This window comes from Paenibacillus sp. FSL R7-0163 (assembly GCF_037969975.1).
Classification (GTDB): Bacteria; Bacillota; Bacilli; order Paenibacillales; family Paenibacillaceae; genus Paenibacillus_AQ; species Paenibacillus_AQ odorifer.
Map to the genome: position 1 here is coordinate 5,824,815 of NZ_CP150224.1, position 57,671 is coordinate 5,882,485.

Consider the following 57,671-nt stretch of genomic DNA (forward strand, 5'->3'; position numbering starts at 1 on the left):
GGAGAGTATTATGCACAGCAGCGTTCTCAAAGCTAATATTCTAATTGAACCTGTGGCGCGAAATACAGCCGCTAGCATTCTTTTTGCAGCATTATCTATAGAGAAATCTCATGGCAATTCCTTAATGGTCGTCCTGCCTTCCGATCACTATATAACGGATGAGGAACAATTCCGTCTTACACTAGACGAAGCCTGTACTGTTGCCATGGAGTCAGACAAAATAGTAACCATCGGAATCAAGCCTACTTTCCCATCTACTGGCTACGGCTATATTGCCTTTGATAAGACGCCAATTGCGACAAGCCCAGTGGCTGTATATGATGTAGATGAATTTGTAGAGAAACCAAACTTTCAGAATGCACAGAGTTATCTGGCATCCGGTAATTATCTATGGAATAGTGGGATTTTTATTTGGCAGACCTCTGTCATTATTGATAATTTCAAACGTTATCTACCTCGACTCTACAAAACCATGCTGCCCATCAGTGATTGTTTGGGTACAGATCAGGAAGAGGAAGTTATTAATGCCATCTATCCAACGCTTCAGAATATTTCGATTGATTACGGCATTTTAGAACGCTCTGATGAAGTTGTCGTGCTTTCCGGGCAGTTTGGCTGGAATGATATTGGCAGCTGGGATGCACTGGGTTCAATCTTCCCTCCGGATGATGCAGGCAACATTATAAAAGCAAATCATGTGGGGATAGATACCCATAATTCAATCATCTATGGAAATGGCAGACTGATCACGACCATTGGTGTAGACGGGTTCATCATTGCGGATACTGGGGATGCACTATTAATCTGTCCCAAGGACAAAGCGCAGTCAGTCAAAGATATCGTGGAGCTTCTAAAGGAACAGGGAATGACAGAATATATCTAACTAACAAAGAATGCAAAAAGACGGGCCATTGCAGTACATGCATGGTCCGTTTTTCATCTCATTATATAAGAAGTTGAACAGTTTATAAATGTTTTTTAAGCGCCAAACCTAGGTCCAAGCCCACAAGAACCCGTCTCGATCCCAAGCAATTCTCCCGCCATGGAGTTTCCGGAAAGCTTTCTTCACTTCTTTGGAGAGTGAGGCATTGCCGTTCTCATTCACAAATACAAATTGTTCTCCAAAATTCTCTTTCACATATTCAATCGCCGCCGTCTGATGCAAGGTACCCGTAAAACGAATCTCCTTCACCATCCATTCTGCTACTTCTTGTGCGGTTATTTCCATATGGATGCGCCTCCTCTCTGTGCTTACTGCTAAAATGTGCCCTCATTATAACATGAATACAGCCCAACCGGACAAACGTCCGAATTGGGCTGTATTGAAGTCATTTTACATCATTGTGGATAGATATGGTTCGACGGATAACGGGACTTCTGTCCTCCACTCACCATCAACAGAATCCCAGTAATTAAGTGCAAGAACCAGCCCACAAAAGGAATCCATGCCAATAAAGAAGTTATAATTCCTAGCACTGAACCGTAGATAGACTCACGGTCTCTTGAAGATAAAATCAATGTAATCACATGTAGGATAAACATCAACCCCAGAACGGAATACCCCGTGCCAATAACAATAGCAGCACCCAGAATTGGAATTGCCAAAATAATTTCACAGGAACCCGTAATCCATTTCATAGCTTTAGAAGCGCTCAATAGACAACCTCCTAATTGGGTAAAATATATGATTTTTCTCGTGCTAATTATTTTATTTCATACCAACGGCAAAGGTTCTTCCACTTTGTCATGAGATTGCTTCTGCACAAGTGGAGGCAAGCCCTCCTTACTCATTGCTGCTGAAGGGGCCAGCCCCAAACAGTGGCACATTAAAGGAGCCATTCGCAGCTGTGGCAGCATTTCTTCCTCTTTTTCTGAAGATAATACATCTACCCCAAACGTATATAATGGCACATTTCGCTCGGAAGGGGTTATCCCGCCGTGGTACCCATTTGCGTTCATTCCGTGATCTGCCGTAATCATAATCTTATAGCCCTGTTCCATCCAAATAGGCAAAACAGTGGCCAGCAGACCGTCGGCATTACGCACTGAAAGCTCATATTCTTTACTCTCGCCGCCATAACGATGCCCGGCGTCATCTATATTCATGGAGTGAATGTATAGGAAATGCGGATCATAGGCACTCCGTAAATACACAGCGTCGGCAAACACATGACTGTCGGGATAGTGATCCTCGAAATAAAAGCTGCCATGCTGAATGGGCTTCATCACATTGTGCTGATGGCGATCAGCCAGCGGATCAAAAGGGGCCGAATTATAAAGCTCACTGACCCAATGATAGGCGACAGCAGCTGTGCGCAAATTAGCGGCCACTGCCAGATGGAATACGCTCTCTTCATGGCTTGGTCTCACAATATGGTTAGCCGTAATTCCATTTTTGGTCACAGGTGTCCCCGTCAAAAGCACTTCATAAAGCGGGCGTGACAGACTAGGCAATTCCGACTTCACTCGGTGACATGATATTTTCCCCTGCTCCACCAAATGCTCCATATACCCCATATATTCACGTGCGGCCTCATATCTAAGTCCGTCCAACACTACCACAATAAGTTTATTGTTCATTTCAGTCATCTTATTACGCTCCCTCTCGTTCCAGATGCAGCAGCTCAGAAGGGTTCAGAGCCAAGGTGACGTTAGCCCCTTCCACCAGCCTCAGCCAGCGTCCGTCATTTAAAAGATCAACCGTTAAGCAAATGTCTTCCACCTCTACCGTACACCTAATAATATTGCCCAACACGGAGACAGATTTAATGATGCCATCCACCAGTTGCACTCCGGCAGCAACCTCGTGAAGTCCCGCGCCCTCATGCAGCAGCGTAACCGCCTCAGGCCGAATAGCAAAGCGGTCCTGCGTGCTATCTATCCCCCGGAACAACGTCATCACTTCTGATCGGGTCAATACATTGTAACTGCCCATAAACCGGGCAACGAACTCTGTTCGTGGTGCGGAGTACAACCCCTCAGGTGTGCCATCCTGCACAATCCGGCCACCGTTCATAATACAGATGCGGTCAGAAAGAATCAGCGCTTCCTCCTGATCATGTGTCACGAATAGTGTCGTCATGTTAAACCTTTTTTGGATATCACGAATTTCTGCACGTAAATTCTTGCGTATCTTAGCATCTAGTGCGCTTAAGGGTTCATCCAGCAGCAATACTTTGGGCTGCACCGCTAGAGAACGAGCTAGCGCTACCCGCTGCTGCTGTCCACCGGAGAGGGACTGCGGATATACATCCCGTTTATCCTCCAGATCGACCAATGCCAACAATTCCGCGCAGCGATGATGGCGGGCTGATTTCGATAACCCCCGCATTTTCATTCCATACTCAATATTTTGGCTCACCGTCAGATTAGGGAACAAGGCATAAGACTGAAACACCATTCCTACCTCGCGCTTACGGGGCGGCAAACTTCCCAGATCTTTATTTTCCAAAAGAATTCTGCCGCCATCCAGCTCTGAAAGACCGGCTATGCAGCGTAGCAATGTGCTTTTTCCACAACCGGAGGGGCCTAGCAGTGTCACAAGTTCACCTTCACGGATCTCCAAATCAACATTGTCTAACACACAGGTATTCCCAAACATTTTGCGTACACCCTGCAGCTTTAGATAATCATTCATCCCTTAACGCCCCCTCCCATCTTTTTACCGAGCTTCATGAGTACCATCGAAAGAATTAGAATAAACAGAAAATAAGAGATCGCAATCGCGCTGGCTAAATGTCCACTTTCACCAACCCTTTGATATAGATATACCTGAATCGTCTGAATATGTCCGCCAACTAACATGTTCGTAAGGACAAATTCGCCGAATAGAACTGAAAATGATAACAGTGTAGAGACGATAACCCCAGGCCATATATTAGGCAAAATCACATTCACGAAGGCCGTTCTTCGGCGGGCACCAAGCAGCTCCGCAGCATGCAGCAGTTCAACGGCATTAACCGTTAACAGACTATTGCGAATGCCCTGATACATATAGGGAAGGATGACCACAAAATATGCCCCCACTAATAAATACGCTGTTCCAGCGATATCAAAGGGACCAGAGGAATAGGTACGAATAAGACCTACCGCAGCCACAACACCAGGCACCGCATAAGGCAAAACAACAATACCTTTCATAAAGCTCTCCCAACGCGGAAAATAGAGGGTGATGACAAAAACAGCTGGCAGCATCACGGCTAGACTCAGCACCACGCTGATCAGGCATAAATAAAGCGAGGTCCAAAGCGCCTCCAGAAAGCGAATATCCTCAAACATTTCCCCAAACCAACTCAGCGTCCAAGCTCGGGGCAGCAAGGTATTCTGCCAATCTTGTGCAAAAGCATAAATACCCGTTGCCAAAAGAGGAAGCAGCAAATACACCATGAGCAGCAGCATGAAGGTGCGTGGAGCAAAGCCTGCTTTACGTATATTCATTGCCCTGCCTCCTCACGAGCTGTCCATAAACGCCGGGAAGCTTTGATTTTCACATCCGGTTTACTGAGTGCTTTCGTTCCGAACCTCTCCGCACGCCGCACCATTAAATGGTTCAGATAAACCGCCAAAATCGTAGTCAGACCAAGCAGAACAGCAAGCGTACTCCCCATTTGTGGCTGTGTAACCACATCTCCGGCAACCAGTGAACCGATACGTACCGCCAACAGATTGTAATTTCCGCCAACCAATGCGTAAGCCGTGGCATAAGCCCCCATTGCATTAGCAAAAAGAATTCCAAGTGTGCCGAAGATCGCCGGAGTTAGAATAGGCAGGCCTATCGTTTTCCAGAACTGCCAAGGCCCAGCCCCCAGTAAGGACGCTGCCTCTCTCCACTGCTCACGAATTCCGTAAAAAGACGGGTACAAAAGCAGTAAGGCTAACGGAACCTGAAAGTATACATACACCAGTATTAGACCTGACCAGCTATATAGATCAAAATCGGCAAAAACACTCCAGCCCCACTGTTTAAATAAGAGTGTAAACACCCCATTATTTCCGAGCAAAATGATATAAGCAAAAGCCAGCGGAACACCTGCGAAGTTAGAGGTCATATTCGACAGCATCAGAAGTCTATCGCGTACTCTCGGGGTAAACCGGGTAATGCAATAAGCACAAAAAAGCCCGACAATGATCCCTATCAGACTTGAGATTATGGAGATTAGCAGACTGTTCTTAATCGCCTGCATGTAATAGGCACTTTGCAACGCATGCAGATAATTGCCTAACGTAAATCCCGTTCCGTCCGCTGTGCGAAAGCTTCCCGTCAGCATGGATAGTATAGGTACCAGTTGAAAGGCTAACACCATTAGTGCAAATGGAATAAGTGCCAGGATCACACCGCGGCTTCTTTGTTTCATCTTACTCGCTCCTTGTCGCGGGAATAGAACAAAGGCGCCTTACGGCATCATGACGAAGGCGCCCTGCTTCTTTTTTGGGGAGAAATGAATACTAATTCAAATGTACAAGCACACGTTCCTGCCACAATTGAGGAATGGTTTTTGCCGTCTCTTCCCATACCTTGTAATCACCAACAGGCTTAGCGTTAACATATTCTTCTTTTGGCAGCAGCTTAGCTGCAACATCATCCGGCAACGTTACACTGTCACGGATCGGACGAGCGTAACCTTTGGCAAGATTAATCTGTCCTTCATCGCTAAGAATGTATTGGCGGGTAAGCTTCGCCGCATTAGGATGCGGCGCATATTTGTTGATGATCGTGGCATACCCGCTCACGACACTGCCTTCCTTCGGAATGGCTACCGCGAAGCCATCTTTGTTGATCTGGTCTCTATAGTTCAAAGCGTTGAAATCCCACAGCAGGGTAACTTCTACTTCCCCTTTTTCGATGTTGGCAAGGGAAGCTTCTGCATTGGAGAGACGTCCTTTTTTAGCTAAATCCTCGAAAAAAGCAATCCCCGGTTCAATGTTCGACTCGTCGCCACCAAAGGCCATCGCTGCGGCCAATACAGCCATCTGTGCTTGAGCAGCCTTGGTTACATCACCAACGATGATTTTGTAGTTACCGTTCTTCAGATCTTCCCAGCTCTTCGGTGGATTCGCCACGAGCTTAGTGTTAGTCAGAAAAGAAATGGTGCCTTGATAGCCGACGATCCAATTCCCGTCCTTATCCTTAGCCCAATCGGGGATTTCATCCCAGTAGGATGTTTTATAAGGCTGGGTTACCCCTTTATCAACGGCAACCGATCCAAACGCAATCCCCACATCTCCGATGTCCGCCGTTGGTTTGTCTTTTTCCGCATCAAACTTGGCAATTTCCTCCGCGCTCGACATATCGGTATCCGAATGTGTAAGACCATACTTACTGTTCATATCACTCCATGTATCTTTCCAGTTCGCCCAGGAATCCGGCATTCCTACACTGATGATACTGCCCTCTTCTTTAGCTTTACTCTCGATCTCAGTCAGACTTAATTCTTTGGTGCCAGCCTTTCCATTCGTTGTTTCTTCAGCCTTGGCCGAATTTCCACAAGCAGCAAGCAACAGGACGAGCAAGGATAACATTAGACCCATCGATAATTGATTGTTGATCCCTTTTTTCATGATTTCCCCTTCACTCCTATTTCTTATTTGCGGGCTCTTTATGCTCCAACTGTTAGGCACCCAATTGCAGTATAGGCGTGTACTATTTTCGCGGCATTAAGGAGAATAGGAATATTTGTAAATAAAAAGAAACGACCTGTCGTCTTTTTTAGATGACCGCCGTTTCCCTTAGAAATGTTTTTATGAAAATAATTACATTAATTACACTAAAATAGAACTTTACTGATGTATAGTAGTATTTATTCATAATAAGAAATGACCCTCAGAGGAGCTTGAAAAATGCTGTTTACAAAAATTCAGATGGTAACAGGTTTATTTCTATGTACTTTGCTTATCTCAGCTTGCAACAATGCAGCTACTCCTCCTAAAAATAACACGCCAGATACAAGTAATAAAATCATTCAAATAAACAGTGATCTTTACACCCTCCCATTACGTGATCAGAATACAGAACAATACAACTACGCTGTCAAAACCTCTGCCGGTATCGTATGGTTGCCAGCCCCAAAAATGAACATTGCCCCTGGAACAGAAGCAAATCCATTTTATTTTCCAACAGAGCCATTCACTTTCTATTTAAGTTCTCCTAATGAAAAATCACTAGCTGTAGAAAAGTCCAAGAAGCTATTGACGTTACCTTTAAATGATGGCGATGCTGTTCTGGTGGTTAGCGGCGTTTTTGGATTAGATGATTATATCCTCTATCATACCTTTTCCATTTTCACTGATGGAGCTCAGCCGATACGAGAACAAGCTTGGGTGATGAAAGTAGACGATCCAACATCTAATAAAGAAATTGCTCAATTCCATTCATCTGGAGGTAAATTTTATAGTTATGCAGTTGATGAAAAAGAAAAACTTTATCTATCGGTTTCCATACTTCCTGGAAATGCAGATGGTAGCTATAGTTACGAAGTTTATATTTATAATCTTCTGACTGGCAACAAAGAAAAAATAAATGATTATTCTCTTAATCCCTCATCACTGGATTCCATCCAATTTAATTACAATGACAAAAAATATTCGTATAAACTTCAGTCCAAGTAAAAAACTGCCCGACATTTCCAGGCAGTTTTACATGTATGAATATAACTACCGCCTACGCGCTGCCACACTGACAACGCCGTATCTGTAAAGCACCTTCTTACCGAACCAGCCAAAAAGCCGATCCGTAAAGAAGCCCATAAAGCCAAGGCAGAATAACCCGACAAAGATCCAATCCGTACGGAAAAACAACCGGGAATTCCAGATCAGATAACCTACACCTTCGTTCGAAGCAATCATTTCCGCGCCGATAATCGCCATATATGAGGTGCCCATCGCTAACCGGATACCCGTAAAAATATAAGGGATCGTCGCCGGAACGACCACATGAATCAGAATTTGCCACTCACTGGCGCCCATACTGCGGGCTGAGCGGATTTTGTCCTCTTCCACGGACATCACACCGGTTAAAGTATTCAGCACCACGATAAAAAAGGTAGCGTACATAATTAACGCAATCTTCGACTGCTCCCCAATACCAAACCATACTAGGAACAAAGTAATGAATGCAATCGGCGGGATAAAACGGATAAAGTTCAGGAAAGGCTCCGCAAAAATACGGATCAAGTTCACCTTCCCAATGATTAGTCCTACGGGAATCGCCAGTAAACTGCCGAGTACCCAACCAATGAGCACCCGGTAAAAGCTAATTCCGATATATTGCAGCAAGGTTCCGTCTTCCAGCAGCTCCCGTCCGCCTTTAAGTGTACTCCATGGTCCGGGGATCACATCGGGGCCATAGATTACAGCTCCAAGCTGCCAGACGCAGAGCGCGGTAATCCATAGAAGGGTTACGGAAACCCACTTCTTCTCCACCCATTTCCTCATCTGTCTCACCCTATCCTATTCTTCGAAATGACCTTGAATTTGATTGTATAACGAGTAGAATTCCGGTGAGGTTACGTCCCGCGGATACGGAAGTGTATTGTCATAAATATCCGTAATATTAGAGGACGGTCCTACTGACATAATACCAATTCGTTCTCCCAGCAATAACGCCTCCTGAATATCATGAGTTACAAAAATCACCGTCTTATGTGTCTGGCGCCAAATATTGACCAATTCCTTCTGCATCGTTCGGCGCGTCATCGCATCCAGTGCACCAAATGGCTCATCCATCAGCAGAATCGCTGGATCATTCGCCAGCACCCGAGCCAGCTGAACACGCTGCTTCATACCCCCAGACAGCTCCTTCGGGAACTTCTCCTCATGCCCGTTCAGCCCAACAAGCCCGATGAACCTATCCGATATTGTATGCCGTTCCACCTTTGCGATTTTCTTCATCCGCAATCCGAACTCCACATTCTGACGAACGGTTAACCAAGGGAATAAGGAGGAATCAGCCTGCTGGAACACAACCGCCCGATCTCTGCCGGGCTTATTCACCTCTACATTATCCACCCGTAGATGCCCACCGGATTTGGAGACAAAGCCGGCGATCATATTCAGCAGTGTTGATTTCCCGCAACCACTCGGCCCGAGCAGAACGAAGAATTCGCCACCTTTAATTACGAGATCTACATCTTTTATAATGTAGTGAACGTCCCCAGCAGTCGGTTCACTGTAGCTTTTACGGAGCTGCTCAATATGAATGGTATGCTGCTTAGCAGATAATGACATGCTGAACTCCCCCTATTTCTTGTACGTAACCTCTTCTGGCAATGCCTTCGCCAGCGGCTCGAGATTCAGTTTGCTATCCAGATCGAAATCCTTCTCGATGATTCCGTTTTCGACCATATATTTCTTCTGCTTGGTCAAACTGTCATACGCTGCTTGAGTAAATCCTAGTGCCCACGGATTATTCGGCAGGTCTTTTATCGTAGATTCCTTAGGCTGCTTCACTTCCTTATACATCAGATCAGCAACCTCATCTGGGTGAGCCTGAGCATAGGCTCCAGCTTCATCCACCGCTGCTAGGAAATTCGCTATACCTTGCGGATTCTTAGCCGCAAAATCATTTCCCGTTACAATCCCCATCCCCAATCGAACCGTGGTTTTAGACATATCCGTCAGTTCATGAACACCTTTAAGCGCATAGAGCTTATCATTCAGAACCGAACCATAAAACCATGCTCCATCCACAGCACCTTGCTTCAAAGCGATATAAGCTTCATCAAAGGCACCCTGTCCTATTAACTCCACATCACTGAGAGCGGCATTATGCTCTTTCAAATATTCATCCCAAAGATACGGAATGAAGGTGCCGCGTATGAAACTCAGCTTCTTTCCCTTCAAGTCTTCAGCCTTCTGAATATCGTCCTGTACGAACAATTTCCATTCAGTGGACGCTTCATCAGTCGCTAATCCCGCCGAGGCGATAATAGCATAATCGCCCTTCGCCACTGCGTTCAGCAAGGGGAAGTCTGCCCCGAAAGCCACATCCACCTGTTTAATAAAAAGGGCATTTACACCTTCCGCAGGGGAACCAAAGTTGACTAGTTCAGCGTCAATCCCGTGTTTGGCAAAGATGCCTTTATCTAATGCCACCCGAAAAGTGGGATTCGTATTGATGTCAGCAATTTTTATCTTTAATATCTCATCTTTGCTGTTCGCCGCTCCCTCTTTAGAGGCATTAGAGGCAGCCGCATCGCCCTTGGAGCTGCAGCCCGATAAAAGGATAACCACTGATAAAGATAAGAGCAGAAAGCTTGAGCTGATCCATGATTTTTTCAACCGACACATCTCCTCAAATTTGTTAATTTACCTTGCGGCTGCTGCCTTCATCCGTCGTCGCCACACAAGCAGCTCCTTCAACAAAGGGCAGGGTTGTCGCCACACTTACCACAGAATCCGATCCTTTAGGTGCAGACCCCGGGACTCTGAACTGCGTTACGTCTATTGGCTCAATCGCTTGTTCAACTGGCGTTTCCAGCTGTGGTACCCAGGCATAAGGCACACGGTAGGAACGATAGACCATGTTGGTATTTCTGGAGTCCGTAAATGGCGAGATATATTCCCATACCAGTTCATGTTCTGGCGTAACCTCAAAGAGTCTGCCGTTAGAACCTTCTGTAATTAAGGTGTTGCCATTCGGAAGCCGTTGAGCTGAGCTGATATATGGACTGTAGAATTTATAAGAATCGGTTGGGACAGAGAAACCAGCTTCTGCCGCTGTATATTGCCACTCAATCTCAAGGGTCACGGGATTAATCTCCAGAATTCGCGAGTGGTCGCGGAGTGCATTTTTTTGCCCAAAAGGAGAAGATGGATTTGGAAGACCATAACCGCCCCAGCCCCCGTTATCGAATACAAGTAAGTTACCTTCTCCCGGCAAACCTTTCGGAATGATGTGCGCATGATGCTGGCCAATGATCCAGTCGATATGCTTCACTTCTGGCAGCGAGTAATCCGGACCGATTCTCCAAACGATGGCTCCGGTACGCTTATCCGTTATCGCAATAATATTTGCTTCCCGCGCATCCCAGATCACGTTATCCGGATGGAAACGCTCGTCACCTGCATCGTAAAACTTATTGGGTCCTACATAAGAAGCCGAATTGATATGCAGCCAGTCCCCAACACCGCCACCTAGATTTCCGAAAGAGCGTGAGTTAGGATCACGGAATAGTACATTTTTGGCAGCTTCATCAAAGCCTAGCTCATCAAAATGTTCATTTGGAGCCCACTCCCAGACGATATTCCCCTCCCAGTCCACCTCAAGGATCGTGTCATCAAGCAATTGTTTGTCGGAGATCTGAGGATTGTAGATATTTTTGTGAGCAAGAATTAGCGTTTTGCCACTGTCTACCTTGGGTTCAAGCCCTGGTGCAAAATATCCGACCGGATTGCCTTCGCGCTGATAGTCATGATGCTGGCGGGCATACCAGAGGGGTTCATAACCCGGATCTTCTATATGTTCATAGCTGTTATATTTCCACACGATGTTCCCATCCCAGTCCACCTGTACCAGATCTACATTATCCTGTATGCCGAATTTGGGATCTCTTCTTCCTGTGCTGCCCAGCACATAACCACCCGGGAAGATTTTAGCCGGAAATCCAAGCAGCCCCTTCCACAAATGCACCTCTTTACCGTTCATATCTATCAGTACAACACCTTCTTCACCAGCTTGAAATACAGTATAGCCACTCCAGGCTTTGTCAGAGTTATATACGGTTGCTCCAGTTGGATAAATGGTTGAATGTCCCATCGTTCATCTCTCCTATTTTCAATTTTTAGTAGCTAAGATAATTACTTTTTTTGGTGGTTGTTCGTGGCTTCTGTTCAAGGGTTGGAGAGGTCTCTGCATTCTCCTTGGCGAGCTTCAGCAGGATATCCGAGAATCCTTCTAAATTGCTAATGATCCGCTGATAAAAGTCATTTTGCTGCGCCAATTCCTCCTCCGTAAACCCCTCAAACAAAAGCGAAATACATCGTTCTCCGATGTTGCTGTTCTGCTCCGCCAGCTTGCGGCCTTTATCCGTAATATCCAGCATTACCGTTCTACGGTCACCTTCTTTACGTCTGCGTACGGTATATCCACCCGCCTCAAGCTTATCGCTCAATGCGGTAATCGCACCTGAGGTGAAGTCTAGTTCATCCGCTAAGTCTCCTAGCCTTTGCTCACCATCGCGAATGATTTTGTGCAGAATCAGCATGCCTGGTAAGGAGATGCCTGCTACGGCGACCTTATCCCGCTCTTTCACGAATCTGCGAACCGCCTTGCGAAATGCCCAATCTGTCTCCTCCAGCTGTCTCCAATACTGTTCGCTCATGCTTACCTCTGCTTTCTCCCAATCAGCCCATAAAAAAAGACTCCCAGCACCTACCCCTGACAAGGGAAAAGTACGGGAGCCTTTGGTGGTCCAATCAGCTCGGTTGAATTATTTCACTGTTCATTTAATTACTGTTTAAGTATTGGTGATATCATATACCCCTTTATTCCTACCTGTCAAGTGCGTATTTTTAAGAATTCAAAAAAAGAGCACTCACAAAGGTGCCCTCCAACTTGTAAGCTTATTGACCACTTTCCAGTACAAGCGCATGACTGTCTTCATCATAAACCTGCATAAAAGATGATACGACCGGTAAATAACGCTCTAACCGGTAAATATATTTCACCCGATTCCTGAAGTGGCAGATTGGAGATATTTAATTTTAAAAATTAATCCAAAATATTATATATGAAAAATCATATGAGTAGTGAGAATTTCCTTTTTTCATAGAAGAACATGAAGACTACACGCCAAAAATGACAAAAAGCAGGCCAGAGTCACCTCTGCCTGCCTTTGCCATCCAATCTTATAAATTAATTATTCCATATAACAGTTTTGCGATTTCAGCGCGGGTTACTTTACCACGAGGGTCAAAGTTATTGTTGCCCTTGCCGTCAAGGATTCCCTTAGCCTGTAAATCAATGACTGCTTGCTTCGCCCACTCAGATACGCTATTCATATCCTTGAAGCTTGCAGTAGCAGCAACGGAAGCTTGCGATCCAGCTTTATACTGCATCAGTTTCTGCAAGACAACTGCCGCTTCCTCACGGGTAATTGCATCTTTAGGGCGGAACTTGCCATCACTGCCTTGGATCAATCCAAGCTGGACAGCTTTGTCTATCGACTGTGCATAATAAGCATCTTTAGATACATCTGCGAAAGCACTCTGGGCGATAGCTCCACTTGCCTCATCCAATCCGAGAGAACGAATGGCCAGTGTAACAAAGTCTGCGCGGGTTACATTCGCCTGTGGTCCATAATGCGTATCGTCAATCCCTTTAATCACATGCTTAGCCGTCAGCTTGGAAATATACGACTCTGCCCAGTGGCCAGCAGTATCCCTAAATTGCTTATGGTATTCCAGCACCGCAAAGGAGGAAAAGTGATTTGTTGTGAAGGTAACGGTATTATCCTTAAACACTCCACCCAAATATTCCAACGTGCTGCCATTTACATAATAGACACCCGCAAAATCCGTATCGAGCTTAGCAAGCTGTTCCATAGTCAGCGTCAAGGTAACCGTAACAGCACCTTTAAGCTGATGGATAGCTGTTTCTTTGCCGCCTGCTGATGTACTGAGGTTCATCGTAACGGTAGCTCTAGCTGGACCCATTCCAGCGACATTGGCCTGTACAGAAATCATACTCATATCAATGCTTAGTAGCAGCATATCACTGCCTGCCGGGATGGCTGGTAAGGAGCTTGTCGGTACGCTCAATGTAACGTTAGAAGACACAATATTCAGGTTCAGCTTCTTATCGATAGCCTGTTGTATACTCGCTGCATCAAGAGCAATTCTAATCTGATCTTGAGCCGAGGCGGCTCCGCCTACGCTAATCTTTAGGCTTCCCCCTGTAGCAGCTTCCTCTATCCGCTTCTTCAAGGCTGACGGATCAGCTGTATACGTTCCATTACTTCCTAATGTCAGTTCAATGTTTCCTTTTCCCGCTCCAGGTGTGGCTGTAGGCGTTGGAGTCACTATTGGCACTGGTGAAACTACTGGAGGTGCCGTTGTCGCCTCTGGTGTTGGTGTCGGCGTCACTTCTGGCGATGGCGATACCTCAGGTGTCGGCGTTACCTCTGGCGACGGCGACGGCGTCGGCGTCGGTGTCACCTCTGGTGTCGGCGTTACCTCCTCTTTTCCAGTGTAAAAGCCCCAGATATCTGAAAGCACACTGCCGGAGTGATCATCCTCGACCTTTGTGTACCATTGGTAGTAGCTATCCGGATTTAGCTTACTCCAAATGACCTGAGTCTCCGCGCCACTCTCTACTTGTTGATTGGCCGAAATTTCCTGATCGCTGTAAACCTTGACTCCGATATAGTCGGTAGCCACACGTTTAGTCACAGGCTGTAGATCCAGATCCAGAACGAACTCATCTTTGCCTGGATATTCGTCTTCATCATAGTAGTTATAATCATCCAAATAAGGCGAATAAGTCTTCACGCGAAGTTTGTTATTAGCAACATCGAACTGAAGCAGACGGATATAGCCAAGGCCTCCTTCTTCAGCACCTTGATAATCTGCCAGCATTTGATAGACACTGCGGTCTGGAATACCGTCACCGTTATCATCCAGCTCGTCCACCTTAAGCTCAGCATCATGATAATGGCCGGACAGTGCTGCGATTACATTTTTGTTAGGTTTCACAACCATCTCAAAAATTTTATCCGCAATAGGTGCACGGTTATTAGAAACCAGCAAATATTCATGGAGACAAAGAATCGCTTTACGCTCTGGATAACGGGCAACGATCTCATTCATCCATTCGATTTCTTCCTCAGCCAATCCCCAGCCCATGTATACAATAACAAAATCATTTCCGTTCGCAGACACTAAATCGTAATGGCCCCTGTTGTTGTCATAAGAGCCACCGAAGGTCGGCATATTCTTGAATCTCCACTCCCCAAAATACTCCCAGAACTTCGTGTAATCCCCGGTTTGATGGCCTACGTCATGATTACCCGCAAGAACACCATAAGGAATGTTAGCTTCCTCCAGAACCTTCATGTTCCGGTCAGCTTCCTTCCACTCATACTCCTGATAGGATTTATCCACGACATCTCCTGTATGGATTACATATTTCAGGTTCAAGCTCTCTTTGTTGTCAGCTATCCATTCTACATTTTTACGGTAAATGTAAGGGTAGCTCTGTGAATAATATTGTGTATCAGACATCCATACAAAAGAGAAATCATACGTATCTTGTGTTACTGTAGGTGCTGTCTTAGCCACAGAAGCAATTTCGTCCTGAACCATTACGGCAATGCTATTTCCATTAGCATATGCTCCAGCTGTAACCGTGGATTTCAGCTCAAAATCCTCTGTTCCAGCGATTAAATGATCCAGCTGTACCCATTTTTGTTGAGCAGGGCTCCAAGCGTAGAGACTTACTTTACGTCCCGGCAACGAATTCCCTTTCCATTTAATATCTACACGATCTGACGCCTTAACCGACTCATCCAGCTTAATTTCATAACGCTGATAAGGGAATTGATCAACAGCATCATTAATTAAATATTGTCCGTCCACCGCACTTATTTTACTGTAGTCGTCACCGCTAAGCGCTTGTTCGCCCGCAGGTTCGGATTGTTTCGGCGGCTCTGTATCGGATGCGTTTATAAACCCAGCAAAGCCGTGCTCTGGATGGTTAGCATCGTACTTGAATCCTCTAAAGAAGGTAACGTTTATCTTATCCTGATTAGGATCTTCAACCTTAACCTTTAAAGTCGGATTAGTACCTACAGCAGTCTCCCAGTTCGTAGGAGAAATAAGCAGAGGTGCAAATGGATTCTCATTCGGCACATGGAATGCAATTACCTTTTCTGCCTGATTGCCGATCTTATCCAAGGCTGTGATAGAAAGCGTATGATCCCCAGCAGATAACTTCCCGGATGAAGTAGCATAGGGCAGTTCAATAACATTACCGTCCAGCTTCACACTGACCTTAACTACGCCCGCATAAGTATCCTTAACTTCAGCAGCAATTTCAAAATTGCCACGGTAAGTTTGTCCTTCTTCTATCGATGCTTTAATGGATGGTGGCGTGTTATCGACAATCACGTTTGATGATACTTTCGTTCCACCTTCGGTAAGCGTTACTTTATGTTCTCCGTCAGGTACTTCTTTAGTATTCCAGTTATACGCCGTTGAACGGAACAAATCCGCTTTCAGATCGAACTGGAAGCCGAGGGATTCGTGCTTACCTGCGCTGTCCCCCATCTTGATTTCCTTATCACGTTCTGCATAAGCCGGATCCCAAATTTCGGTACCATCTGCCAGCAGGAGACGAACATTTTTCACTTCAAAATCATCCTTATTCTCCTCAGGACGAGGATCAAAGGGGGAAGATTTAGAGCCCGCCCGAATGTAAATCACATTATCCGCACCCACTTGTAAAGCGGCAGAAGAAATAGGAAAAGTCAATGTAGTATACGTAGTAATCGGGTCCAGAAAGGTATACAGAATACTGGCATCTCCTAGTTCTTCCGGTCCCATCGTGATGGCATTTTTAAAATAATAATCCACATTTTTGGCTTCAAATACAAAGTAGGCATCATTCTCAAGTGCAGTATATGCCTCGTTATTGCCCAGTAGCTTACTGTCGATGCTCAAGCCTAAATCATCAGCCTTAGCGGTGGCAGAGGTTCCTTTTACGGTCACAGAACCATTGATCAATTGCCCCTCCTTCACGTTCAAACGAAGTGGGGATTGATCCTGTCCTCCTGTAACTTTTACTTTTATTACTGGAGATTGTGTTTCATTCGTTCCATCAGAAACGACAAAGTAATATTGAATTTCATTTCTGCCAATCAAATCAGCAGAGGTCAATTTAAAGTGATACAAGCTGTCGTTGAAGTCTTGGGATAGATTGTGGCTAACAGCCTCCGGCTGCTTGTCCGAAGATACTCTAACCTCCACAGAAGTAACAGCTTTATTGTCATCAGCAAAAGCCTTCAAATCGAGACCCATCGACTGGTCAATCTCCGTTACGCCCGTCAGATCTTCTACTGATGGTTTCTCTGTATCCGGCTCCACATGGATCGGCGTGTTTGGAAGTTGTGTTACATCCGTATGGCCTGGTGACGGAACGGCTGAGCCCGTACTGATCTTGAGCATTTTGCTTAGTCCATTGACAGGATACTTGTATAGAAGGGCTTTATTTTCTTTAGTATCGTCACCTTTAGCTCCACCATCGTAGGTGAGGTCTGCATCATAATACGCGGAGGAAATTTCTTTCTCCGTGTTACTTTTGATTACGACTGCCCGGCGGCCTGAGTTCGCCATACCATCGCTTTTGATCAAAAAGAGATTGGTGCCTTCAATTAAGTTTGTGTTGAATTCTGTATTGAAATCATTAGCAGTGTAAGTGCTATTTGCACTATTAATAACCCAAAACACCACGGACTGCTGTGCAGGAATCAGAAAGTTCTCTGGTGTCGAAGGCCACTTCACATCAGAAGCGTTACCTTTATCGGGATAACGATAATAGACCTTGTATTCCTTGAAATTAACTGGTGCATCGGTATTGTTATAGACCTCAATGAATTCAAAAGCGTCGCTGCTCGTTCCTTTTACATTCGTCGAGTTTGGCAGCAGCTCTGTGATTAACAATGGTGGCACATTGTTCGGATCGAACGCCGGCAGATTCACATGAACAGAATAACTCTCTGTCACATTGTTAACGCGGATGCTGTAATGCAGCTCCGGCTCTTCCAGCGCAGCTGCAGGAATCATTGCCGCATAATCGTCCCCACCTTTTGAGGTCATGGTGATTACCGTATCTTTCACCTGAGAAGGAGAGCCATACTGTAGCTTCACTACGGGTAGTGATCCATCTGCCCCGCTTTCCAGATTAGTAATCTTCGCACTGATAGGAAGATCGGCTGGATCAACACTACTCTGTGCGATATGTTCAATCACTGGCTGCTTGTCCCCAGGAACTAGCTCAGGCACTTGTTCTGCCTCTACGGTTCCAGGCGTAGCCACAACCGTTCCCGAATTCGCCATGAGGTTCATAACGGAGCTATCTGCCTGCAAATATTGATAGAAGATCCCGTTATTCTCCTTCACCTGTTCTTTTCCATAGGAAGCAGAAACAATTAGCGTATCTCCTGCATTGCTTTTAATTTGTAAATTACGCGCAGAAGTATTAGCCATCCCCCCGCCACCGTTGATCCGGAACAGATTCACTCCTTCCTGCAAAGCTGCAGTAGGACTAAAGTTTTTGATGAAATCCTCCGTAGGAACATTCAGATTATTGCCGTTCATAATCCAGAAAACAATATTTCCATGCGCCGGTATTACAGCATCACCATTAGGTGCCCATGTATCTTTGTCATTATAAAAGAAATAATAATCCTTAAAATTAACCGGCTTGTCCGTATTATTGTAGACCTCAACGAACTCGTAACCATCTACAGAGGTTCCATCTGTCCCTTTTACATTTTTAGTATCCGGAACAACTTCTGTAATCAGTAATGCTCCTGGATGGTTAGGTACCGCGTACACATCTGCCATTACAGTCGGTTGACTTAAAAGCGTGTCGAGCTCAACCTGTTCATCAAAATGCGCCTCTAATTCGGAAGATGTCTGCTCCATCTCCAGCTGCTGCTCCTCGGCATATCCTGCTGGAACCATGATTCCAAACATCAGACTGCTGGCAATTACGCTGGATAGAAAACGTTTAGCTTTTGCTGTTATTCTCAAAACTCCGAACACTCCCCATTTGTTTGATTGTGATTCAATGCATAAATATGCATTGAATCTCATCTGGAAAGTATACCTGTAGTGTATTATCGCTATATCATAGCCGTGTTAAATCTTTAGGTTATTTTTAATATTGCTTAAGCTTCAGTTCAGCTTCACGGGTTACAATATAACTAGTTAGAACCCATTTTAAACGATACTTTAGACGGATGCTTAAGCAAGATAAGTTATTGCAGAACAAGAAAAGAGGACTCTAATGGATATAAAAAGAGTGATCATAGTCGGAACGGTAGTTGTAGTGATGTCTTTCGGAAATGCTTGGACTAGTCTTACCGCTAATGCAAGTTCGCCTGTAAAATGGTCCACCGCAGAGGTCGCGGATCAAGACGAATTATTGGAGGTACTTAACCAGCCAACGGACGAGGATCTATACGAGGCCATATATGACGGTAAGTCACTTCAAGATATTGCATCAGAACAAGGCCAAGATATTGAAGCTGTAATCGATCTACAAGTTGCCCAGCTAACGGATCAACTGGATTCACGGTTAGCCGCTGGAAGCATAACAACCGAGCAGTATGCGGCATATAAAGCGGAGCTGAGGGACATCGTTTCAGATAGTGTCCATACTTCCTTCGGTTAAGGGAATACATACAGCGACGCTGTAACATACACAAAAAACCCGGCTAGATGGACCTTCCATTTAGCCGGGTTTTGTATGTTTAATACTTATTTTATAACAGAATCCCTAAGTTCCTATCTTGTTCTCTCTGTTAATTTCCAGAATATCAAGGAAGAATACAAAGATCGGAATCCCCAGAATCAGACCCCATACCCCGAGATAATGCTCAGAGAATAACAACACGATAAACGTATAGAACATAGGCAAATTCATTTTGGATGACATCAGTTTAGGATTTAGGAAGTAGCCTTCTACAAAATGCAGTACGGCAATCATTGCCAGTACGTATATCGTCATGACTAGGCCACCAATATTGTAACCAATAATACAAAGTGGGATTAGCGAGATAACAAAACCTACAACCGGAATTAAACTAAGCAAGAAGATCATAATGGATAATGCGAAAAGGTAAGGAAAACCTAAAATCCAGAGTCCGATCACCGTAAAGCATGTATTAAACAACGCGATCAGAATTTGTGCTTCGATCACTTTTCCGAAAGAGGAGATAAATTTTCTGCCAAAATACTCAAGCTCTACATAGAACCAAGAGATTTTGCTCTCTTTAAGGCGGGAAGTGAAGCTAACGATCCTGTTTTTCTCAAGTATAAATACAAAGCTCAAAATGGTTGATAAAACAAAGCTGGTGCCCCAATTGCTTATTTTCAAGACATATTCAATACCGTCTTTCATGTACGACTGATAGTTCAAATCCTTAAGCTGGGCGAATATATACTGCACAATATCATTCTGCGGGATGTTCTCAGGGGTCAAATTGGTCAAAAAATTCGTTAACTGTTTAATCTGTATGAAAACCTTAGGCAGATAATTAACGAGGGTTATGACAATTACAGCGATTAAGGCAAGGTATAGAATAACAATAATCACTTTGCTGTTAACTGCTACATATTTGTTAATGCGCTTCGTGAGCAGCACTTGAAAGCTATTCATTACATACGCAATCAAAAACGTCAACAGTACCAAATTAAGCATATCTCTAATACTGAATAGCAGTAGAGCAACCAATCCTAAAATCAAAAAACGCCGGACCGTTAAATTTGCGTAATAACGCTTAAACAATTCCATCAGTTCTCTCCATTCGCCTACCAATTAGTACTCTGTTTATAGTCTACAGTAAGGAATTCACTTATAGCAACTAGTGATTCGCCTAAAATGACGAAATTACTCACTTTTTGTAATCTCATCATCGATAAAAGTGACACTTTTCATGCTCCTGCATCCATATGAGTCAATTCAACGATTCGGCGTTTCGGATCATATTTCATATTTATATGCAGATCTTTGCATAATTGATGAAACGGAACCATCAAGGTTCCCTTCCTCATTTCAGGAGAATTCCTTACCATATTCACCTTTTGGTTGTTCAAGGTCAATTCCATTGGCAAATCGATATGCTTCATCTGGTCAAGTGTTAATGCAGCGGTAAGTGTCTCACTTCCCCCGTTAATTCGTGCGGCATTCCGATCCGCTCTGGTGTTAATCCCATCCTCAATTTTGAAGGTCAGTGAAATCCCCAGCGAATCACAAACAGCCAGCAATCTGTCATTGTAGGAGCCGTAAGGAAAAGCAATTGCCGAATCCGTATTGCCCAATTCTTCCTTCAGCCTTTGCTCCGCCTTGGCCAGATCACGTGTAACTCTGCTGTAGTATTCAACATTCATCTCATTCCTGTTCTCATCATCAACATATAACAGGGCACTTGCAGCTGGCCGCTGCCCGCCCTCGGCATCCACAATCCCATAATGATGCAAATCATAGGTATGACTATAAAATCCCATCCCAGCATGCTTCATTTCCCGCATTTGCTCCCAAGTGAGCTTCGGCACGCTATTCGGATCTGGGTGATCAATTGTAGATACGATAACAAAATTGACGGCTGTATATCCGTATTTTTGCAAAACGGGGAACGCCAATTCATAAAAACTTTCATATCCATCATCAAAGGTCAGCAGCACTGCATTGTCCGGAACTGCGCCGTTATTCAGCATAAATTCGCGGTATTCCGCCATGGTGATCACATGAAAACCTTCCTGCTTCAGCAGATTCATTTGATCGTCAAACCGATCAACCGATAACACCCAAGGAAACTGTGGCATGGGCTTCTCGGAAAGATGATGATACATCAGCACAGCCACCTGATCTCTGTAGTAAATGCCTTTCGGAAGCGGTCCGGATTTCTGCCAGCCGATTTGTGTATTTAGTGCCTGTTCAGCTACTGCCTTCGGGATCATAAGATCATCAGACGAGGCTGGGTTGGCAGCTATCGTCTTTATCATTTGACCATTTACGTTAATAGTAATTGTTGAAGGTTCACGTTGTGTATTCAAAATAGCAGCAAGGCTTAACAGTAGAACTATGATAACAAGCAGCATATTTTTTTTCGTTTTCAATCTCAGAATCTCCTTAACAACATTTCTTGTCCCTATGTAACTATATATTTTATGGAAGTTCCACCTGCTATTGGTTACATTTTCTTCTTATTTTTGTTTCTTTATCATAAAAAAGAGGGCGAACCTCAAGCCTGAACCGGCTTAAGGAACACCCCGCAAAAATGGAGATCTATATACAATTATGTACATCTATATGTGATTGTAGACGGTCTAGGACCTTCTCTTATCTGCGAAGTAATTCTCTTCACCAAGCTCGTCCACGAACTGCTGCAGCCAATGATAATATTGGACGGCATGCTCCAGCTTCTCCAGATCCTTCAGGCAGAATTGCCGCTCCTCCTCAGATGTATCTACGGCTTGAACCAGTCCCTCCAGCTCAGGAATGACAACGTCTAAAGCGTGCTTCATGACATCAATCTCCCGCTGCAGCTTCATCCCAAAAAAGTTCTTAAAGGTCTGAAAGAAATCTGTTTCCACTGCATACAGATCCTTTCGGTCCCGCTTCTCCTCCAGCTTAGTGACCATCTTGGAGGCCATCAAAGAACGGACCCCATAGCTCATATTACTCTTGCTCATATTCATCACATTCTTCATCTCTTCAAGCGTCATCGGACGGTCTTCGAAGAACATAATTCCATACAGCTGCCCGAATGAATAATTCGCACCATATAGGTCCATCGTCTGAGCAATCGCATCGATCATTGGACGCAGCAGCTGCTCGCGTGGAGATAAGTCTTTATTCTCTTCACCAAAGGCTACCTGTTTCATAGCTGCACCTTCATTCCACTTAGAATCTACCCTTCTATTTTACACAAAATAGCAACTACCTGCGTTAATCTCTTAAATTTTTACATAATCTCGCATCGATCTTTACGTCCACTTGACCACGCAGCCGCTCGATGAGTGTACAATTTTTTTTGAACGGAAGAGCTTTCCTCAGAATTATACCGCAAAAAACAGAAGATGGAATGGGGTATCGACAGAATAATGAAACGTTCGAGATTTATAGGGGAGTTGAAACCGGTGCTCTTCACCTTGCCGGCAATGATTCCATTCGTTGTATTTTGGCTAGCGCCATTACTTTATGTATTTTATCTCAGCTTTACCGAATGGGACTTCATGAGCCCCGAGAAAACCTTTGTCGGACTAACCAACTATCTGGATCTGTTCAGCAATCCTGCCTTCTATAAAGCACTTAGAGTGACTCTGTTATTCTGTGCCGGAAGTGTGCTGCCAGTTATTCTGATCGGACTTGGACTAGCACTCCTGATGAACGGGAAGCTGAAAGGCTCCACCCTCTATCAGGTATTGCTGTTCTCCCCTTGGGTCACGCCGACTGTGGCTGTATCCATTGTCTGGTCCTGGATCTATGAACCCGAAATTGGCCTTGCCAATACTGTACTTGACCTCTTAGGTCTAGAAAAAATCGGCTGGCTTCAAGACCCTAAATGGGCGCTGCTCGGCATTTTGCTCGTGACGATATGGAAATCGGTAGGCTGGGCGATGATTTTTTACTTGGTAGCACTACGCAATGTCCCTACGGATCTGCTGGAAGCTGCTCAATTGGATGGAGCAAATGCTGTTCAAAAATTCATCCGCATTACCTTACCGCTCATCTCACCAACGACACTGTTTCTGTTCATCGTACAGATCATTGGTGCGTTACAGGCTTACGACCAGATTAACGTACTTACACAAGGTGGACCCTCAGGATCAACACGCACCTTGCTCTATATGTATTATCAGTCTGCTTTTGAAGCCTTCCAGATTGGAGAAGCCTCTAGTGTCGCAATGGTTCTGGTATTTATATGTATGCTGCTATCCGTAGTCTCGCTAGAGGTTAGTAAACGGACAACCCATTATCAATAACAACTGCTGTAAAGGAGAACGACTGATGAATGCAACGATCGTACGCGTGGGCAAGCTGACCCGCCATCTATTTTTTACAGCTATTGCACTGATCATGGCCTTCCCCTTCTATTGGATGGTCACCAGCGCCTTAAAAACCAATGATGAAATCTGGCAGTCTCCGCCCACAATCTGGCCTAAGGATCCGCTGTGGAGTAATTTTTCAGCCGCCTGGCACGAAGCCCCTTTCTTCAGATATATGGGCAATAGCATATTTGTCGCTGTGTCGATTGTTATTTTGCAGGTAATAAATTCCGGGATGATGGCCTATGCGCTTACGCATATGAAATTCCGCTTCAGAGGGCTGTTCTCAGGCGTTATTCTTTTCGGCTACATGGTTCCAGCCACCGCTGTTTATCTTCCCGGATATTTGGTATTGTCCCAGCTCCATCTACTGGATTCATATGCCGGATTAATTCTATCCAACTGTGTAAGTGTCTTCTCCATTTTTCTAATTCGCCAGGCCTTCCTTCAGGTTCCCCATGAGCTGGTGGAGGCTGGAGAAGTCGACGGTTCCTCACACATGCGGATTCTGTGGACCATTCTTGTCCCCATTACACGTTCTTCCTTTGCTGTGCTAGCCCTGATCACCTTCATTGATCAGTACAATAACTATTTCTGGCCGATGCTGATCACCAAAGACCCTAATCTCCAGCTAGTCTCGGCGGGTCTGCGTAGTTTCTTTACTCAAGGAGGTGCTTACGGATTAAAATGGCCGCTGATCATGGCCGCTAGCGCATTCACCATCGCCCCGTTGCTGCTAGTATTTCTACTAGCTCAGAAAACGATCATGCAAAGTGTCAACATGACCGCTGGTTCCAGCAAAGGATAAGCTAACAATTCTATTTTAATAAGAGGAGAATGATGATGAACGTATTGAAGAGACTGTCCACCCTGTCTTTGGTTGCCGGATTTACAATGTTAACAGCTTGCGGAGGAAATGCGAATACAGGCAATGTTACAGCGGCAAATGGAGCTTCTTCCTCCCCCTCCACAGAGGCTGCACCCACACAAAATGCGCCGGTAACGATTGAATTCTGGTATGGTCTCGGCGGCAAGCTTGGTGAGAATATGGAGGCACTGATTCAGAAATTTAATACCTCTCAGCAAGAGGTCATCGTCAAAGGTATCGCGCAGGCAGACTACACTGAAACCGAACAGAAGCTGCAAGCAGCTATCGCTACAGGAAAAGTGCCTGCGGCTGCTCTCTCCTCCAATGTAGATTGGGCCCGTAAAGGATATTTCGCTCCGATAGACGAGTTTATGGCACTGCAGCCAGATTTTAATAAAGAGGATTTTGTCCAAACCTTTCTAAATCAGGGCCAGGTTGATGGTAAGCAATACTTCCTGCCGATGTATGGAACAACGCAGGTCATGTACTATCGCAAAGATGTTTTTGAGAAGAATGGGATTGATGCGAGCACACTAAAGACTTGGGAAGATCTAGCTGCCGCAGCTGCGAAAATGACAGTGAAGGACGGCGGCAAAACCACCCTTTATGGTTGGGAGCCTATGTGGGGTTCAGGGAACATGATTGATGCTGTACTCAGCAAAGGAGGCACTATCCTTAGTGAGGATGGAAAACAAGTTATGGTCGACTCTAAAGAGTGGATTGAAACCTGGGATTTGTTCCGCAAGTGGATTCACGAGGATAAGATCATGCGAATTCATTCCGGCGGTCAAGGCTGGGAGTATTGGTACAAGACGATTGACGATGTAATAAAGGGTCAATCCGCAGGCTACACCGGCTCCAGCGGCGATCAGGGAGACTTGGACTTCAGCATTGTTTCGGCTATGGAGCAGCCAGGCTGGGCAGGGATCGGTGAGGGCAAACCCGTAGCCCAAGCACTTATGGCCGGCATTCTATCCAAAGCTAACGACAGTGAAAAGGAAGCAGCTATGAAATGGCTAACCTACTTCACAAATGCTGAGAATACTGCGTCCTGGTCCATTAATACGGGATATATTTCGGTGCGCCAATCCGCATTGCAAGACCCGGCATTTGTGTCATTCAGCGAAAGCAATCCACAGATTAAGGTCCCATTGATGCAAGCTTCTCATGGTTCTGCACCTTTCCAAGACCCAACTGGCGGCAAAATTAACGATGCGTTGACAATCGCCGCAGATAAGGTGCAAATTGAGAATATCCCAGCAGCACAAGCACTTAAGGAAGCACAAGAAACGGCACAAGCAGCGCTTGATAAATTAAAATAAAGGGCGGTGGACTTCATGTCTGAGCTCATCACTCCGCAAGGCAGATACACTGTAGCAGCTATTCTATTCGATAAGGATGGTACGCTGCTCCAGTTCGTATCCCTCTGGGGCAGCTGGGGCGAATGTTTTTTAGAGAGATTCACGAAGTATATGAAGGAAAAAGGACTACAGATTGCAGAAGAGCAGCTCCCTGCATTAATGGGAACTATACACAATGCCCAGGGGAGCATTACCGATTATGATCGCAACGGACCGCTGGCTATGGGGACTATGAGTGATCTTTATGCCATTCTGTCATGGCAGGGTTATCTGCAAGGTTTATCTTGGGCGGAGTCCATGGAGCTTGTCCATCAATGCCGTCTCGAAGCGGATGTTATGTTAGAAGAGAAACGCCCTGTTCACTCCCTTCCGGGACTTCATCGTTTTCTTGATGAGTGCGTGAGTGCAGGCATCCCTCTCGCCGTGGTGACCGCAGATGAAACAGAGGCCGCAGACAAACATCTCCAATGGCTGGGCATACGGCATTATTTCTCCGAAGTAATTGGAACAGATCTTGTGGATCAGGGTAAACCTTTCCCCGACATGGTGCAGCTGGCCTGCAAAAGGTTAGCCGTGGAACCCGCGTACACAGCGGTTATCGGCGATACTAACGGGGATATGCGAATGGCTAAAGCAGCGGGTGTACAGGTAGCTATCGGCCTAGCAGAAAGCGAAGGTACTAGTGCTTCAACACATATTCTCCCGGATGCAGATCTCATTGTACAATCTTATGCTGAGCTCAGAATTGAGGTTACTTCCCTGTGAGAATAGAAGGAATGTGGGCATGGATGTTTCTGACGCTGGCTATTGTGTTCGAACTCTCAGGGACCATCTCAATGAAAATATCTCAGGGGTTCACCCAGCTCTGGCCTTCCGTGCTTATGTTCCTGTTCTATGGAGCCAGCTTCACCTCCCTGAATTATGCTCTCACCTCGATTAAGGTAGGCGTAGCTTATGCGATATGGTCAGGAGCGGGAATCATTCTGATTTCCTTCATAGGAACCCTGTTTTTTGAAGAAAAGCTAACCCTATCCTCACTACTATGGATAGCCGTCATCATTGTCGGGATCATAGGACTGAACATTAGCGGCAAGACGCATTAGCGAACAGCAACAGTATTGGATAGGTTCATAGATGAAGGAGGATGCCCAAACATGAGTACGAACACATCACCTGAAGATAAACCAGTTATCACCTTTCAGATCATTACGGATACCCATGTCACTGCTGACCGCAATCATGAGTACAATCTTAACTTCGAGCTGGCACTCCGTGATATAGCAGCGCATGGGGAAGGCAGCAGCGGGATTATGCATATCGGTGATGTCACAGACCACGGCTTCCCTGCTGAATACGAAGAAATGCTTCGTATCCTCAAACAATATAAAAACGACCTGCCCGAGATTACCTTTACCTTAGGCAATCATGATGTGGGGCTCGGAAATTGGGAATCACGTTTAGGAATGTATACGTCACAGACCGGAATGTCCGGACCCTATCATGATCACTGGATCAATGGTTATCATTTTATTTTGCTAGGGACGGAGCAAGGATTGCCCAAGTTCTGTGATCTCTCCTCTGAGCAGCTTGATTGGCTGGAGCATAAGCTTGGAGAGCAAGCTTCACCAGAGCAGCCTATCTTTCTCTTCCTGCATCAACCGCTTAAAGACACCGTAGCCGGATCACTGGAATCGCAAGATTGGTATGGTGTCACACAAGATAAGGAATTAAAAGAAATTCTGTCGAGATATCCCCAGACCTTGTTATTCACTGGACATACCCATTGGGAGCTGGAGGTAAACAACACTATGTTCCCTGGCCATGGAGAGATCGCAACGATGTTTAATGCTGCTTCTGTCGCCTATCTTTGGACTAATGAAGATAAACATAAGACGGGCAGCCAAGGCTTCTATGTGGAAGTGTATAGCGATAAAGTGCTTATCCGGGGCAGAGATTTTAAGACAGGAAGCTGGATTGAGGCTGCACAATATGAGGTAGCTTACCCAGCGGTAAGCGTATATTAATGATAAGCATTTAAGCGAGAAATATAACAAAAAAAACGATTGTGCACAGGGAGTCCTTCCCCGCAACAATCGTTTTTTACTGTAGCTATTCAGCTTATCGTCCAATGGGCGCAATCCGGTAGACAGCTGTATCTCCATCCGCTGCCTTCGTATCGCTCTCGATCTGCCAACCGAAGGACAACACAGAGGCCAAACGTTCCTTCTCAGCCAAGGTTAAAGCCACCTCAGCGGCTTCCTTACCTTCCTCAAGCTCCAGAGCCGCTTCTTTGCCCAGAGCTACCCATATCCAGCTGCGAATCCCACGAATCGTATTGTATTTGATCTGATAGCCTGTCTTCACCGCTTGCCCGAACAACTCCGGCTGCTCTGACTGCAACGCGGTCAGCTGCTTATAATCAAATTGGTATTCGCTCTCGTCAACGGGCAAATCGCCCTCTGCCACTTTACGAAGAATATCCTCATCAGACCACCCCAAGGAGCGGAGTGATTCCACCAATAACGCATCCCACTGGGATAACTTTACCCGGTTTAAGTTCTCTGACATTCTGATCCCTCCCAATCTATATATAGAGTCTAATCATACCGTAAAATCATAAGCAACATAATGGCCCGGGCTTACTTCCTGTAGTGTAGAAGTCTCAGCTCTGCCGTACTCTTGCGAGTATCCGTCTAAAATAATTCTCTGATTGGCCCGCCGGGGATCCGTCTCCAAGATGGAAGACAGCAGCGCCTTTGTATAAGGATGAATAGGATTATCGTACAGCTCATCACTTTCGGCTACCTCTACTAGTCGACCGCCATACATCACGCCGATCCGGTCAGAAATATGCCGTACCATCGACAGATCATGTGCGACAAAGAGATAGGTCAAGCCAAATTCGGACTGCAAATCCTCCAGCATGTTCACTACCTGGGCCTGGACAGACACGTCCAGCGCTGAGATCGGCTCATCACACACGACAAACTCAGGTCTTACGGACAATGCTCTGGCAATCGAAATCCGCTGGCGTTGTCCACCGCTGAATTCATGCGGGAAGCGGTAGAGATGTTCTCTTTTTAAACCTACCTTTTCCAGCAATGCCGCAACAGCTTCTTTGCGTTCTTCACCTTCGTGGATGCCGTGGATTTTCATAGGCTCACTGATCAGATCAAGCACATTTAAGCTTGGATTAAGTGAAGAATAGGGATCTTGGAAGATCGACTGAATGCGTCTGCGAAAAGGTTTTAACTGCTTCTCTCCAAGCTTGCTCAGCGGCTGCCCGTCAAAAGACACTTCACCGTCTGTGTAATCATATAAGCGCAGCAAGCAGCGTCCAACCGTGGACTTGCCGCTTCCTGACTCTCCAACCAGCCCAAAGGTCTCTCCCTGACGAATCTGAAAGCTTACGCCATCTACTGCCTTAAGCACCGATGTATCGCGTCCCCACATATCCTTGCCTTTGGAGAAATGTTTTTTGAGATTATTTACGTCCACTAGAATCTTATTGTCACTCAACCGAACCGCTCCCTTCAACGCCAGCTACGGCTGAAGTCTCCTGCACACCATCTGCTAACCAGCACATCGAACGGTGACCGGGCGATAATTCGATTACCGGAGGACGTTCGCTGCAACGGGCAAAAGCATTAGGGCAACGCTCCATAAAGGGACAGCCAGAAGGAGGATTCAACAAATCCGGAGGTGTGCCTTCGATTGGAATTAGACGTTCACGCGATTTGCCGTCACGTTTCGGGATCGAGCGAAGCAGACCTTTCGTGTAAGGATGCTGTGGGCGGTAAAAAATATCCTCCACCGTACCTTCCTCCATCACTAGTCCACCATACATTACGATAACCCGTGTACATACCTGAGCCACCACACCCAAATCATGGGTGATCAGTGCTATAGCTGTACTGGTATTATTTTTTAGCTCTTTAAAAAGATCAAGAATTTGGGCCTGTATCGTTACATCAAGCGCAGTTGTCGGCTCATCCGCAATCAATAGCTCTGGCTGGCAGGAAAGAGCCATGGCGATCATGACCCGCTGCCGCATCCCGCCGCTGAATTCATGCGGATACTGCTGCAGCCGCTGCTCAGGATTATTTATACCCACCTGCCGCAGGATACTTGCTGCTTCTTTGAGCGCTTCTTCCTTATTTAAGCCGCGATGCCGCCGGATGACCTCCGTAAGCTGCTGGCCGATTTTTTTCACAGGATTAAGAGAAGTCATGGGATCCTGAAACACCATCGCTATGCGGTTGCCGCGTAGTTTTCTCCACTCTTTTTCCGAAAGGTTAGATAAATTCTCACCACGAAAATTAATATTTCCAGCGATAATTTTACCCGGAGGTGTAATCAACGACATAATCGCCTTCGCAGTTACACTTTTCCCGCTTCCGGATTCACCAACAATCCCTACCGTTTCTCCAGCATCTATATGAAAGCTAACGCCACGAACTGCCTGATTCTCCCCATCTCGAGTTTGGAAGGAAACCTTCAAATTCTCAACAGACAATAGCCGTTCCGTCATGATGTCTTCACACTCCTATCTTCGGATCAGCTTCGGTTCAAAGCCAACCCGCAAAATATCGCCCAGAACATTAAAGCTCAGAACCGTTAATAGTATCAATAACCCCGGGAACAATGCCAAATAAGGTGCCTGAGCGATATATCCCTGTGCATTGTTAAGCATACTGCCCCAAGTGGCATTCGGAGGTTGTACCCCGAACCCAAGGAAGCTTAGGGACGACTCCATCATAATCGCGGAAGCGATATTATTCGTCGCACCTACAATCACAACAGGTACTAGCCCCGGAAGAATATGACGCCAGATAATTCCGAAGTTGCTCTGGCCGGAAGCTTTTGCATATAGTACATATTCCCGTTCTTTAATCGTCATCGTCTCCGCACGAATCACACGGGCAATGTTCATCCACATTAATAGAGCAATAATTAAAATGATGTTTCCTACACTCGGCTTCAGAAATACGCTGAGCAGCAGCAGCACAAGGAAAGATGGAATGGACATCACTACATCAAGCATCCGCATCAATAGATTATCAATCCATCCGCCAAAATATCCACTGATTACGCCCACCGTCACACCTATACCCGTGGCAATGATCATTGAAGCAAAACCAACTAGCAAAGATACCCGGCCACCATACAAAGCTCGGGCAAAATAATCCCGGCCGTAATCATCCGTACCAAACCAATGATCCGCTCCGGGCGCTTTCAAGCGTGCCAAAACATCCATTGCATTCGGATCATGTCCGGACAAAAAAGCAAATATAGAGCCTAGTGTGAAGACGATTAAAGTAATGAGGGCTGCGACACCCAATTTATTCGTAAATAGCTCATCTCCAACACTTTTCCATTTACTGCGATTCATGAGGTCACCTCGTCAATTTAATTCGTGGGTCCACGAAGCTATATAGAATATCCGCGACCAGATTGCCGATGATCAGCATTAAAGAAGAGAACAAAGTTATTCCCATAATTACGGGATAATCCATCCCTTTAACCGCAGTCATCCCTAAAGAGCCAATACCCGGCCATGAAAATACCGTCTCCGTTACAATTGCACCCGCCACCAGATCACCCATCGACATCCCGAGCAATGTAATTACTGGCAACAGTACATGCTTAAGCACGTGACGGAACAGAATCGTTGTCTTGCTGGATCCAAAAGCATATTGAATCTGCACATACTCTTCTTTTAGCTGTCCAATCGTACTAGAGCGGATGTATCGTACGTAACCGGCCAGAAATCCAAAAGCCAATACGGCGCAAGGCAGAATACCATGCTTCAATACATCAACCGCTGATTCCACACCAATGGTTCGCATCCCCATAATAGGCAGCAGGTGCAGCTTAATTGCAAATAAGTACATAAGTAATATGGCCAGCCAAAATAAAGGTACTGAAATTCCGATATAGGATAAAAAGTTAATTAGTTTATCCACCCAGCGGTTCCGGTTAGCTCCAGCAAGCAGACCCATCGGGATCGCCAACAGAACGGCTAAGCCGATTGCACTGCCCATCAAACCTGCTGTTGCAGGTAAACGTTCTAGAATTTGCTCCAATACAGGCTGATGATTCACAAGGGAATAACCGAAATTGCCCTGCAGTACTTCTTTGATCCATATAAAATATTGAATGTAGGCTGGCTTATCCAGCCCAAGGTTATGCCGGATGCGCTCAATATCATCCGCGTGCATATTCGGCGTAACGAAGGATAGTACCGGATCCCCCGGAGCCAGCTTAATCATCGCAAAGCACACAACCGAGACAAAAAACAGCATCGGCAGGGTTTGCAGTAATCTTCGGACGATAAGTTGTCTCATACGTATATTCTCCCAGTTCTATATCGGTAAAAAAATAAGCTGGATTGACCAGCTTATTTTTTCCCGTTCTTATTTAAGGTAGATTTTCGATAAATCTTCAAAAATAACGACAGGCTTCAAGACTGCTTCTTCTAGACCGCCGTAGTTCTTGGAGACAGCTACAATAGTCTTAGTATTAGCAATTGGATAAATCGGTGCATCGTCAGCAATGATCTCTTGGATCTTCTTATAGATCTCACCACGTTTAGTCACATCTGCTTCTCCTGCACCATCATTGAACAACTTATCGACTTCAGCATTATTATAATGCGAGTAGTTAGAGTCTGCAGTAGATGTATACAAAATTCTGTAAGCATCAGGATCGTAACCCATAATATAACCTGCAATCGCAAGTTCAAAATCTGTTGAATTCATATCACTGAATTTCTGACCATATGCCGAGGCATCCATATTTTGCAGTTCAACTTCAGCGCCAATGGCCTTTAGCTTTTGCTGCACGTATAGTGAAATGGCTTCCTGAGCTTTATTACCGCTCGATACAATCAATCTCAATTTCAGATCGCTAACCCCTGCCGATTGCAGAAGCTCTTTGGCTTTTTCTACATCATTATCAAAAGAAGGTACGTCATTAGTATAGAACAATGCATCCGGAGTCAAAAAGGACTTCGCCGGGTCTGCATACTCGTTAGAAGTATAAGCAGCCTGAATGATTTCATCACGATTTAGGGCTAGAGACAAGGCTTGACGAACTTCTTTTTTAGCAAGAGCACCTCTATCACTGTTTGCATTGAACAACAGGTAGGACAATCGGCCTTCACTATAAGGCAGGATTTCGAAATTGTTCGAAGCCTCAATCGTTCCAACATCCTGTGGATCTAGATACTTAATGTTGATCTCACCATTCTGAAGTGCGAGATTCGCAGCATTCGTATCTTTAGCAATCCGGTACGTTATAGAATCAAGATGTGGTTTGCCGCCAAAGTAGTTATCAAATCTCTCGAGCGTAACATATTCGCCTGCTTTGTATTCTTTAAATTTAAATGGGCCAGATCCAACCGGAGCAGCATTCTTGGTGCTTTTCTCTAGATCCGTCTCATTCTCAAAAATATGCTTTGGAATCGGAAATACTTGCACTAGTGTAGCTTCAAAAGCTGGGCTGACCTGCGGAAGCTTGAACTCTACAGTCAGATCATCCACCTTAACTGCCTTAACGGGTTTATCACCGATGAATAAGTTCGCTCTCAACATGCTGTTTTGCTTCTCATCGAGGATGCTATCAATCGTGAACACGACATCGTCAGCTGTAAGCTTTTCTCCGTCATGCCAAGTTAGTCCACTTTTCAGTTTCAATGTATAAGTCAGGTTATCTTCGGAAAGTGTCAGGCTGTCTGCCAAGTAGAAGGTCTTCTCTCCGTTATTCACTTGGAACAATGGCGCGTAGAGCGCTTGGTCAATCGTCAGACTGACACGATCACCAGCATAGTTCGGATTTAGAATGACAGGATCTGCAGCGACCCCAATAATTAAGTTGCCACCATCTTTTGGTTCAGTGCTTGCTGTCGATCCTTCAGTAGCCGTAGGCGTCTGATTTGTATTTGTGGAAGCGGCGTTATTTCCCCCGGAGCACGCGCTAATCAAAAATGTTAACAAAACCAAAGTAATAACTCCAGATAATCCTTTACGCATAAGTTTCTCCCCCGTGTCTATATTGTCTTTGTTTGTTTTTTATATTGTATATCGGGATACTAGGAATTACAATGGATAGCATTTCACATTAATGTAATATTGAGGGAACTGATAATTCCAACCTTTTTCATGACTCATCCCCACGCTTTAAAGTATCCACATGGTCCATACCTGAAATGACTCTTCCGAATACAGTATGCCAAGGGTCGCAATACCCCCTTGGACAATAAATCCACGAACCACACGTTGGAAAGTCAGACCGTTATAAAAACCTTGATGGACCAGCTTCATCGTGACTACTCTCCTAAACTCTGTTCAGCCACCAATATGAGCTTCAGTCTTCGCTGTCTCTTCCGGTACGTATATTTCCTCAACATCCCCATCCAGCAGAGGTCGGTATTTACCTTTGCATCATACCAGAACACATCCGCACGAGGATTCATGGCCAGTAACAGATCGATTAACTACTGAGCTTTTTGTGGTGATTTATCCATAGTCTCATTCCTGTGCTCATCTGGCTGGCATTCTTATCTAATTATCCGGTAATTGTACAGCAGATCCATAAAAATTAATATATCTAAAAAGTTCAATTTATCCAACTCTCATTTCTCATTTACTATAAGAACTTTGCGAAATAAGGATTATTACTATCTAACTGTAAATATATTGAGAACATACCTATACCTCTCGGAAGAAAGGGAGAGTCCCCCAAGGAGGCCGCAATGAATAAGACACGCGTATTAATCGGCAGCCCGATCCATCAAAAGCCCAATGTGTTGCGAGAATTTCTGAATTCCCTGCTGCGCCTGAATATCGAGCAAATCGAACTGGATTTCCATCTGATTGATGACAATGATGATGAAGCGTCCAGCCGGTTGCTCCAGGAATTCAAAAGCAAGGGTGAGCATATTTTTATTCAAAGCTCCGGCTTTCACGATGCGTACATTCGCAATGATACGACCCACTTTTGGAATTCTGATTTAGTCTGGAAAGTCGCCAACTTCAAAAACCTCATGATTAACCGAGCGCAAACCCTGAACTATGACTACCTCTTCCTGATCGACTCTGACCTCATCCTCCACCCAGATACGCTAAGACATTTAATAGGGACGAACAAAGATATTATTTCAGAAGTATTTTGGACACAGTGGCAGCCAGATACCATGTTTCAGCCGCAGGTCTGGATGCATGACGAATACAATCAGTGGGAGATACTTCCCGGCGAAAAACTGCAACCCGAGGAGATCAACCGCAGATTTCATGAATTCATAGCCAAACTCCGCAATCCTGGAATCTATGAAGTGGGGGGTCTCGGCGCTTGTACATTGATTAGCCAGCATGCGTTAAAAGCCGGGGTAAGCTACAATCAGATCCGGAACATTTCATACTGGGGCGAGGATCGCCATTTCTGCATTCGTGCCGCGGCCCTTGGCATTCCGCTATTTGTTGACACCCATTATCCTGCCCTTCATTTGTACAGAGATAGTGATTTGAGCAAGGTTGAAGATTTCATCAGAGAAACAACAGGGGTAAAAGCTGAATCGGCACCCACACCCATCGAGGAAAATTCCAATGAGGCTGCAGCTGCTCCTATAACCAAAAAGCGCCCCAAGCTAACCCTTACCATGGTTGTAAAAAATGAAAGCGGGCGCTTCCTGCAACAGGTTCTGGAGGAACACCGCAAATATATCGATGAGGCTGTCATTATTGATGACGGCAGCACCGACAATACAGCAGCTGTCTGTCTGGAAGCACTTGACGGCATTCCCGTTCATCTCGTGCATAATACCGAATCCAAGTTCAGCAATGAAATTGAGCTGCGAAAACAGCAGTGGGAGGAAGTCCTAAAGACAAATCCCGAGTGGATTCTGAGTCTGGACGCGGATGAGATCTTTGAAGCCAGCTTTGCGGAAAATATAGATACCTTGCTGTATGCAGATGGGGTCGATCTGTTCTGCTTCCGCCTTTACGATTTATGGAACGCGAACCATTACAGGGAGGATACCTACTGGCGCTCTCATCTGAACTACCGCCCTTTTTTGCTTCGCTATAAAGAAGACTTCAACTATGTATGGAATGAATCCCCACAGCACTGTGGGCGATTCCCGGAAAATATCTTCGAGCTGTCTCATCAGCTAAGCAACCTGCGGCTCAAGCATCTCGGTTGGTCCAAAGCCGAGTTCCGGCTCGAAAAATATCTGCGTTATATGCTCCTCGACCCCGACGGCAAATACGGCTGGAAAGAGCAATATATGTCCATCTTGGATGAACAGCCTCATCTAATCCCTTGGGTGGAGTGAGGCTTACCATAAAAAGGACGTCCACAAAGCCGTTACGGTTTTGTGGACGCTTTTTTTATTCAGAACTCAATTCAGAACTCTGTGGCCCATCGACTTCTGGCTTCAGAATGGTTACCGCAAGCTCGTTGCCGGATTCATCTACCTGAATAACTGATCCCTCTGCGGCTTCACCAGCAATAATCGCACGTGCCACACGTGTCTCCAAGCTGCGCTGGATGAATCTTTTCAACGGTCTTGCTCCATACACAGGATCAAAACCTTCCTTAGCGATAAAACGCACCGCCGATTCAGTTAATGCCAGCCCGATCTCCCGTTCTGCCAGACGTAGACGCAATCCATCCACCAGTTTGTCCACAATTTTCTCGATCTCACCCAGTGTCAGCGGCTTGAACATTACAATGTCATCCACCCGGTTCAGGAACTCTGGACGGAAATGACCACTCAGTTCCTTCATCACTCTATCCTTGGCAGCTTCCGTGAGCTGACCTTTTTCATCGGTGCCTTGAATCAGATGAGGTGAACCGATATTAGAAGTCATAATGATGATTGTATTCTTGAAGTCAACCATTCGGCCTTGTGAATCAGTCAGCCGTCCATCATCAAGCAGCTGCAGCAGAATGTTAAACACATCGGGATGCGCCTTCTCCACTTCATCGAGCAGCACTACAGTATAAGGCTGACGCCGCACAGCTTCCGTGAGCTGCCCGCCTTCCTCATATCCAACATATCCTGGAGGTGCGCCGACGAGACGGGAGACACTATGCTTTTCCATATACTCCGACATATCTATACGGATCATGCCATCTTCGCGGTCAAAAAGAGATACCGCAAGCGACTTAGCCAGCTCAGTCTTCCCTACACCCGTCGGGCCAAGGAACAGGAATGAACCAATCGGGCGATTCGGATCTTTGATTCCTGCTCTTGCCCGAAGCACCGCATCGGCCACCAAGCTGACGGCTTCGTCTTGGCCCACTACCCGTTCATGCAGCGTATCCTCCAGACGCAGCAGCTTATCCCGTTCGCCTTCTACCAGTCGGCTAACCGGAACGCCGGTCCAGCGGGAGACAATATCTGCGATTTCCTCTTCAGTAACAGCCTCACGTAGCAATCTTGTATCCTGATCCTGCTGTGCCGCTTCTTCCGCTGCTTTCAACTGACGCTCCAGATCAGGAATAATGCCGTAGCTCAGTTCGGCTGACTTATTAAGATCATATTCCTCCTGTGCATCGACCAGATCCTTACGTGCTTGCTCCAGCCGTTTTTTGAGGTCGCGAATCCCTTGGATGGCCGACTTCTCTTTCTCCCAGCGCGCCGTCATCCCTAGCTGCTTCTCCTTCAGGTCAGCGAGCTCGCGCTGCAATATTTCGAGTCGGCGTTTGCTGGCGTCATCAGTTTCTTTTTTAAGCGCCGCTTCTTCAATCTCCATCTGCATCAGGCGGCGGGTCACTTCATCCATCTCACCCGGCATGGAGTCTATCTCTGTGCGGATCATGGCGCAAGCCTCGTCCACTAGGTCAATCGCCTTATCCGGTAAAAATCGATCCGTAATATAACGATTGGACAATACCCCTGCGGCTACCAGGGCGCTGTCATGGATTTTGACCCCGTGGTGGACTTCAAACCGCTCCTTCAGACCACGCAAAATGGAGATCGTATCCTCTACATCGGGTTCGCTCACAAGCACTTGTTGGAAACGGCGCTCCAGCGCAGGGTCCTTCTCTATATATTTGCGATATTCATCGAGCGTTGTGGCACCGATACAGTGCAGCTCACCCCGGGCCAACATCGGCTTCAGCATATTGCCCGCATCCATCGAGCCTTCGGTTTTACCTGCGCCCACAATTGTATGCAGCTCATCAATAAAAAGAATAATGCGGCCGTTGCTTTCGCGAACCTCTCTCAATACCGCCTGCAGGCGTTCTTCGAATTCACCACGAAACTTCGCGCCTGCCACAAGTGAACTCATATCCAGTGAAAAAATCGTCTTATCCTTCAGACCCTCCGGTACGTCTTTGCGTACAATCCGGTGTGCCAAGCCTTCCACAATGGCTGTTTTCCCTACACCTGGTTCACCGATCAGCACAGGGTTATTTTTCGTTTTACGGGACAAAATCCGGATTACTCGGCGGATCTCGCCATCACGACCAATGACTGGATCAATCTTGCCCGCGCGAACCTCAGCTACAAGATCACGGCCGTATTTCTCCAGCACCTCATAAGTAGCTTCTGGCTCCCGGCTGGTTACCCGCTGATGTCCACGAATCTCAGCAAGCACCGACATCAGCTTCTCACGGGTCAGCCCACGGCGGACAAAAAGATCCCTTAGCTCACGATTCTCCCCGCTCGAATCTGACACCATGGCCAGCACAGCATGCTCCACAGAAACAAACTCATCCTGCATCTTCGCCGCTTCCTTCTCCGCCTGCTCCAGCAGATGAATCAGCGATTGCGAGGCGAAACGCCTTACCGTGCTTGCTCCTGACCCGCTGATGCTCGGCTTGCGTTGAAGCAATTCATCCGTGCTGCGCATCAGCTCAGTCACAGGGATATTCATCTTTTGCAGCAATCTTGGCAGCAATCCTTCTGGCTGCTGGAGCAACGCTTTTAACAGATGGAGATTATCGATCTCCTGATGACCGCTGTCTGATGCCAGCGACTGCGCCGCAGCCACTGCTTCCTGCAGCTTTTGAGTTAATTTATTGAAATCCATAGCTCTCTCACCTTTCTATTTAAGAGTGATTATATTAAATCGGCCTTTTTGGCCGGGGATAGGTTAATTTAGCGGGATTTATACCGTTGATTTCGGACTACTGGCTGATTTGCTCTCAATCTACGGGATTTTTACCGCTCTTTTCGAGTAACTAGCCGTTTTGTGCTCAATCTACGGGATTTATACCGCTCTTTTCGAGTAACTAGCTGGTTTGCTCTCATTCTCCGGGATTTTTACCGTTCTTTTCGAGTAACTAGCCGATTTGCTCTCATTCTGCGGGATTTTTACCGTTCTTTTCGAGTAACTGGCTGGTTTGCTCTCATTCTACGGGATTTTTACCGCTCTTTTCGAGTAACTAAACGCTTTGTGCTCATTCTGCGGGATTTATACCGTTCTTTTCGAGTAACTAGCTGGTTTGCTCTCATTCTGCGGGATTTTTGCCGTTCTTTTCGAGTAACTAAACGCTTTGTGCTCATTCTGCGGGATTTTTACCGCTCTTTTCGAGTAACTAGCTGGTTTGTGCTCAATCTACGGGATTTTTGCCGCTCTTTTCGAGTAACTGGCTGGTTTGCTCTCATTCTACGGGATTTTTACCGTTCTTTTCGAGTAACTAGCCGATTTGCGCTCATTCTACGGGACTTTTACCGTTCTTTTCGAGTAACTGGCTGGTTTGTGCTCATTCTACGGGATTTTTACCGTTCTTTTCGAGTAACTAGCTGGTTTACGCTCGTTCTACGGGACTTTTACCGTTCTTTTCGAGTAACTAGCAGTTTTGCTCTCATTCTACGGGATTTTTACCGTTCTTTTCGAGTAACTGGCTGGTTTGCTCTCATTCTACGGGATCTTTACCGTTCTTTTCGCACATCGAGCCCCATTCGACGTACTCTAAGGCACTTTTGCCTCTCTTTTCGCCCAACGAGCCCCATTCGTCACATTCTAAAGGCACTTTTGACTTTCTTTTCGAACAACGAGCCTAATTCAGCGCTTTCTAAGGCACTTTTGCTTCTCTTTTCGCACATCGAGCCCCATTCGGCACTTTCTAAGGCACTTTTGCCTTTCTTTTCGACCAACGAGCCTCATCTAGCGCTTTCTAGTACACTTTTGACTCTCTTTTCCCACCATAGTGCCGACTTTCACCGTTTGAGCGAAAAGTTCTTTTATAGTTAGTGGCTAAATAAGTTACTGTTCTGCAACTAGCATTCAAATCACCTTATTCACCAACCAGAGTTGATCACAAACGGGTGAAATCACCTCACCTCTACCTCTTCTACCTATCTATTAATTACCCACTTTCGCCTTTTGCCGCTGGGTGCCAGTGTTTTGACGTTTAGCTCTGGCTTCGAAAGGGCTGGAGTCTGCCAGCTTTCGGTACAGATTTTTCTCCGCTTCGCTGGTGGGTTCAGGGATAACAATCTCAATACCAAATAAAATATCGCCGTTCGCACCATTCTCACGTTTTAAGCCCTTGCCGGGGATGCGTAGCGTTTTACCGCTCTGAATTCCTGCTGGAATCTTCAATTTGACGGCGCCGCCACCCGGTAATGGAACCTTCACTTCTCCGCCCAATACCGCTTGCCAAGGAGCAATTTCAACCATGCCATATAAGTCACCATCGCGAATCTCATAAATATCATGAGGAAGAATATGAAGTGCCAGCAGCACATCGCCACCCGGAGTGTTTCCCGCGATTTTAATAATTGTACCCTCATGGGATCTGGGCGGAATGTTCACATCCACCGTTTTGTCGCTGACCTGTACTCTTACAGTGGCGCCCTTATAAGCCTGCTCCAAGGTAATATCCAGCTGCGCCTGCATAGTACTGCGGGCCTCGCCCCACGGATTGCCATTCGCACGCCCCGTTCCACTTCCCGAGAAAAAATCAAAGCCAGCCCGATCCGCCGAGCCCCGATTTCCAAAAAACATCCCGAATAAATCTTCCTCCGAAATACCAGAACCTCCCGTTGAATAAGTCCCACCGTTCCAGCTTCCACTTCCACCAAATCTTGAATCCCAAGAAGAGGCTCCACTCGCCGCCCCTCCACTAGCTCTGCCACGTTGAGCTCCATAAAGCAGCTCTTCATCATAGAGTTTCCGTTTATCCTCATTACCAAGTACTTCATAAGCTTCAGCTGCTTCTTTGAATTTCGCCTCAGCCTCAGGGGCTTTGTTAACATCGGGATGCCACTTCTTGGCAAGCTTCTGATAAGCCTTTTTAATTTCTTGTTTAGTAGCTTTTTTGCTCACGCCCAAAGCATCATAATAGCTTTTACTAGCCACTCGCGCTTCCTCCTTTCCATCCCTAATCTCATACCGACCACCATTGCACTCCGAGAAAAGACGCACCATAGCCGGAATCCTCCACTACAATGCGCCTTCTATTCATAACACTATGTTAAAAGCTCGCTGCCATCTCTAAAAGGCTGAGCGGAAGTCCATTCCGCTTAATTTATGCTTATTCAGACTGCGAACCGGTAGAATTAGAATCTCCGTCTTGAATCTCGATGCGTTTACCTTGCATTTTTTGCCGTTTGGGAACTTCCAGCTTCAGCACTCCATCTTTCAAAGACGCGCGAATTTCTTCCTCTGCAATATCTTGAACATAGAATCTGCGCACATATTCACCATATCGGCGTTCTCTGCGTAAAATCTGATGTTCATTGTTCTCCTCGGCATTTTCTTCCTTACGTACCGCTTTTATCGTCAAATAAGGACTGGCATAATCAATGTCGATTTCTTCTTTTTTCAAACCAGGAAGTTCAGCTTCAATCAGGTAAGCCTGCTCACTCTCATGAATATCTGTTCTGAAGGACATCGTGGAACTCTTAATCGGTGCAAAAAAATCATCATTAAAAACATCATTCAAAGACTTAGCCAGCATACCAAAAGCATCATCTCTACGTTTACCAAAAGGAACCATATCAAACATTATCCATTCTCCTCTCATTGACTTTGACTTTATTTGACCTATGACCTTATTATAGTCCCCTAACTGAGGAATAACAAAACCGATTTAAGCCGATTATCGCTCAAATTCAGGCGAATTAACTGATTTCACACGAGAAAATTAGTTCTTTTTATTTATTTGACCAATTTTGACCTTTGTTTGATCTTTCGTAAATGACACCTATATAATCATGACCCAACTTGCAGTACGATTATTATATGTTCAGACCTTCCGTTCAATACAAGCCATTAGCTTCTAATCATCTCCACGCCAGCTTTTAAACGGAGTTTCCTTACGAGCTATCAAAATTTAACGATTTAAAGATGAAGCCTGCAGAAGTGATATAATGAAAGACAAATAAAGACCATTTTCGTTACAGGAGACCAATTGTATGCAACCAACCTATGCTATGGATGATACGCAGTGGAGTAAGCTCATCCAAAATGTCGCCTATTATTTCGATGATCTTACCCTCAAGCGAGGGTTCCAATATTATAAACAAAATCGAGTGCAGCCGTTTACCATGACGGAGCCTCGTAAGATTAACGCTCTAGTTGAAGGTAGAGAGGATTACCGCGTCACCATTGATCTCGACGGCTTCACCAATTGTCATTGTAATTGTCCAGTATCAGGTCATTGCAAACATATGGCTGCTGTGCTGCTGAATTATGCCGAACAACAGAATAGATCTGTACAGGTTCTGGCCAACGCTAAAGCTGCATCCTTTTTGCCCAAAATATCAAGCACAGCAACAAATGCCTCTATTGGAGCCGATGCAACTCGTCAGCAGCAAATGAAAGAGATGGCCAACCGCATTGCTGGCGGAAAAATCACGGAGTGGCGGGAGTATTTTGAATTCTGTGTCTCCCCTTTAGCCCATACCACCCGAAATCCTGAATATGTGAGTCGGGCCTTGTCTGCAATCAATAAATTCAAACCGAAAATGCTTCCGGAAACGGAGAAGCTGTTCACTCTGCATGCTCATCTTTTCCTTTTGGAAAAGCTTGCTAAGCCTTCTGCGCAATCCGTCGGTCAGGCCGCTTACGCCCCTTCTCTTGGTTATTACACACAGGTAGCGGTCTCAGAGCTACAGGAAGTAATCACAGGTCTTTTAAAAAAGACACTTCCGCTGTCCCCCGAGCAAGAGCAGGATCTATGGCCATACGTCATCGATACTTTATCTTATCTGCGGCGCGAGATGTTGATGGAGTCACGGGATCGCTCACGGGATCAACCCTCTTTTTCTCTTAGCTATGATCTGCTGTGGAGAAATTGGATTTATCCGAATATAGGTGGAACTAAGCTTTACCTGAATGAAATCGAACAGCTGCAGCAAGCAGAAGGTGAATTAGGTGCTTCCCTTTCACAACATGCGTGGCTGTTAGCTCAGAGCCGTATGTATTACTATCTGATGGATGACCAGAAGGCTTGGGACTTATTGAATAAAGCGGCCGAGCGCCCGGGTCTCCATCCCGATGAGCTCATGAGCTTCACCTTTCCGCTGCTGGCTGCAGGGGACTGGTCCCGTTTGGTGGGTTGGCTTGCTCAAATCGGTCCACTGCTGAGCAGCAGACTCTATAATCTCAATAGCTATTCAACCAGTTGGGAAGAAGCTGTTCGCCACCTGCCTGAAGCTGAGCCGCAAATGTGGGATACACTAGCCACCATGTTACCTATCTCTGGCGAAGTCTATGAAGAGAAGCTAATCACCTATGAGAAATGGCAGACCTGGATGGATTATCAGCTGTCCATCGGTAAACAGCCCTCCGAATTTCGTGTCAAAGACCTCCAACCGGTGGAAAAGAATGCGCCTGAGGTTCTGCTGCCCTTTTACCATCAGGCCGCCGAAAGATTTGTGCTGGATAAGAACAGACATAGCTACAAAGCGGCTGTGAAATTATTGAAACGATTATCCAAGCTGTATAAAAAGCTGAAACAAGAAGAACGCTGGGAAGAGTTCCTCACTGCCTTCGCCATTAGGCATAGCAGGCTCCGTGCGCTGCAAGAGGAGCTTCGGAAAGGAAAGCTAATACCATGAACATGCATTTACGCACGCTGACCATCCGGCTTGCATTAAGCCAGTATGGCGATGCTTTAATATTTGGAATGAATGAGCGCGAAGATCTCGTGCCGGGCTTGCAGCTTAAGCAGCGGCTTTTCGCCTGGCATGAAGCGTCTTTTTATGGTACGGAGTTAACCGTGCAGCCAGCTGGCGAAGGCGTGGAGCTAGTGATTCTTCCTGCTGAGCAGGTCATCCCCTTCTTTGCCGAGCAGAAGCTTCTGGCGCATATCGAATGGAGCTGGGAGGGCGATGCCGCCCAGCTCACAGAACTGGCGCCACTTTTGGCAATATGTCTGGAGCACAAACAGTATATTCCCGACATCTCAGCCTACCGCGCCGGGAGGCTGCAATGGACTTGGGACGAAGGGGCTCTTGCGCAGGTGGCAGTGGACAGTGACACTGCTAAGGGAGCCCTTGAGGCGCTAAATGGCGGCAGCGAATTTAGCCGCGGATTACGTGCGGCGTTCTCTGCCGCCGTATCGCAGCGCTATTACAGCACGGAGGCCGAGGCCGGCGACCTCCGCAGCGAATTCCCGCTTCTCTTCGATAGAAGCGGAGCACTTGCAGCGGGCATGGATACCGCCGCGTGGCTTATCGCCATTGGCTGGAAGGCGGACACCGCGCCTTTCCGGCCCGCGCTACAGCTGCTGGAGCCCGATGAGGATGAATCCTATTGGCGGCTGCAGCTGATCCTTCAGGACAAGCGCGATGAATCCGCGCTTGTTCCCATCAGGCTCGCCGATAACGGCGAGCCGTACGGCTTGTGGCCGGCCGCGTGGTCGGCTCACGTGCATGAACGGGCCGCGGGATGGCTGGAGCGCCTCCGCGGCAGTCTGCCGCCCGAGCGCTTCGCGGCGGGCGGCGATGTGCTGGCCGAACCGCTCAGCGATGCCATCGCTTGGCGGTTCTTGACGGCCGAGAGCCAGCGGCTGCTGGAAGCAGGCTGGCAAGTGCTGCTGCCGGCGTGGTGGGAAGCCGCCAGCCGGAAAAAGCCGCGCCTGCGCGCAAAGATCAGCTCCGGCGAAGACAAACGCAGCGGCGGTGAGTCGCTGTTCGGTCTCGATTCGATCATCGATTTCGATTGGCGCATCTCCATCGGCGACGCGGATCTCACTGAGGCCGAATTTGCCGAGCTGGTCGCAAGAGGGGAACGGCTCGTCCGCTTCAAGGGCAAATGGGTCTCACTCGATCCGGCTCTGCTGGCGCAAATCCAAAGAGCCATGGCGGGAATGGACAAGTCGCAAGGCTTGTCCTTCCAAGACGTGCTTCAGCTCCACTTGCTAGGAGCTGGTGAAGAGGCAGACTCTGAAGCTACGGAAGAGCAGCTGCAAGAGGATGCCGCGCGTCTGCGTCTGGAGGTAGAGCTGAACGAGCATTTGATCAGCCTTATCGGTCAGCTGGGCCAGCGCTCAGAATGGCCTAAGCCGCCCGTACCTGCAAGCCTTAAGGCGGAGCTGCGCACCTATCAGCATGAAGGATTCGCTTGGCTGACCTTTCTGCGCCGCTTTGGGCTGGGGGCCTGCCTAGCCGATGATATGGGACTAGGCAAAACAGTACAGCTCATCGCCTATCTGCTACACATCCAAGAGAACACGGATGCAAGCTCAGCCCGGCGGCAGACCGACCCACCAGGTTGGCCTTCATTGATCATCTGCCCGACCTCCGTGTTAGGCAATTGGCAGAAGGAGCTGCAACGCTTCGCGCCTTCGTTGAATGTTATGCTTCATTACGGAAGCCGCCGTCTGGACGCAGGATTCTTCTATGGCGCAGCTTCGCAAGCCGATGTGGTACTCACCTCTTATGCGACTGCCGCGCTTGACCAGGAGCTGCTGAAGGAATTCACTTGGGCGACGATCTGCCTGGATGAAGCTCAAAATATTAAAAATGCCCAAACCAAACAATCCGCTGCTGTACGTAGTTTTCCAGCACTACACCGGGTTGCCTTAACAGGGACGCCTATAGAGAACAGATTATCCGAGCTGTGGTCCATTTATGATTTTATAACCCCAGGTTATCTGGGCAGCGCCAAGTCTTTTAATGACCGATTCACGAATGCTATTGAGAAGGAACACGACGCGAAACGTACAGCGGACCTACAAAATCTAGTGAAACCTTTCATGCTGCGCCGCAAGAAAAAAGACCCTAATATACAGCTCGATCTACCTGATAAAAACGAAATGAAAACCTATGTTCATCTGACTGCCGAGCAAGCAGCGCTTTACGATCAGACCGTAAATGGACTCTTGGAACGGATGAAGAAGCTGGAAGGCATTGAGCGCAAAGGGGCAATTCTTGGAGCTCTGACCGGGCTTAAGCAGCTATGCGATCACCCGATGCTTGTAACAAAAGAGGCTATCCCTGAACTGGATACGGACAACAAGCTGGATACCAGCTTTCTTATTAACCGTTCCTCCAAACTCGAAAGACTGCTGGATATGGTCAAGGAGCTGCGCGCGGAAGACGAGCGCTGCCTGATTTTTACTCAATATGTGGGTATGGGAAAAATGCTTCAGGCGGTTCTCCAGCAGGAGCTGGGCGAACCTGTCCTTTATTTGAACGGAAGCACCTCCAAACAGGCGCGCGACCGTATGATCGAGCGGTTTCAGACACCAGCCCCTGCTGCGGAAGATGGGTCTACACGTCCAGACGCACCGCCGTCTGATCAGCCGAATGTATTCATCCTTTCACTCAAAGCTGGGGGAGTTGGCCTGAACTTAACTGCAGCCAATCACGTATTCCACTTCGACCGCTGGTGGAATCCAGCGGTGGAGAATCAGGCAACTGACCGCGCTTACCGCATGGGCCAGACTCGTGATGTCCAGGTGCATAAGTTCATCGCCCTGGGTACACTCGAAGAACGGATTGATGAAATGCTGGAGAATAAGCAGCAGCTCAGCGACAATGTGATCTCCAGCTCAGAAGGCTGGATTACCGAGCTGTCCACTGAGGCTCTGAAAGATCTCTTTACCTTGCGTAGAGACTTAAATGACTAGCAAAAGGAACATTCGCGTAGATGCGAATGTTTCTTTTTCACAAGAATAATTACCATTGCTCGGACATTTTAAAGGTGACTGCGAGATCATCCCCGCCCGAGAGGGAGTTTACCACCAATGTGACAGGTTCATCATGGAACTCGTATGAGAGTCGCTCATTAAGCAAATTGACCGCCAGATTCGCATACGCACCAGAAATCCCTGATCCTGTACCTTGCATAATAACTTTTCCACCCGTGACCGTAGTGCAGGTATAGTTCACTAGCAGTGCCGTGTCCGTGGCAGGAATATTCGTAGTCGGTGTAGGATAATTCTCGAAGGTCCCATCAAGTGTCCCGCCTGCAACGATCATATAGCGCACTGGTCTTTTGGACATAACATCTAAAGCTGCCGGTCGAATCTCAGCCGCAAGACCTTGTGGAATAGCAAAGCCGGGACGCCTCATAAAGCTGATTGCTGCGAAGTCAGTCGATGTAACAGACACGTTATCACGTATTTCCGAAGTTATCCGGCTCACTTGAAACACTTCAAGATCAACGGCGGTCCATACACCGTCCACATCAACAAGAAAAACCTGAATCTTCATCTGCTCCTGCGAATATACAAAATTAAATTGGAATAAATCCTCTACCATGACATAGGTCTTGCTTAAGGTCTCCTGATATTGCAGCTCAAATAACTCTTCAACAAAAATGGCCTGGGGACTGACACTATTGGATAAGCCCGTAATATAACAAAACGCGCCAGCCGATCCATTGTTAACAACTTTGATCACTACTTGATCTATTGGCCGAGTACCGTCGACAGGTAAATTAATAATGGTGTTTGTGGACAGAACAGGCAATGTCATCACACCTCCTATATATCAATTCATATATGATATGTAAACATTGTTTAGAATTATTGGATGTAATTAAAATACAAGAGATGTTCCAGAGCCTAAATAGAGATTTGCCACTAAATAACGAATGTGGTAAACTCGACTTAACTTTTTATGAACGGAGGGTTACGTGTGATAGACTTTATCCGAGTTAGAACTTTGCGCGGCTAATTGAATAGCGCTAAAGCTCTGCCCATGTGCAGAGGACTCAGGATTGGTCTACCCATTTTTAAAGGTAACCCGATAATTTAACAACAGCGTGTAGGGAGGATTCTCTTCACCTCCATTCCTTTAAGAATTGAACATCCATAGAAGCCGATTAGCCAACTGCTGCTCGCAAGGGATCAAAGTGCCTCTTCCCTGCGACTGGACTGTTGTTTAATTCATTCTACCTATGGAAGGCCCTAACTCTGACGTCCTCTAACGAACCGTAAGCACAGGCAGATTGCCTGTGTTTTTTTGCGTTTATTATTTACTATTGGAGGATGAATAAATATATGGAACAAATACGAGAAAAAGCAATTATAGTCGGTGTCCAGCTTCAGAACGAAACGAATTTCGCCTATTCGATGGAAGAGCTGAGCAATCTGGCAGCTGCCTGTGACCTTGAAGTCGTAGGAGAGCTTAGTCAAAAGGCAAGTCGAATTAACCCCTCCCATTATATCGGGACAGGTAAAATCGAGGAATTATCGGCACTTTTAGAAGCACACGATGCTCCTATTGTTATTTTTAACGACGAACTGTCACCTTCACAGATCCGCAATTTGGAGTCCGCACTGGACCGTCAGGTCATTGACCGGACCATTCTGATCTTGAATATTTTTGCGGAAAGAGCGAAGACCAAGGAAGCACAGTTGCAAGTTGAAGTAGCCAAGCTGCAATATATGCTGCCGCGCCTGACAGGTCTTCGTGAGTCGCTGGGCAGACAAGGTGGCGGAGCTGGACTTAAAAACAGAGGTGCGGGTGAAACCAAGCTAGAGCTGGACCGCAGAAGAATTGAAGAGCGGATCACTGCTTTACAGGTTGAACTGCAGCAACAAGTAGCAAGACGTCAAATCCAGCGGAAACAACGGCATAAAAATGAAGTCCCCGTCGTCTGCCTTGTAGGCTATACGAACACCGGAAAGTCCAGCTTAATGAATGTCATGGTAGAGACTTACCATCCAGGTTCCAATAAACAAGTATTCGCCAAGGATATGCTGTTCGCTACACTAGAGACATCGGTTCGCAGCATTGAGCTGCCTGATCACAAAACCTTTTTATTAACAGATACTGTCGGATTCGTCAGCCAGCTTCCCCATCATCTGGTCAAAGCGTTCCGCTCCACTCTTGAAGAGGTTACCGAAGCGGACTTATTGATTCACGTAGTCGATATTTCCGATCCGCAGCATCAACAGCATATGGCGGTTACGGATGAGACGCTTAAAGCACTCGGCGCTGACCAGATTCCAACGATCTATGCCTATAATAAGGCTGATCTGACTGATTTGCCTTACCCGCAAATTGAAGGTGACAATGTCTACCTTTCCGCCAAGCAAAATAGTGGAATGGCTGAACTTACCGCTCTGATCCGCAGCCATGTTTTTACGGACTATGTCCAGTGCGAGATTCTGGTTCCATTTGATCGGGGTAATGTAGTCTCTTATTTCAATGAACATGCCCATGTTCAATCTACTAGCTATGAAGAAACAGGCACACGCCTTGAGCTGGAATGCAGAAAATCTGATTTCGAGAAATTCCGCAACGATTTTATTGAGCTATAACAAATTAGAAACGACGTGGTAGTCCTTAATTAAAAAAGAGGGATAGAGTTTTCAGAGTTATCTGAAGCTCTATCCCTTTCTTTTGTGAATAAAAAAATGAACAATACAAAAGTACCCTCTCTTTGCATTGCTCAGTAAGTATACAATAGGCAGACGCTAGATCTTATAAATATAGTTTCTAGACCCTATTCTTGAACATACAGTGTATCGGAAGCTTCTATTGTTGGCTGCCGGTAAAACCGTTCCTGCAGATAACCGCTGTAAGTAATTAAAGTCTGGATGCACCGATTCATCCGTTAAATAGGCCGAGATATCACTCCCATATACTCTTTCCTGATTCAGAGAGTCTATGATGATCTCTCCAGTAGTAATCCCTATGCCATGGCCGTAGAACAGATCATTTTCAAGCTTAATTGCATTCTCGCCCTGCCATTCTGGCTTGCTCGGAGCATGATCGGGATTCTTGAAATATACAACGTCTCCCCGCTGCGTGTGGTCCTTGTTGTAGTTTGTGATTAAGCGTAAATTCTCATCATAATTCCAGTCCCATAAGAACAAGTCCTTAAAATACTTATTAAAGGCTCCTTCACCTATAGCTTCAATTGTCGCCCTATACAAAACAATAACCATGGCTGTCGCGCATTCGAAGGCATATAAATGTCCATTCCGAAAAATATCTTTAATCCCCACTGTGGGTTCCACGCCAGCGTTCAGCTGAAGTCCACCAATCTCTGTACGTGTCCAAAACAGCGGATTACAGCGGGAATCATCAAATGTTGCAAAATCCACTCCACTTTCATTTAAAGCTTCAGCCGATTCCACGATGCTTTCTCTCATTTTGCGCTCAAAGTCAAGGGCATCGGGTGAACGAACTTCCTTCACCATGCTTAGTCCCTCCAATGTTATAGGTTCTAAATATAGGTTATTGTACGTGTTCGTCACCGGGTTGGTGCTTAAATCTCAAGATTCTCAGGCATCGGCAAACCACTGGTTAAGCTGCCGTGTTTCTTCCGTCAAAATATCGAGGAAAATAGAAGTCCGATAACCCGTATCCTTCAAGCTTTTGCCCGTAATCTCTGCGATTCGGTTTAATCTATAAAGCAATGTATTAGTGTGTATATGTAAAAAAGCCGCGGATTCCTTTAAATTGCCGCTTAATGATAAATAGACAGCGATGGTTTTGAGAAAATCACTTTTATGCTCGCGATCATGTTCTTTTAGCGGATATAGCAACGGGCTTTTACGAATTCGACTGCGCTTTTGCTCCATAATAGCCGGTATATATGCCCAAAATCCAATCTCCTCGTACAATAGCAGCTCCCGCCCATGAAAAGGCAGCAGCTTTTTGATCTCCACAATGGACACCGCTTCCCAATAGGCAATAGCCGCGGACATATATTCAGTGTAATCGAGACTACAGCCAGCAGCCAGTGTGCAGCCTTCACTCTTATACATATCCTCCATTGTTTTATGCAGGAATGAAGATAATCCACCCGCCCCCTCGATCACAAAGCTGAAGGAAAACAGAATAATCAGCCGATTATGCTCAGCCGTCAGAAATAGTAATTGCAGTCCGGAATAAGAAGCCATAACCTGCCGAAACCGGAGTATTAAATGATCATCGATTACCTTGTCACTCTCAAACACGCTAATATAATATTTTTCCGGCAAAAGAATGGACCAAAATTCCGCATCCTTTTTAATATTTGCTTCGTTGTCGTAGTGGGAGGTAATCAGCTTCCAGAAAAAATCCTCATGCGTTTTGTCCTGCTTCGTTTTCCAGCCTCGCTGCTTAAGTAAATAACGACCTACGATACCTGCCGCTTTCTCAACGATATTTTCGGCATGCCCTTCTACCAGGTTGCCTGTATCTACTACCCATATGTACCCGAGAATTTCCTTCTGATGTTTAATACAAATGGCCAGCCGGGGGCCAAGTCCCACCTCCAGCACCGCAGGAATTCGAATGGGATGTGCCGCGCTCTCCAGCTGCTGCATAATCCCTTTTTTGCGCAAGCCAATAATCACAGCGTTAGGTACACGCTTCCCGATAATCGTTGAAATCCGCGCGGAGTCACTCTCAAATTCATGCGAGCTGTAGCCAATCACATGATGATTGCTGTCCTCGATGGTAACTTGAGACTGTAGCGATTCACTTATCGCATCTGCCAATGATTCCATACTGTCGAAAAAACGATCAAATAATGGATCTTTATCTTTCACTAGCTTCACTCCCACCTGAAGAATAACCAAATCCTGTACTCTAGAGTGATTTCATTATAGTATGCATCCCCCTAACTGACTATAAGATAAATAGCTGGTTTAGGTGAGGGACGAGATCGGCTAGTTGAGGAAGGTGTTTGGGACGGGGATGTTTGGTGGGGGTTTTGTTGGGGGTGGTGTGGGAAGTTTTGTGGGGAGTTTTGTCGGGGTGTTTGGGAAGGTTTAATAGTTGTTGGTGTTTACCGAATGTTATAAATGGTTTTTAGGGAATAACCCCCGGAAATTCTGTGTTTTAATCATCACACGGTCATAATTAGGGAAATCCTCCCTAATATTCTGCACTTTAAGCATCACACGATCATAATTGGGGAAATCCTCCCTGATTTTCTTCCGTTTTGCGTATAAACAGGCGTATTCCTCGCTTTTTAGGGAGGAATTCCCTAATAACAGCATTTATAAGCTATTTTCGCGTTTTTTTAGGGAGAATTTCCCTAAAGCATCTCTCCATCAAAGCCTTCACCATCGCAGAAGCAAAAACTAATCAAAACTAGCCTGTTCTAGCCAACTTCACTACGTAATCTTTCCACCATCACACCACACGAGCAAACACCTAATGTATCTAATCACACTGAAACGCAATCTATTTACTTTAACACCGTACTGACAAACTTCCACCCGATCTCCTCCGCAAGAAACGCCAAACAGCAAGCTCCCCGCAGAGAGCTTGCTGTTTGGCTCATTCCATTATGGAACGTGTCTATTTTAGATCAATGTGAATGTCTGCTCCATGGCTTGCTCAACCGAATAAGGTGTCTCACCCAACGCTTCGGCAACAGCTTGGCAGGTGATTCTGCCATTGGCTACATTCACGCCGCTTCTTAGGCCGTCATTATCCTGAATCGCCTTGATCACACCTTTATTGGCAATTTGCAGGGCATATGGAACTGTAACATTTGTTAAGGCAATAGTTGAGGTCTTAGGAACAGCGCCCGGCATATTAGCCACGGAATAATGCAGCACGCCGTGTTTCACAAACACGGGATTATCATGTGTCGTCACTCTGTCGATGGTTTCTACAATGCCACCTTGGTCAATGGCCACGTCGACAATCACCGATCCCGGCTTCATGGTCTTGACCATTTCTTCGGTAACCAGCTTCGGTGCTTTGGCACCCGGAATTAACACGGCACCTACCAGCAGATCGGCTTCAGCCACTGCTTTCGCAATATTATAACGGTTAGAGATCAACGTATTGATCTGTGCTCCAAAAATGTCATCTAATTGACGTAGTCTCTCCGCACTGAGGTCAACTATCGTAACATCTGCACCTAAGCCAATAGCCATTTTAGCTGCATTAGTACCTACTACACCGCCGCCAATAATACTCACTTTACCTCGGCTAACGCCAGGAACACCGGAAAGAAGAATACCTTGTCCGCCGTAGTTCTTTTGCAGGAACTGCGCTCCCAATTGGACGGACATCCGGCCAGCTACTTCGCTCATCGGTGTTAACAGCGGCAAGGTGCGTCCATGAACAACCGTCTCATATCCGATCGCAAAGACACCTTTGTCTTTAAGCGCAGCAGCCAAGGCAGGCTCTGGAGCAAGATGAAGATACGTAAATAGAATAAGGCCTGGACGGAAATAGGGGTACTCCGTTGCCAATGGTTCTTTTACCTTCATCACCATTTCAGCGGAGCTCCAGACTTTTGCTGCATCCTCAATCAGTTGTGCTCCGGCAGAGACATACTCTTCGTTAGGAAATCCGCTGCCAACACCGGCTCCAGCTTCTACGAGCACTTGATGACCTTCAGTAATTAAACTAACTACACCCGCAGGGGTTATGGCAACACGATTTTCATTGTTTTTAATTTCTTTAGGTACTCCGATAATCATCATTCATCTCTCCCATCTAATGTAGATCCCTTATGTAAAGAATGATAACATATGATTAGCATTCCCATTTTGTTAAAAAATTAAAATATTATCTACCATGATTGTGTTTTTACACAAAGGATCTGACTTAACTGCCCATTAATCTTTAACCACTTTGGTACTCAACACAACCATCTTTATTATCTCATAAAAAAAGACACCCTATAGAGTGCCTTTTTGACGATTTTGTATGAAATTAAAGCGACTACCATATCGCATAATGTTATATTAAGTTACATGGACTATCTTGATAATAACAACATCACTGTTTCTAACACTACATTTACCCCTTTTTCGCAGTCTTCATAAGAGGTTAGTTCCTCTTCACAATGGCTTTTACCATTCACGCTAGGCACGAACACCATTGCGGATGGCAGAAAGCTGGCTACGAACTGTGCATCATGCCCTGCACCACTTGCGATCTTTCGACTGGAATAACCTAAGGTTTGAGCCGCTTGCTCCACCAAATCACACACATTCTGATCAAACCACACCGTATCTCGGCCCCAAAGCTTAGTTTTGCTTACTTCACAATCCAGCAGTTGCTCTGGCAAACCGTTAATAATGGCTTCCACTTCACGCACAATCTCCATATCTTTATGTCTGGCTTCAATGGTGAAAATCACTTTATTGGGAATGACGGTATGGATATTAGGAAGCACATTCATTCTGCCCATGGTATACACAAGCTCGGAATCGAGCGCCCCCAGCTTGCTCCGCAGCTCAATAATCAGGTCTGTGGCAGCAAACAAAGCATCTTTGCGCATCGCCATGGGGGTTGTGCCCGCATGATCAGATTCTCCCGTCACCTCAATCTCGTAACAGGCCATACCAACTACACAGTTAACCAGCCCAATCGCCAGCTCCTCTTTTTCAAGAACAGGTCCTTGCTCGATATGAAGCTCCAAATAAGCGGTGGCTTCGGTGATACGATTGCTCATTTCTCCCTTATATCCACTCTTCTCCAGCGCTTCACCAAAGCTAATGCCCGCTGGATCCTTTTTGTTCAACATAACACTTTTATCAAACTTTCCGGATAGCACACCAGAGGCCATCATCGATGGCTCAAAACGTGCCCCCTCTTCATTCGTAAAATTCATAATCGTCACCGGAACCTTCGGCTTAATCCCGTGATCTACAAGCGTCCGCACAACCTCTAGACCCGCGATAACCCCTAGGACGCCATCGAATCTGCCCCCTTTTTTCACAGTATCCATATGCGAGCCAATCACAATCGGAGGCCCGGAAGTTTCGCCTGCCAATGTGGCATACATCGTCCCCATATCATCCATCTTCACAGACATTCCGAGCTCTTCACAACAGGCACGAAAATACTCCCGAACTTTAATATCCTCTTCGGTCAGCGATAATCGGGTCACGCCATTTTTATCTGTACGCCCATAATCGGCAAATGCCTCGATTGTATTCTTCAGTCTCTCACCGTTCACGAATATTTTTTGCAGCTGCATCCCAGATCCCTCCGCTTCGAACGTTTTGTTGGCTTTCTATCTATGTTAAACCAAACCATAATATTTTCATTTTACATATTGTAATAATTATTATTCACATGATGCTACAACGAGTAGAGCCAGCAATAAGTAAACTAAAGTAGTATATACAATCTTTTCATACGAGGGGTAAGCTTAAGATAGCTTATCATCCCGTTTTACACAGGAAAGGAGCGAGCCCATGAATCTAAGCCTTGTGATCCCGGTATACAATATAGAGCAGTATATAACCCCTATGTTCAATTCACTCCTTGACCAAAGCGATCCGCATTTCGAGGTCATCATCGTAGATGATGGTTCTACGGATAACACTTACAACGTTATAGAAAAGATTCTTTCGCGTAATCCCGGCCTTTTCTGTAAAGTCATTCGAACGGAGAATCATGGAGTAAGCGCGGCTAGAAATAGGGGTTTAGCTGAAGCCACAGGTAATTATGTTCTTTTTGTAGATGGAGACGATTATGTCTCCGCAGACTTGGTCTCAACCCTTCAGTCTTATACCCAAGATGAACAACCCGAGATTATTTGCTGGGGTTATAATCATGTCTCCGAAGGCAGAGAAACTCTATTGAGCTGTACCTCTGATTTCAGCGACGTGACGGGAAGTGAAGCACTGGCGCGGATTTTCGTGAACAAGAGCTTGCGAATATGGACAGGGAGTATCGCTTATAAGCGAGAATTCCTACTTCTCCACGAGCTAGGTTATACAGAACGCTGTGTGAATGGAGAGGATCAAGAGTTCATCTACAAAGCCTTGTCCAGAGCGGCCAGAGTCATCTCAATCCCGGATATACTATCATTTTATTTACAGAGAAACTCCTCCATCTCCAACAGCTATAACGTGAATAAATTTGATGTAGTGGATGCTTTTAAAAGGGTGGATGAATATTTCAAAACCTATCCCTTTGCTGAACTAGATACGATCTCCCCATTGTTAATGAACCGGGAGCTGATTGAGAACTACTTTTTCAACCTCAAAACCTGTCTAAATGGTACGGAAGGGGTAAGCATTCAGGAATTACTTCGTGACATCAACCATACCTATCCCAAGCTCAATCAAGAAATGGATGAACTCATAAGACGTTATAGAGGAGATAATCGCAGATTAACCCTTTATATCAGAACATTTTTAATCTCCCCGCTTCTATATCACAGATTCATCTCTGTGGAGAGAAGCTTATCCAGGTTCAAGCGCAACCTACTTAAAGGGAACGGAACCCGAAAGGAATCTAGAATATGAAAAAGATGCTGATATACGCCTATACCGAATTTAATCTGGGTGATGATCTATTCATTAAGGTGCTATGCGAAAGATATCCGGATACCAGATTCAGAATTTGCGCACCACGCCTCTATAAACAATGTTTCAAAGAGCTCCCTAACCTCAAAGTGTATCCTTCCGATTCCCTTCTTCTAAGAGGCATTGGCTATATTTGCAGGAAGCTAAAGATACATAATGTGGCTCACAAATATCTGGCAGATCACTCAGATGGCGTCGTTCATATCGGCGGCTCGATTTTCATGGAGGCAGACCACTGGGCAGAGCATTTCAAGAATGCAGAAGTCATTCGTAATCAAAATAAGCCTTACTATCTGTTAGGATCTAATTTTGGCCCTTTTACAAATCAAGAATACTATGATGAGCACAAGCGGATTTTCAAGGATTATACAGATATATGTTTCAGAGAACAGTACTCTTATGATTTATTTAAGGATCTGGATAATGTCCGCTTAGCCCCAGATATTATTTTTCAGCTAGACCCGCCAGATATTCCAAACGAACCGGAGGATTACATCGTCTTATCCGTTATTAAACCTTCTGCGAAAGGTCTGAACGGTTTTGACAACCTCTATTATGAAAAAATGAAAGAACTCGCAATTTATTTCATTGAAAAAGGTTACGCGGTTCATTTCATGTCATTTTGCGAACACGAAGGCGATCAACTGGCAATTGAAGAGATTCAGCGCCTTATCGGTCCCTCCTACAAGGATGCTATGCAAGTGCATTTATATAAAACGAACATGGAAGAAGTATTGTCCGTGTTAGCTAATGCCAGATCTATTGTGGCTTCAAGATTCCATGCAATGATTCTGGGCTGGGTATTTAATAAACCGGTATTCCCCGTAGCCTACAGCAAAAAAATGATCAATGTAATGAAAGATGTTGGGTTCACAGGTCTGTATGCCGATTTCAATACGCTGGAACAGGTCCAGCCTGCACAGATTTTTGAAAGTATGATCACCTGCTCTATGGATGTCACACTGCAAGCAAAACAAGCCGAAAGGCATTTCGAGCACCTAGATACGTATTTATCGCTTTAC

General features: G+C 45.9%; 46 protein-coding genes (2 of these 46 cut by a window edge). 15 read left to right on the forward strand and 31 right to left on the reverse strand.

The annotated features are described in order from the left end of the window. Window positions 1–883 carry the 3' portion of a mannose-1-phosphate guanylyltransferase gene (locus tag NST45_RS25560; protein ID WP_036687341.1) on the forward strand. 197 nt of this gene lie to the left of the window's left edge, so the window shows 883 of its 1,080 coding nt (coding positions 198–1,080); its start codon lies beyond the left edge, outside the window; the stop codon is at window positions 881–883. A gap of 108 nt (window positions 884–991) precedes the next feature. Here the strand turns inward: NST45_RS25560 and NST45_RS25565 are convergent, their stop codons facing one another. The 7 genes from NST45_RS25565 to NST45_RS25595 form a co-directional block, all read right to left on the reverse strand. Beyond that, complete coding sequence (locus tag NST45_RS25565; RefSeq protein ID WP_036687339.1) at window positions 992–1,228, reverse strand: hypothetical protein; 237 nt, start codon at window positions 1,226–1,228, stop codon at window positions 992–994. Window positions 1,229–1,338: 110 nt separating this feature from the next. Next, window positions 1,339–1,656, reverse strand: a complete 318-nt coding sequence (locus tag NST45_RS25570) for a hypothetical protein (RefSeq protein ID WP_036687337.1) — start codon at window positions 1,654–1,656, stop codon at window positions 1,339–1,341. Between the two features lie 57 nt (window positions 1,657–1,713). Next, a complete protein-coding gene (locus NST45_RS25575) occupies window positions 1,714–2,589 on the reverse strand; it encodes an alkaline phosphatase family protein (protein ID WP_081387133.1) in 876 nt (291 codons plus the stop codon). A 4-nt stretch (window positions 2,590–2,593) separates the two neighbouring features. Further along, entirely contained in the window at window positions 2,594–3,637 is a 1,044-nt protein-coding gene (locus tag NST45_RS25580) for an ABC transporter ATP-binding protein (protein WP_076127045.1), read from the reverse strand. Continuing rightward, the gene (locus NST45_RS25585) at window positions 3,634–4,437 is read right to left on the reverse strand and encodes an ABC transporter permease subunit (RefSeq protein ID WP_339824154.1); all 804 of its coding nucleotides are present in this window, start codon (window positions 4,435–4,437) and stop codon (window positions 3,634–3,636) included. Before NST45_RS25585 ends, NST45_RS25580 begins: the two co-directional genes overlap by 4 nt. Further along, on the reverse strand, window positions 4,434–5,354 hold the full coding sequence (locus tag NST45_RS25590; RefSeq protein WP_248549155.1) for an ABC transporter permease subunit: 921 nt from the start codon (window positions 5,352–5,354) through the stop codon (window positions 4,434–4,436). Before NST45_RS25590 ends, NST45_RS25585 begins: the two co-directional genes overlap by 4 nt. 91 nt (window positions 5,355–5,445) lie before the next feature. Continuing rightward, window positions 5,446–6,558, reverse strand: a complete 1,113-nt coding sequence (locus NST45_RS25595) for an extracellular solute-binding protein (protein WP_339824156.1) — start codon at window positions 6,556–6,558, stop codon at window positions 5,446–5,448. Window positions 6,559–6,837: 279 nt separating this feature from the next. On the opposite strand from NST45_RS25595, the gene NST45_RS25600 reads away from it, so the two are divergent. Next, a complete protein-coding gene (locus tag NST45_RS25600; protein ID WP_076127037.1) occupies window positions 6,838–7,605 on the forward strand; it encodes a hypothetical protein in 768 nt (255 codons plus the stop codon). Window positions 7,606–7,650: 45 nt separating this feature from the next. On the opposite strand, the gene NST45_RS25605 is transcribed toward NST45_RS25600, so the two are convergent. The 6 genes from NST45_RS25605 to NST45_RS25630 all read right to left on the reverse strand — a co-directional run bounded on the left by NST45_RS25605 (window position 7,651) and on the right by NST45_RS25630 (window position 18,747). Beyond that, a complete protein-coding gene (locus tag NST45_RS25605) occupies window positions 7,651–8,430 on the reverse strand; it encodes an ABC transporter permease (protein ID WP_036687327.1) in 780 nt (259 codons plus the stop codon). A 15-nt stretch (window positions 8,431–8,445) separates the two neighbouring features. Continuing rightward, window positions 8,446–9,222 carry an ABC transporter ATP-binding protein gene (locus NST45_RS25610; RefSeq protein WP_076186160.1) on the reverse strand — a complete coding sequence of 259 codons (777 nt, stop codon included), beginning with the start codon at window positions 9,220–9,222 and terminating at the stop codon, window positions 8,446–8,448. Window positions 9,223–9,234: 12 nt separating this feature from the next. Further along, complete coding sequence (locus NST45_RS25615; RefSeq protein WP_339824158.1) at window positions 9,235–10,275, reverse strand: ABC transporter substrate-binding protein; 1,041 nt, start codon at window positions 10,273–10,275, stop codon at window positions 9,235–9,237. A gap of 22 nt (window positions 10,276–10,297) precedes the next feature. Continuing rightward, window positions 10,298–11,752 carry an aryl-sulfate sulfotransferase gene (locus NST45_RS25620; RefSeq protein WP_038568266.1) on the reverse strand — a complete coding sequence of 485 codons (1,455 nt, stop codon included), beginning with the start codon at window positions 11,750–11,752 and terminating at the stop codon, window positions 10,298–10,300. Window positions 11,753–11,777: 25 nt separating this feature from the next. Continuing rightward, window positions 11,778–12,317, reverse strand: coding sequence for a MarR family transcriptional regulator (locus tag NST45_RS25625; protein WP_036687318.1), 540 nt, complete (start codon window positions 12,315–12,317; stop codon window positions 11,778–11,780). 526 nt (window positions 12,318–12,843) lie between these two features. After that, window positions 12,844–18,747, reverse strand: coding sequence for an S-layer homology domain-containing protein (locus NST45_RS25630; RefSeq protein WP_052096717.1), 5,904 nt, complete (start codon window positions 18,745–18,747; stop codon window positions 12,844–12,846). Between the two features lie 256 nt (window positions 18,748–19,003). Between NST45_RS25630 and NST45_RS25635 the strand changes: the two genes are divergently transcribed. Next, window positions 19,004–19,390: a hypothetical protein gene (locus tag NST45_RS25635; protein ID WP_038568262.1), complete on the forward strand. Its 387-nt coding sequence runs from the start codon at window positions 19,004–19,006 to the stop codon at window positions 19,388–19,390. Between the two features lie 105 nt (window positions 19,391–19,495). Here the strand turns inward: NST45_RS25635 and NST45_RS25640 are convergent, their stop codons facing one another. The 3 genes from NST45_RS25640 to NST45_RS25650 all read right to left on the reverse strand — a co-directional run bounded on the left by NST45_RS25640 (window position 19,496) and on the right by NST45_RS25650 (window position 22,605). Continuing rightward, on the reverse strand, window positions 19,496–20,512 hold the full coding sequence (locus tag NST45_RS25640) for an AI-2E family transporter (RefSeq protein ID WP_036687315.1): 1,017 nt from the start codon (window positions 20,510–20,512) through the stop codon (window positions 19,496–19,498). 140 nt (window positions 20,513–20,652) lie between these two features. Then, entirely contained in the window at window positions 20,653–21,837 is a 1,185-nt protein-coding gene (locus tag NST45_RS25645; RefSeq protein WP_052096715.1) for a polysaccharide deacetylase family protein, read from the reverse strand. A gap of 210 nt (window positions 21,838–22,047) precedes the next feature. Next, window positions 22,048–22,605, reverse strand: coding sequence for a transcriptional regulator (locus tag NST45_RS25650; protein WP_076101159.1), 558 nt, complete (start codon window positions 22,603–22,605; stop codon window positions 22,048–22,050). A gap of 219 nt (window positions 22,606–22,824) precedes the next feature. Between NST45_RS25650 and NST45_RS25655 the strand changes: the two genes are divergently transcribed. From NST45_RS25655 to NST45_RS25680, 6 genes are read left to right on the forward strand one after another with little or no spacing between them, the layout of a single operon-like run. Next, window positions 22,825–23,706 carry a sugar ABC transporter permease gene (locus tag NST45_RS25655; protein WP_076107350.1) on the forward strand — a complete coding sequence of 294 codons (882 nt, stop codon included), beginning with the start codon at window positions 22,825–22,827 and terminating at the stop codon, window positions 23,704–23,706. Between the two features lie 25 nt (window positions 23,707–23,731). Next, the gene (locus NST45_RS25660) at window positions 23,732–24,577 is read left to right on the forward strand and encodes a carbohydrate ABC transporter permease (RefSeq protein WP_051491496.1); all 846 of its coding nucleotides are present in this window, start codon (window positions 23,732–23,734) and stop codon (window positions 24,575–24,577) included. Between the two features lie 35 nt (window positions 24,578–24,612). Beyond that, window positions 24,613–25,959 carry an ABC transporter substrate-binding protein gene (locus NST45_RS25665; RefSeq protein ID WP_080742377.1) on the forward strand — a complete coding sequence of 449 codons (1,347 nt, stop codon included), beginning with the start codon at window positions 24,613–24,615 and terminating at the stop codon, window positions 25,957–25,959. A gap of 15 nt (window positions 25,960–25,974) precedes the next feature. Beyond that, window positions 25,975–26,763: an HAD family hydrolase gene (locus NST45_RS25670; RefSeq protein WP_038568255.1), complete on the forward strand. Its 789-nt coding sequence runs from the start codon at window positions 25,975–25,977 to the stop codon at window positions 26,761–26,763. Window positions 26,764–26,774: 11 nt separating this feature from the next. Beyond that, a complete protein-coding gene (locus NST45_RS25675; RefSeq protein WP_038574002.1) occupies window positions 26,775–27,101 on the forward strand; it encodes a multidrug efflux SMR transporter in 327 nt (108 codons plus the stop codon). Window positions 27,102–27,152: 51 nt separating this feature from the next. Continuing rightward, window positions 27,153–28,022, forward strand: coding sequence for a metallophosphoesterase (locus tag NST45_RS25680; RefSeq protein WP_038568251.1), 870 nt, complete (start codon window positions 27,153–27,155; stop codon window positions 28,020–28,022). A gap of 94 nt (window positions 28,023–28,116) precedes the next feature. On the opposite strand, the gene NST45_RS25685 is transcribed toward NST45_RS25680, so the two are convergent. From NST45_RS25685 to NST45_RS25715, 7 genes are all read right to left on the reverse strand, one after another. After that, window positions 28,117–28,566, reverse strand: a complete 450-nt coding sequence (locus NST45_RS25685; RefSeq protein ID WP_036687301.1) for a hypothetical protein — start codon at window positions 28,564–28,566, stop codon at window positions 28,117–28,119. 33 nt (window positions 28,567–28,599) lie between these two features. After that, entirely contained in the window at window positions 28,600–29,517 is a 918-nt protein-coding gene (locus NST45_RS25690; protein WP_280513446.1) for an ATP-binding cassette domain-containing protein, read from the reverse strand. Then, window positions 29,510–30,529: an ABC transporter ATP-binding protein gene (locus tag NST45_RS25695; RefSeq protein ID WP_038568246.1), complete on the reverse strand. Its 1,020-nt coding sequence runs from the start codon at window positions 30,527–30,529 to the stop codon at window positions 29,510–29,512. The genes NST45_RS25690 and NST45_RS25695 overlap by 8 nt, the downstream gene beginning before the upstream one ends. A 15-nt stretch (window positions 30,530–30,544) precedes the next feature. Further along, the gene (locus NST45_RS25700) at window positions 30,545–31,390 is read right to left on the reverse strand and encodes an ABC transporter permease (RefSeq protein WP_036687295.1); all 846 of its coding nucleotides are present in this window, start codon (window positions 31,388–31,390) and stop codon (window positions 30,545–30,547) included. A 4-nt stretch (window positions 31,391–31,394) separates the two neighbouring features. After that, window positions 31,395–32,345 (reverse strand): ABC transporter permease, encoded by a 951-nt coding sequence (locus NST45_RS25705; protein WP_036687292.1) that lies wholly within the window; start codon window positions 32,343–32,345, stop codon window positions 31,395–31,397. Between the two features lie 69 nt (window positions 32,346–32,414). Continuing rightward, entirely contained in the window at window positions 32,415–34,031 is a 1,617-nt protein-coding gene (locus NST45_RS25710; RefSeq protein WP_036687290.1) for an ABC transporter substrate-binding protein, read from the reverse strand. A gap of 147 nt (window positions 34,032–34,178) precedes the next feature. Further along, window positions 34,179–34,322 (reverse strand): peptidylprolyl isomerase, encoded by a 144-nt coding sequence (locus tag NST45_RS25715; RefSeq protein WP_080742376.1) that lies wholly within the window; start codon window positions 34,320–34,322, stop codon window positions 34,179–34,181. Window positions 34,323–34,753: 431 nt separating this feature from the next. Here NST45_RS25715 and NST45_RS25720 point away from each other — a divergent pair, with 431 nt between their 5' ends. Beyond that, a complete protein-coding gene (locus tag NST45_RS25720; protein WP_036687287.1) occupies window positions 34,754–36,331 on the forward strand; it encodes a glycosyltransferase in 1,578 nt (525 codons plus the stop codon). A gap of 55 nt (window positions 36,332–36,386) precedes the next feature. Here NST45_RS25720 and clpB read toward each other — a convergent pair whose 3' ends face one another. The 3 genes from clpB to NST45_RS25735 form a co-directional block, all read right to left on the reverse strand. Continuing rightward, window positions 36,387–39,041, reverse strand: coding sequence for an ATP-dependent chaperone ClpB (gene clpB, locus NST45_RS25725; protein WP_339824163.1), 2,655 nt, complete (start codon window positions 39,039–39,041; stop codon window positions 36,387–36,389). A 1,278-nt stretch (window positions 39,042–40,319) separates the two neighbouring features. After that, complete coding sequence (locus NST45_RS25730) at window positions 40,320–41,318, reverse strand: J domain-containing protein (RefSeq protein WP_169744732.1); 999 nt, start codon at window positions 41,316–41,318, stop codon at window positions 40,320–40,322. 175 nt (window positions 41,319–41,493) lie between these two features. After that, complete coding sequence (locus NST45_RS25735; protein WP_038568238.1) at window positions 41,494–41,967, reverse strand: Hsp20/alpha crystallin family protein; 474 nt, start codon at window positions 41,965–41,967, stop codon at window positions 41,494–41,496. A 409-nt stretch (window positions 41,968–42,376) separates the two neighbouring features. Here NST45_RS25735 and NST45_RS25740 point away from each other — a divergent pair, with 409 nt between their 5' ends. Both NST45_RS25740 and NST45_RS25745 read left to right on the forward strand, forming a co-directional pair. Next, window positions 42,377–44,023 (forward strand): SWIM zinc finger family protein, encoded by a 1,647-nt coding sequence (locus tag NST45_RS25740; RefSeq protein ID WP_076224519.1) that lies wholly within the window; start codon window positions 42,377–42,379, stop codon window positions 44,021–44,023. Beyond that, the gene (locus tag NST45_RS25745) at window positions 44,020–47,040 is read left to right on the forward strand and encodes a DEAD/DEAH box helicase (protein WP_339824167.1); all 3,021 of its coding nucleotides are present in this window, start codon (window positions 44,020–44,022) and stop codon (window positions 47,038–47,040) included. Before NST45_RS25740 ends, NST45_RS25745 begins: the two co-directional genes overlap by 4 nt. 49 nt (window positions 47,041–47,089) lie before the next feature. Here the strand turns inward: NST45_RS25745 and NST45_RS25750 are convergent, their stop codons facing one another. Further along, entirely contained in the window at window positions 47,090–47,890 is an 801-nt protein-coding gene (locus NST45_RS25750; RefSeq protein WP_036687271.1) for a hypothetical protein, read from the reverse strand. Between the two features lie 527 nt (window positions 47,891–48,417). Here NST45_RS25750 and hflX point away from each other — a divergent pair. Then, window positions 48,418–49,683: a GTPase HflX gene (gene hflX, locus NST45_RS25755; protein WP_036687269.1), complete on the forward strand. Its 1,266-nt coding sequence runs from the start codon at window positions 48,418–48,420 to the stop codon at window positions 49,681–49,683. Window positions 49,684–49,839: 156 nt separating this feature from the next. Here hflX and NST45_RS25760 read toward each other — a convergent pair whose 3' ends face one another. From NST45_RS25760 to NST45_RS25775, 4 genes are all read right to left on the reverse strand, one after another. Continuing rightward, complete coding sequence (locus NST45_RS25760; RefSeq protein WP_036687267.1) at window positions 49,840–50,568, reverse strand: hypothetical protein; 729 nt, start codon at window positions 50,566–50,568, stop codon at window positions 49,840–49,842. An 84-nt stretch (window positions 50,569–50,652) separates the two neighbouring features. Continuing rightward, window positions 50,653–51,906 carry a helix-turn-helix domain-containing protein gene (locus tag NST45_RS25765; RefSeq protein WP_339824169.1) on the reverse strand — a complete coding sequence of 418 codons (1,254 nt, stop codon included), beginning with the start codon at window positions 51,904–51,906 and terminating at the stop codon, window positions 50,653–50,655. Window positions 51,907–52,668: 762 nt separating this feature from the next. Beyond that, window positions 52,669–53,802: an alanine dehydrogenase gene (gene ald, locus NST45_RS25770; protein WP_076107330.1), complete on the reverse strand. Its 1,134-nt coding sequence runs from the start codon at window positions 53,800–53,802 to the stop codon at window positions 52,669–52,671. 281 nt (window positions 53,803–54,083) lie between these two features. Further along, window positions 54,084–55,310, reverse strand: a complete 1,227-nt coding sequence (locus NST45_RS25775) for a Zn-dependent hydrolase (RefSeq protein WP_038568219.1) — start codon at window positions 55,308–55,310, stop codon at window positions 54,084–54,086. A 220-nt stretch (window positions 55,311–55,530) separates the two neighbouring features. Between NST45_RS25775 and NST45_RS25780 the strand changes: the two genes are divergently transcribed. Both NST45_RS25780 and NST45_RS25785 read left to right on the forward strand, forming a co-directional pair. Further along, the gene (locus NST45_RS25780) at window positions 55,531–56,589 is read left to right on the forward strand and encodes a glycosyltransferase family 2 protein (protein ID WP_036687258.1); all 1,059 of its coding nucleotides are present in this window, start codon (window positions 55,531–55,533) and stop codon (window positions 56,587–56,589) included. After that, window positions 56,586–57,671, forward strand: partial view of a polysaccharide pyruvyl transferase family protein gene (locus NST45_RS25785; RefSeq protein WP_036687256.1) — the 5' portion only. It continues 42 nt past the right edge of the window; 1,086 of the gene's 1,128 nt are visible here — the first part of the coding sequence; the start codon lies at window positions 56,586–56,588; the stop codon falls past the right edge of the window. Before NST45_RS25780 ends, NST45_RS25785 begins: the two co-directional genes overlap by 4 nt.

Bases quoted from the DNA above. Each gene is read 5' to 3' on its own strand.
- NST45_RS25565 (WP_036687339.1), bottom strand. From the start codon at position 1,228: ATGGAAATAACCGCACAAGAAGTAGCAGAATGGATGGTGAAGGAGATT.
- NST45_RS25575 (WP_081387133.1), bottom strand. From the start codon at position 2,589: ATGACTGAAATGAACAATAAACTTATTGTGGTAGTGTTGGACGGACTT.
- NST45_RS25580 (WP_076127045.1), bottom strand. From the start codon at position 3,637: ATGAATGATTATCTAAAGCTGCAGGGTGTACGCAAAATGTTTGGGAAT.
- NST45_RS25585 (WP_339824154.1), bottom strand. From the start codon at position 4,437: ATGAATATACGTAAAGCAGGCTTTGCTCCACGCACCTTCATGCTGCTG.
- NST45_RS25590 (WP_248549155.1), bottom strand. From the start codon at position 5,354: ATGAAACAAAGAAGCCGCGGTGTGATCCTGGCACTTATTCCATTTGCA.
- NST45_RS25595 (WP_339824156.1), bottom strand. From the start codon at position 6,558: ATGAAAAAAGGGATCAACAATCAATTATCGATGGGTCTAATGTTATCC.
- NST45_RS25600 (WP_076127037.1), top strand. From the start codon at position 6,838: ATGCTGTTTACAAAAATTCAGATGGTAACAGGTTTATTTCTATGTACT.
- NST45_RS25605 (WP_036687327.1), bottom strand. From the start codon at position 8,430: ATGAGGAAATGGGTGGAGAAGAAGTGGGTTTCCGTAACCCTTCTATGG.
- NST45_RS25610 (WP_076186160.1), bottom strand. From the start codon at position 9,222: ATGTCATTATCTGCTAAGCAGCATACCATTCATATTGAGCAGCTCCGT.
- NST45_RS25620 (WP_038568266.1), bottom strand. From the start codon at position 11,752: ATGGGACATTCAACCATTTATCCAACTGGAGCAACCGTATATAACTCT.
- NST45_RS25625 (WP_036687318.1), bottom strand. From the start codon at position 12,317: ATGAGCGAACAGTATTGGAGACAGCTGGAGGAGACAGATTGGGCATTT.
- NST45_RS25635 (WP_038568262.1), top strand. From the start codon at position 19,004: ATGGATATAAAAAGAGTGATCATAGTCGGAACGGTAGTTGTAGTGATG.
- NST45_RS25640 (WP_036687315.1), bottom strand. From the start codon at position 20,512: ATGGAATTGTTTAAGCGTTATTACGCAAATTTAACGGTCCGGCGTTTT.
- NST45_RS25650 (WP_076101159.1), bottom strand. From the start codon at position 22,605: ATGAAACAGGTAGCCTTTGGTGAAGAGAATAAAGACTTATCTCCACGC.
- NST45_RS25655 (WP_076107350.1), top strand. From the start codon at position 22,825: ATGAAACGTTCGAGATTTATAGGGGAGTTGAAACCGGTGCTCTTCACC.
- NST45_RS25660 (WP_051491496.1), top strand. From the start codon at position 23,732: ATGAATGCAACGATCGTACGCGTGGGCAAGCTGACCCGCCATCTATTT.
- NST45_RS25665 (WP_080742377.1), top strand. From the start codon at position 24,613: ATGAACGTATTGAAGAGACTGTCCACCCTGTCTTTGGTTGCCGGATTT.
- NST45_RS25670 (WP_038568255.1), top strand. From the start codon at position 25,975: ATGTCTGAGCTCATCACTCCGCAAGGCAGATACACTGTAGCAGCTATT.
- NST45_RS25675 (WP_038574002.1), top strand. From the start codon at position 26,775: ATGTGGGCATGGATGTTTCTGACGCTGGCTATTGTGTTCGAACTCTCA.
- NST45_RS25680 (WP_038568251.1), top strand. From the start codon at position 27,153: ATGAGTACGAACACATCACCTGAAGATAAACCAGTTATCACCTTTCAG.
- NST45_RS25685 (WP_036687301.1), bottom strand. From the start codon at position 28,566: ATGTCAGAGAACTTAAACCGGGTAAAGTTATCCCAGTGGGATGCGTTA.
- NST45_RS25695 (WP_038568246.1), bottom strand. From the start codon at position 30,529: ATGACGGAACGGCTATTGTCTGTTGAGAATTTGAAGGTTTCCTTCCAA.
- NST45_RS25700 (WP_036687295.1), bottom strand. From the start codon at position 31,390: ATGAATCGCAGTAAATGGAAAAGTGTTGGAGATGAGCTATTTACGAAT.
- NST45_RS25705 (WP_036687292.1), bottom strand. From the start codon at position 32,345: ATGAGACAACTTATCGTCCGAAGATTACTGCAAACCCTGCCGATGCTG.
- NST45_RS25710 (WP_036687290.1), bottom strand. From the start codon at position 34,031: ATGCGTAAAGGATTATCTGGAGTTATTACTTTGGTTTTGTTAACATTT.
- NST45_RS25715 (WP_080742376.1), bottom strand. From the start codon at position 34,322: ATGAAGCTGGTCCATCAAGGTTTTTATAACGGTCTGACTTTCCAACGT.
- NST45_RS25720 (WP_036687287.1), top strand. From the start codon at position 34,754: ATGAATAAGACACGCGTATTAATCGGCAGCCCGATCCATCAAAAGCCC.
- clpB (WP_339824163.1), bottom strand. From the start codon at position 39,041: ATGGATTTCAATAAATTAACTCAAAAGCTGCAGGAAGCAGTGGCTGCG.
- NST45_RS25735 (WP_038568238.1), bottom strand. From the start codon at position 41,967: ATGTTTGATATGGTTCCTTTTGGTAAACGTAGAGATGATGCTTTTGGT.
- NST45_RS25740 (WP_076224519.1), top strand. From the start codon at position 42,377: ATGCAACCAACCTATGCTATGGATGATACGCAGTGGAGTAAGCTCATC.
- NST45_RS25745 (WP_339824167.1), top strand. From the start codon at position 44,020: ATGAACATGCATTTACGCACGCTGACCATCCGGCTTGCATTAAGCCAG.
- NST45_RS25750 (WP_036687271.1), bottom strand. From the start codon at position 47,890: ATGACATTGCCTGTTCTGTCCACAAACACCATTATTAATTTACCTGTC.
- hflX (WP_036687269.1), top strand. From the start codon at position 48,418: ATGGAACAAATACGAGAAAAAGCAATTATAGTCGGTGTCCAGCTTCAG.
- NST45_RS25760 (WP_036687267.1), bottom strand. From the start codon at position 50,568: ATGGTGAAGGAAGTTCGTTCACCCGATGCCCTTGACTTTGAGCGCAAA.
- ald (WP_076107330.1), bottom strand. From the start codon at position 53,802: ATGATTATCGGAGTACCTAAAGAAATTAAAAACAATGAAAATCGTGTT.
- NST45_RS25775 (WP_038568219.1), bottom strand. From the start codon at position 55,310: ATGCAGCTGCAAAAAATATTCGTGAACGGTGAGAGACTGAAGAATACA.
- NST45_RS25780 (WP_036687258.1), top strand. From the start codon at position 55,531: ATGAATCTAAGCCTTGTGATCCCGGTATACAATATAGAGCAGTATATA.